Genomic DNA, 41,119 nt, shown 5'->3' with positions numbered 1-41,119 from the left:
TGCAAACTCCACCATAACGATGAACCCGGTGGCCACCAGCGACGCCGCATTCCGGGGTGGGGCATGCCCCACCCCGGAATACACCATCGCCTACACCGGAAATTACACCACGAGCGCGGACGCTAACGGGCGGTCTTTTCCTCACTCGCGCGCAAGTGATGGGAATGACACGCCAAAGCGACACATGGCAGCTCACTTTACCTCAAGAGACCGTGCGGTGTCGCATTGTCGTCAACGCAGCCGGAGCATGGGCCGATCACATTGCCGCCCTGGCCGGCCAGGCACGTTCATTGGTTCAGCCGATGCGGCGTACAGCGGTACTGGTCGATGTTCCACCCGGTACCGCCATCGAGACCTTTCCCCTCGTGATCGACATTGACGAAGAGTTTTATTTCAAGCCGGACGCCGGCTTGCTGCTGGTCTCACCGGCAGATGAAACGCCCTCCGATCCTTGCGATGCCCAGCCGGAGGAGTGGGATATCGCCGTTGCCATCGATCGCCTGATGAATGCCACCTCGCTTAAGGTCCAACGCGTCCGACACGCCTGGGCAGGACTGCGAAGCTTCTCGCCGGACCGGACCCCCATCGCTGGTCCAGATCCCGAGCTGCCGGCCTTTTTCTGGTGTGCCGGCCAGGGCGGCTATGGCATTCAAACCGCGCCTGCATTGGCACGTCTGCTTGCCAGCAGGATCAGATGCGAACCGTGCCCGGCAGACATTGTCGCCGAAGGCCTTTCGTTTGGGGACCTCGATCCCGCTCGACCATCTCTGGCAACGTGAACTCCCCGCTGATGCTGACCGTTATGGTCATCTGACAGCCTACACCATGGGACCAGGCGGGCATTGTGCCGCAATGTCCGTCCCGAATGCACCTATCCGGGGTCATTCAGACCGGCAACAGACGTGGACGGGGGGCAACGCGCTCGCGCACCGCGGACCTGACCGACAAGCACAACACCGACTACGCCAAACATCAAGCCGCCCGCCAGGAGGAAGGTTAACCGCATCCCGGCCGCGATGGCGACTTCAGATGCGCGGACGAACTCGTCCGTCCCCACGCCCAGGGCAAACAGGGCGCTCAAGAGCCAGGCGCCCGCGATCAAACCGATGTTGCGCGACAGGTTAAGTGCTCCTGCAACCGTGCCCCGCCGGCACCGACAGCGCGGCGCTGGCCCGGCTGTATTGTTGGCCGTCTGAAACAGCTGATAGCCCGGCGTCACCACCAACCCGCCATGACCCCCTCGCGGGCCAACAGATATTCGACGATCGCGCCGATCTCAGTCAGCACCAGCGCGCCGTCGGTGATCACCGGCGCGGTGCCCGAGGGATGGAGCTGACGATAGGCCTCGGCCGCCGTCGGCGTGATGGGGTTACGCTGATGCAGCACTAGTTCGCAGGGAAGCTCCAGCGCCTCGCACGGCCATACGGTGCGGTCGGATTGCGACACCCTGAGATGATGAAACGTCAACATATTCACTCCCTGTCGCAGGCACGCCCGGCCATTCTCGGCCTGCCGACAAGGATATTAGATCGCGCACGATTACCTCCAGCCCCCCGGCTTTGCTTTTGTGTGTGGGGGGCTCAGTGGCCGCCACGCAGCGTCGTCGACGGGGTCTGGCCGAACATCAGCTGGTAGTCCCGCGCGAACTTGCTCAGGTGGGAGAAGCCGCAGGCCAGGGCGATATCGGTCACCGACCGGCCCGTTCGGGCCGCCGCCCGCAACGCCTCGTGCGCCGCGCGCAGCCGCAGCGTCTTGAGATAGGCCATCGGCGTGGTGCCGAGATGATCGCGAAAGCCGCCATGCAGGCTGCGCCGGCTGACACCGCAGACAGGCACCAGATCATCAAGGCTGATATCCTCGTCGAAATGCTCGGCGAGATAATGTTGCGCCCGTCGGACATAATAGGGCAGCGCCCGCTCGTCGGAGCGCACATAATCAAGCTGGTGGCTGTTGGGCACATAAGCCAGCAGCGTAGCGAGGAAGCTCTCCTCGATGCCACGCCGCACCACCGGGTTGGCCAGCCGGTTGCCCGGCGCCGCCAGCTCGCCCACCAGCGCGTTGATGGCGCAGGCGATATTGGCCGCCTCGGCATCCAGCATCACCGGTTCGCCGGTGAAGTCGATCAGTCGCTGGCGCTGCACGCCGATCTGCGACCACAAGGTACGCTCCAGCGCCTCCCGCTCGACCCGGATCATCAGCTGGACATAGCCCGGCAGCAGTCGCTGGCGGAAGCCATGCTGCGGCCGCACGGCGAACAAGCGCTGCGCGTTCATGGTATAGGAGCGCGAGGCCTGACCGACCTCGCACTCGCCGGCCAGCGTCAGCTGGAAGCCGTAGAAGTTCTCGAACGGCGGTGTCTCCACCACCACTTCCTGATTGTAGCGCACCATTTCCAGACTGAAGCTGGAGAAGGGCAGCCGGGCATGCAGGCATTCGAACGGCTGGCTGGCATCGCGCGGCTGCATCCGGTGCGGCAGGAACACATCGTCCATGCGCTGGCGCACCGCCGAGACATCGTGTGACTGGTAGAGGCCACCACGGTGCGCGGCGACGCCGGCCAGGATGCCGGAAAACGAGTCGTCAAACCCTGCATCGATGGATAACGGGTGCAGCATCGTACCCCTTCCCTTCACCGGGCTTGAGCCCGGCTTATCTGTTTGACGACAGACTATGAGGTTGGCGCCCCCTGTCTAGCCCGTGAGCGCAAGGCGGGCGGCTTCCATGGGCCATTTCGTGAGACGGCGGCGCTACAGCCGGGCCAGCCGCAGGTCGCGCAGATGCTCGGCCACGAAATCCAGGCGATCCTGGCCCCAGAAGATGTCCTCGCCGACAATGAAGGTCGGCACGCCGAACACGCCCCGGGCTTCCGCCTCGTGCCAGTTGCGTTCCAGCGTCGCCGCCGCTTGCGGGTCGGCAAGCGCGGCCTCGGCGGCCTCCCACGGCAGGCCGACGCGACCACAGACCGCCCGCAGCACATCCAGATCGCCGATATCCTGGCCTTCCGCCCACTCCGCCCGCATGGTCTCGACGATGTAGGACCGCAGGCAGCCCAGCGCCTCGGCCCGCAGCGAGATCAGTCCGGCACGGGTCGGGTCGGTGGTGACCGGTGGCGGGTTGAACGCAATACCCAGGCGGCGGGCGAACCGGCCGACGTCCTGGCGGACCATGGTGATCTTGCGCTTCACCCGGTCGGGCGCCGAACGACCGTCCCACCCGCCCAGTGGCTTGAATACCAGCCGGGCGTGGAAGCGGTCGAACAGGTCGAACATCGTCTTGGACGCCAGATAGCAATAGGGGCTGCGGAAGTTGAAATAGACGGTGACGTCAACCGGCGTGGCCATCGCGCGCCTGCCTCACAGCACCCTGAAGCCGGTACGGCCCAGCGTCGCGACCTCCAGCACCACTGACGCCCCCGCCGTCAGCGGCACCGCCGCCGTGGCGCCGCCGGCGAGGATGATGGCTCCGGCCGGCAGGGTCTCGCCGGCCGCGCCGACGAGGCGGGAAGCCTCCATCAGCGACTGCACCGGATGGCCGAGAATGTCCGCCGAACTGGCGGTGGCCGCCACCGTGCCATTGATCGACAACGTCATCGCCAGATCAGCAATGTCGACGTCGGGTGCGTGCAACGCCCCCATGACGAAACCCGACGAGGAGGCATTGTCGGCGATCACGTCGGAGAGCGAGAACTTGAAGTTCCTGTAGCGGGAATCGATGATCTCCAGCGCCGGAGCCACCGCCTCGACGCAGGCCATCGCCTGCGCGGCGGTGACGACGCCGGCCAGCGGCGCCTTGAGGATGAAGGCGATCTCCGCCTCCACGCGCGGGTGGACATAACCGGCGAGATTGATCGTGCCGTCGGCTGCCACGGCCATGCCGGCGGTCAGTCGGCCCCAGATCACCTCGCTCAGGCCCATCTGTTGCATCTTGGCGTGACTGGTGAAGCCCATCTTGACGCCGACCTGACGATCCTGCTCCGCCGCGATGCGGTGGGCGACCGACCGGCGTTGCACGTCATAGGCCTGCGGCAGCGTAAGCGTCGTGTGGGTGGAGACCTGCGGGATCGCCGTCGCCGCCTTGCGGGCGCCGTCCAGTTCGACCGCCAGGCTCTGCAGCTCGTCGTCGGTGAGCAGGGTGGTATCAGATGTCGATGCAGACATTTTTCATCTCGGTGTAGAATTCAAGGGAATAGTTGCCGCCTTCGCGGCCGATGCCGGAGCGCTTGGCGCCACCGAACGGCGTGCGCAGGTCACGCAGGAACCAGGAATTGATCCAGCACAGGCCGACATCCATGGCGCCGGCGACACGGTGGGCGCGCGAGACGTCCTGGGTCCAGATGCTGGCGGTCAGGCCATAGGGCGTGTCGTTGCCAAGCTGGATGGCCTCATCCTCGTCGTCGAACGGGCGCAGGTGGACGCAGGGGCCGAACACTTCCTCGCGGATCACCGAGGCGTCCTCCGGCAGGCCGGTCCAGATGGTCGGCTCGACCCAGCTGCCGTTGGCGAGCGCGCCTTCCATCGCCGGCACGCCGCCGCCGAGCACGACGGTGGCACCGGCCGCCTTGGCCTGGCGGTAATAGCCCAGCACCTTGTCCCGATGGCCCTGGCTGATCAGCGGCCCGAGCGCGGCATCGGGGTCGGACGGCGGGGCGATCTTCATCTTCGCCGCGCCGGCCGACAGCCGCTCGACCACCTCGTCGAAGATCGTGCGATGGACATAGGCCCGCTCGGTGCCGAGGCAGACCTGACCTGAGTTGAGGAAGCATGATCGCAGCAGCTCGGGGATCGCCTTGTCGAGATTGGCGTCAGCGAACACCAGCGCCGGATTCTTGCCGCCCATCTCGAACGATACCGGCCGGGTGCCGGTGGCCGCCTGGCGCATGATCGCCTCGCCGGTGCCGGTCTCGCCGGTGAAGGTAATGCCGTTGACACCGGGGTGGCGGGTCAGGAATTCGCCCGCCGAGTTGGGACCGAGGCCATGCACCACGTTGAACACGCCGGCGGGCACGTCGACCGCGTTCATCACCTCGCCCAGCAGTGCCGTGGTGCTCGGCGTCTCCTCCGACGGTTTCACCACCACCGCGTTACCGGTGGCCAGCGCTGGCGCCAGCTTCCAGGTGGTAAGCAGCAGCGGCAGGTTCCACGGCGCGATGATGGCGATGACACCGCGCGGCTTCGACAGCGTGTAGTTCAGCACGCCATAGGACGGCGTGTTCTTGAAATAGACCTGACCATGGTGGGTCTTGACGATTTCCGTGAACGCCCGAAAATTCGCCGATCCGCGTGGAATGTCGAGCCGGCGCGCCAGCGACTTCGGCTTGCCGGTGTCGGCGCATTCCGCATCGAGAAAGTCGTCGAAACGCCGTTCGATCTCGTCGGCGATGCGGTTGATCAGCGCCAGCCGCTCGTCGACGCCCATGCGCCCCCACGGGCCGCGCAGGGCGGCGCGCGCGGCACTCACCGCCGCATCGACGTCCGCCTCGCCGGCTTCCGAGACATGGGCCATCAAGGTGCCATCGACGGGCGAGAATTTCTCGAACGTGGCGCCGTTGGCCGACGGCACGTAGCGCCCGTCGATGAAATGCTGGATGGCGCGCGGCGGCGTGGATGCGGACATGCTCTCTCCTGTGTACGCGAAACAGAACGTGGGACGACGGGCCCGCCCTCAGGTCACCACGCCCATGAAGCGATCGTTGAGCTCGCCTTCGTAATAGAAGATCGCCCGCCCCACCTGGTCGGCGCTCCACACCCGGCGCGGATGGTCCGGGTAATGATCGTAGGAGCCGGCGAACACCTCGTTGCGGTTGCCCGACGGGTCGAAGAAGTAAATCGTCCGTCCCCGGCTGATGCCGTGGCGTGTCGGTCCGATGTCGATGGGAATCTCGTAACGGGTCATCAGGTCGGCGGCGCGCCCGATGGCGTTCCAGTCCTCCAGCAGGAAGGAGCAGTGGTGGAACTTGCCCTTCTCGGCGTGGCGCACGAAGGCGATGTCGTGCGACTTCGTCGAGCAGCTCAGGAAGGTCGCCAGCACGGTGCCATCGGGAGTCTCGACCTCCTCGACGCGGCGAAAGCCGAGGCACTGGGTGAACAGATCGGCCGCGCCATCGATGTCGTCGCCATAGAGCAGCACATGATCGAAGCGGATCGGCGCCATGCCGCGTGGTTCGTGGCGCCAGACGTGCGGATTGTCGGTCATCGGACCGGCCGGCGCGCGCTCGATGTCGGCATAGAGATCGAACACATGGCCGGTGGGCGCGGTGAAGCGCACGCGCCGCCCCACGCCAAGCTGCTCGCCGGCCGGAATGGCCTGGGTGACGACGCCATGAGCGTGCAGCCGGTCGGTCAGCCGGTCGAGCGCGGCATCATCCAGCACCTTGAACGCGCACACGTCCATGCCGGCCGTGTCGGCCGGGCGCAACACGATGCTGTGGTGATCGAACTCATCGTCGGCCTTGAGATAGACCCGACCGTCGGCACCGGTCGCCACCACATCAAGGCCGATCCGATCCCGGTAATGGGTAAGCGATTGCGCCATGTCCATCACGCGCAACTGCACGAAACCGGGTCGCAAGACATCAACGACTGCCACGAAAACCTCCCCTGTACGGCCTGTCGGCCTCTCTTGATCCTGCGAGTCCGCGCGCCGGCCTGGTGTGCGCCACCGATCGCCAGCCCGACCCCTTGTTCAGTCAAACCGTCCCGCGTCGGGCTGGACACAGCAGGCCAGCACATGACCCTGCTGGCGCGCGACGGCGCTGACGTGGGTCGCGCTCATCGGCCGCGCCACCACCACGGCACCGGCGATCACCCGCACCCGGCAAACGCCGCAGCCACCGCTGCGGCACCCCACCGGCACCGTCCGGCAGCCCTGCCGCCGCAGGCCGGCCAGCAGGGTTTCGCCCGGCCGGCACACCAGTTCGATCCGGGCGCCATCGCCGGTCTCGACAACCAGCCGATGCTCGCCATCGTCGCCACCCATGCCGTCCCGTCACCTGTCGTGCTGTTCCATCCGACGCCGCCAAGCTACGCGGCGGCCACGGCCGGCAACTAGCCCGCCGCCGCCGAGGCGGGCCTGCCAGCGCAATTATGCGCCACCGGACCGGCTTTCTTTGCGATAGCCCGCCCTGCCCCGAATGGCAGGCCGCCGGCCGACAAATTGCATCATCAGGCTAACCCGGTCAGGGCGGGGATAGTCAGTCACGCCGTGTCCGGACGACAGTGGCGGGGATGCTGGGTCAATGGGCGACGCCCTCTGACCTGCCGGCACCACGGATAAGTTTTCATAACCAGATTCCAGGGAAACGCTCCATGTCACGCACTGTCCTGATCGAACGCAAGGGCGCCACCGCCGCCGAGGATCCCAACTGCTTCAACCGGCTGCACTGGGCGCTGGAGCCGGTGGCCCACGCCCGCCCTGGCGACTACATCGTCTATGAGACCCGCGACGCCTTCGACAGCCAGTTCCCGCACGACGCGACGCCGGAGCATGTGGCCAAGTGCGACCTCAGCCGCGTCCACCCGATGACCGGCCCGGTCTATATCGAGGGCGCCGAGCGCGGCGACGCCCTGGCGGTGACGGTGGTCGACATCGAACCGACCGAATATGGCTACACCGCCATCGCCCCGGGCTTCGGCTTCCTCCGTGATGTCATCACCGGCCCCTACATCGCCAACTGGAAGCTCGATCGCCTGCACGCCGTCTCGGAACAGCTGCCCGGCATCCGGGTGCCGATGTGCGCCTTCCCGGGCTCGATCGGCGTGCTGCCGGGCAAGCCGGAAACGGCCGCCGCGCTGGAGCGCGAAGGCGCGCTGGCCGCCGCCGGCGGCTTCGTGCTGATGCCAGACCCCACCAACGCCCTGCCGACCCGGATGTTCGGCGCCGGCGCACCCTATGCCGCCGAAGGCCTGCGCACCGTGCCGCCGCGCGAGAACGGCGGCAACATGGACGTCAAGGCAATGCAGGTCGGCACCACCATCCTGTTCCCGGTGCTGGAGGACGGCGCCGGCCTGTGGACCGGCGACATCCACTACGCCCAGGGCGACGGCGAGGTGTGCGGCACCGCCATCGAGATGGCCGCCCGCGTTACCCTGACGTGCGAGCTGCGCAAGGGGGCCGGTGTCAACATCCGTTACCCGCACGTCGAGGGCGGTTCCCAGCTCAGGCAGACCGAGCCCAGCCGCTTCTATGCCGTCACCGGCATGCCGATGAAGAAGAAGGGCGAAGTGCCGCCGCATCTGGCCTATCTCGACAGCCCCAAGGTCGCCGCGCTGACCAACCTGTCGGAAGATCTGACCATGGCCACCCGGGACGCGCTGCTCAACATCATCGAGTGGATGGTGCGCGAGAAGGGCCTGACTCCCGAACAGGCCTATGTGGTGGCGGCCGCCGCCGTCGATCTGCGCATCGGCCAGCTGGTGGACGTGCCCAATTTCGTCGTCTCGGCGGTGCTGCCGCTGGACATCTTCCAGGGCTGAGCGCGCCTCGTCCGCTTCAATTTCCAGGAGTATCGTATGTCTGCCACTGCACAGCATCGCTGGCTGGCCCAGTACCCCGAGTTGGGCACCGAGCCGCTGCCGATCGAGCCCTATATCTCGCCGAGCTATTTCGAGCAGGAACGGGAGAAGATCTTCAAAAAAGTCTGGCTCTATGTCGCCCGTGTCGAGGAGCTGCCGAACCCCGGCGATTACAAGGTGAAGAAGCTGCACGCCTGCGGCACCTCGGTGATCATCACCCGCGCCAAGGACGGCAAGGTTCGCGCTTTTCACAACATGTGCTCGCACCGTGGCAACACGGTCGTCACCGAGAGCGGCGAGGAGACCTATGGCTCAAGCCGCGCGGCGGTGATGACCTGCCGCTTCCATGGCTGGGTGTATGGCGCCGACGGCCGGCTGGTCAGCGTGCCGCAGGAAGAGCGTTTCTACAGTTGTTTCGACAAGGCCGAGAATGGCCTGACCTCGGTGCATTGCGACATCTGGGAAGGCTTCATCTTCGTCAATGTCGACCCCGGCACGGTGCAGCCGCTGGTCGACTATCTCGGCGACTATGGCCGTCATTTCGCCGGCTTCCCCTATGACAAGATGGATTTCGGCTTCACCTACCACACCTACCTCGACTGCAACTGGAAGGTCGCCCACGACGCCTTCGCCGAGGCCTACCACGTCGACACCATTCACGCCGGCTCCTTCCCCAACGTTTTCTCGACCGGGCTGGCCAACGTCCAGCTGTTTGGCCCGCACCGCACTTGCGGCGTCTGCCTCAACCTCGCGGCGATGCCGCCCAGCCCGGTGGGCACGCTGGCCAACAAGCTGGCACGCGGCTCACTGGTGACCAGCGGCGGCTCCTCGATGCTGCCGCCGACCATCAACCCGGACCGCCGCAGCGATTTCGCCTTCGAGCTCAGCGTCACCTTCCCCAACCTGCTGCTGCATGTGTCCGAAGGCATCTGGTTCACCCACCAGTTCTGGCCGATCGCCCATAACAAGACGCTGTGGGAGGGTAAATATTATGTCCAGGCGCCGGGCACCTACAGCGAACGCTGGGCGCTGGAACATGCCATGACCCTGCAGCGCAACGCCTGGCTGGAAGACACCGCGACGATGGAAGACACCCATCGGGCGATGGAATCCGGCGCCAAGACGGTGCAGCACCTGCAGGATGAGGAAATCCTCATCCGCCACGGCATCGTCTCGGTCGAGCGCTACGTCGCCGCCTGATCTCTCGCGCATCGGAGTTTCATCATGACGTCCCCCACCCTGCCGACGGCGTTCGCCGATCTGCAACCGTTCGCCGACTGGGCGCTGCCGACCGCCGACGCCCGGCAGTTCAAGCGGCTGTCATCGTCCCGCGAGGCGCTGCGCGCCTTCTACGACGCCACACTGCCGCGCCTGGAGGAAATCCTCACCCTGTGTGACCAGCACGCGCTGGGCAGCCTGCCGGCCGAACTGCAACCGCTGTACAACATGGCGTTGTCGATGGCCGAAGTCGCCCCGCATATCGAACTCTATGGCGGTGCGCCGGGCGTGCCCTATGCGTTCGAGGAACAGCGTTTCGTCGCCGCGCATGGCAACGACGAAACCTGGCGCGGCGAGAATGCCGGCGGCCGCCGGTGAGCGAGCTCGCGGCACTGGCGGTGCGACTGGATCGCCTCGAGTCCATCGAGGCGATCCGCCGGCTCGTCGCCACCTATGCCCAGGGCGCGGACCGGCGCAACGATCCCGCCATCATGCGGCCGCTGTTCGCCGACGATGCCGTGTGGGAGGCCGCCGGCTTCTCCCGCTTTGACGGCGGCGACGCCATCGCCGAGGGCATCAGCGCCATCGCGCGCGACCAGATCACCTGGTCGCTGCATTACATGGTGTCGCCGCACATCACGCTCGCCGAGGACGGCGAGAGCGCCCGCTGCCACTGGTATCTGTGGGAGTTGTGCGCCATGCGCGACGAGGCCGGCGTCAGCCGCGATACCTGGCTTGGCGGCTGGTACGACAGCAGCCTGCGACGCACCGCCCAGGGCTGGTGCTTCAGCCATGTGCGCCTCGACCTGCGCCTGGTCAGCCCCAACGACCTGCCCTGGACGGGCAAGGTCACTCTCGACGACTAGAAAGGCCCACCTTGTCCCAGCGAATCCCTGTTTGCCCGGCCGACGATATGAAAGTCGGCGACATCCGCCGTGTCGAGCTGCCCTCCGGCGCCGCCGCCGTCTATCGGCTGGCCGATGGCTTCTATGCCACCGCCGATCTCTGCTCCCATGGCGATGCCTCTCTCGCCGACGGCGAGCTGGAGGATGACAACATCCTCTGCCCTTACCACCTGGGTTCCTTCTGCGTCCGCACCGGCGCCGCCGTGGCCGCGCCCTGCATCGACCCGATCGCCACCTACCCGCTAGAAATCGTCGATGGCACCGTCACCCTGGTGTGGACGGGCGACTGACGGCATCTCCCTTTCCGCTCTTGCCCCCCCGACCCAAAACGCAAGGCCACCATCCCCAAGGACGGTGGCCTTGCGTTTTGGGCCGGGTACAGGACAAGGTGGGATGGTGACGGGCGCGGCCTAGGGGCTGGGGTTGGCCATGGCTCGAACGCTGGCGGCGGAGGGTGCATGCGTACTCACCGAAGTGCTGGACGCCCACGGCCGGCTCGACGTTCTGGTCAACAATGCCAGCGGCGGCTCGATCATCAATGTGCCCTCGGTGGGCGGCCTGGTCGGCACCGCGCCCCTGCCCGCCTATTCCGCCGCCAAGGCCGGGGTCAAGCTGCTCTCCAAGTGCGTCGCCCTGCATTGCGGCCAGCGCGGCTACAACATCCGTGTCAACAGCATTCATCCCGGCCTGATCAAGGCCGCCTCGGCCATCGACGTCACCAAGATGGCGACCGGCCTGGAAGAAGAGGATGCACTGAAAGCCTTTGCCGCGCTGCACCCGATCGGCCGGGTCGGCAACCCGCCGGAGATTGCCGCCGGCGTGGTGTTCCTGGCGTCCGATGAATCCAGCTTCATGACCGGCTCGGAACTGGTGATCGACGGCGGCTACACCGCGCAGTAACCAGGCGGTCGGACAAAGAGAAGGCCGCGGGATCAAATGATCCCGCGGCCCTTTTCTGTTCGCTGAGCGAACGGTCAGATTTGTTCGCTGAGCGAACGGTCAGAAGGCGTATTTCACCGTCAGATACCATTCGCGCGGCCGACCATAGACGCCCTCGGTGATGCCGCCGAAGGAGTCGATGTAACCGGCCACCAGATATTTCTCCTTGGTGAGGTTCTTCACGCCCAGGTTAGCGGTCCAGCCCGACTTCGCCGCCGCGTAATTCAGCGAGGCGTTCAGCAGGTGGTAGCCCTTCTGGATCAGCGCCACCGAATTGACCGCGTCGTTATACACCTTCGAGCGATACGACCAGTCGAGACGCGGCGTCAGCAGACCGGCCTCGCCCATGTCGAACTCGTAGGAGACGCCCGAGCTCAACGTCCATTTCGGCGCGTTCTGCAGGTGGCTGTCCTTGGTCACGCCGGCATCGAGAGCGCGGATGTCGACACTGCGATACTCGGCATCGAGATAGCCGATACCAGCGTCGACTCGCAGCGCCGCCACCGGGCGGGCCTGCACTTCCAGCTCGAAGCCCCGTATGCGTGCCTTGGCCGCATTCTGGATGATCGGCGCGAAGCCCAGCGTCGGGTCGTTGACCGTGATCTGCAGGTCCTTGTAGTTGTTCTGGAACACCGCGCCGTTCAGGCGGACGCTGTTTTCCAGCAGGTCAGACTTGAAGCCGATCTCGTAGGTCTCGGAATATTCCGGCTTGAACGACGGAATATTGGCGAACGGCGGGAACACGCGCTGGGTGAAGCCGCCGCCCTTGAAGCCCTTCGAGTAGGACGCATAGGTCATCAGCGACGGGTTCCACCGGTAGGACAGGCTGACCATCGGCGTCCACGCCTTGTCCTTGATGGTGGCATATTCGCCCACCGGACCCATCAGCGGATCGCCGTCCTGCAGCCCCGAGCCGTCCGGATTGAGCGGCGCGCCCGTCAGGAAGCCGGCCGCGATAACGTACTGATTGGCGTTGCCGAAGGTCTTCTTGTCCTCGGTCCAGCGGATACCGGCGGTGAGGCTGAGGGCATCGGTGAATTCGTAGGTCGCCTGTCCGAAGAAGGCCGTGCTTTCGCCGTCCAGCGTCGCGCCGGACAGGAAGGCGGCATCGACGATCTGCACCACGTCCTTGTGATTACCCGCTTCATCGGAATAATAGCCGCCGAGAATCCACTTCAGGCTCTCGCCGAAGGCGGTTCCCTGCAGCTGGAGTTCCTGCGAAAACTGATCCTGCGTCCAGATGTTCTTGGTCTGGACGATCGAGGCCGGGCTGTGGTCCGAATCGCGGGTCCAGAAGCCGGTGACCTTGCGATAGGCGGTGATCGACTTCAGCGACACGCTTTCGGAAATCTCCCAGTCGATGGTGCCGGAAATGCCCCAGATGTCGAGGTCGGAGGCCGAACGGTAGCGCTTGCCGCCGAATTCGTCGAACGCCGCCAGCGTGCTGTCGGAGAAGGTGCCGCCATGCTTGTAGGGCGCCAGCGCCCACTGGCTGTTGAAGCAGCCCGGGTTGGTGAGGCGGGCCGGATTGGACGCATCGGTGCAGATCGCCGCGGCACCGGAATAGGCGGCGTTCCAGTAAGCCGCCGCGTCGGCATTCTCGTTCACCGCGATCATCACGTTGGGCGCCGAATTTTCCCGCGACCGGGTACCATCGACCGCCAGATTGATCTCGATCTTGTCCGAGGCCACCCAACGCAGCGCGGCACGGCCTGCGGCAGTGTCGTTGTCGCCGAGGTCCGGCGCGTCAGCGATCACGCCTTTCACATAGCCGTCGCGCTTGTGATAGAAGCCCGAGAAGCTGGCATAGAGGCCGTCCGCGATCGGCGTATCCAGCACCATCTTCGCCTGCATACGGTTGAAGCGGCCGGTGGTCAGCTCCAGATTGCCGCCGAACTCTTCGGCCGGCTTCTTGGTGACGACGTTGACCGCGCCACCGATGGTGTTGCGGCCGAACAGCGTCCCCTGCGGGCCGCGCAGCACCTCGATGCGCTCGATGTTAAGCACGTCCAGCACGTTGCCAACGCCGCGCGAGATATAGACGCCGTCGAGATAGAGGCCGACGCCGGGATCGGCGGAGAGCTGGTAGTCATTCTGACCGATGCCGCGAATGAAGATGGCGGCGGTCGCATTGCTCGCCGACACTGGCACGGCGGAATTGAACTTCACGTTGGGCGTGAAATCGCCGATGTCGGTGACGCGGCTCAACGCGCGCTGCTCGATGCCTTCGGCGCTGAACGCGGAAATGGCGATCGGCGTGTCCTGCAGCCGTTCCTCGCGCTTGCGCGCCGTCACCAGGATTTCCTCCAGGCCGACGGATTCCGTTGCCTCGCCTGCCGGGGCCTGCTGCGCCAGCACCGGCGAGGTCAACCCGGCCAGCACCGCCCAGGCACAGCCGCCCAGGCATAGGTTGCGATATGTCATTGTGTTTCCCTTCCCTACATTACCGGGCTTGATTGCCCTTGTTCGGCGTGAGGCGGACGGCGCGCCTTGTGTTGTCCGGCAGCGTCGACAGCCGTCACCGGTCCTGGCGATCGGCAGCAGGAAGGAAGTCTCGCATCGCCTCTGGGGGCCGGTTCTCCCGCACCGCCCCGGCCACTCGCCGCCACCACCGCGATGCCGCGCGAGATGCGCGTTGCGCGGCGCGCGCATCGCGACGCCTGTTTCCGCCCTGCACTTGATCTGTTTTTTGTCCCAACAGCCCCGCGTGTCCGCCATGCGGATCCGCGTGACCGTTGCGCCGAATTATTCCGCCATTATAAGGGGACGTCAAAGGGGGACTCCTAAATAAAACTTATTTTTTAATAAGTTAGCCCGAAAATGCAGCGCCTTTGCGCTCACGGGCGCGCCTCGTCTCACAGCGCGGAATAGGCTCGGCGACATGACAGCACGAGAGCCGGCAACCAACACCGGCCCAGCATCAGGGACGCCCATGTCGACACCCACCAACCGTTCGGTGCAGAAGGCCTTTTCCGTCCTCTCCTCAGTCGCGGAGCTGGGTGGCCATGTCTCGATTTCCGCGCTGGCACAGCATGCGGGGATGAATGTCTCCACCACCCACCGGCTATCGCGCACATTGGAACATATCGGCCTGCTGGCGCGCGACCCCACCGGCGGCTATCGCCTCGGCCTGGCGCTGGTTGAGCTCGGCGCCACGGTTGACCAGCAGGCCCTGCTGCGCACCATGGCCCGGCCGTCCCTGCGTCACATGGCCCAGACGCAGGGCATGACCGCCCATCTGGGCGTGCTCGACGACAACCGCATGGTCCGCTATCTCGCCAAGGAATTGCCCCGGCGGCATTTTCATATTCCCACTGTCGTCGGCTGCCAGCTGGAGGCTTACTGTTCGAGCCTCGGCAAAGTGCTGCTCGCCAGTCTCGATCCCGAGGTCCTCGACCACTATCTCAACGACGGCCCACTGGTGCCGCTGACCGCCCGGACAATCACCTATCCCGACCGGCTGCGCGATCATCTGGCGGGGGTGCGTGCCACCGGCTGCGCCATCGACGACGAGGAAGTCATCGAGGGGCTGCGTTGTCTTGCCGTGCCACTGCGCGCGCCATCTGGACGCGTTCTGGCCGCCATCTCACTATCGGGCACGGCCGAGCAGATGACGCCGGAGGTGATCATCACAGCCCGCCACGCGCTGGAGCACGCCGCTCTGGAAATCCAGCGCCGGCTTTACCCGCATGGCGCGAACAGCACCGGCGACGGCCGGGACACGCAATTTGCTTGAAACATGACTTATGTTGTCCTCATTCTTGAGGGCGACGAACGCCCGACGATCACCGCCCAGCCCGTGCGGTCGTCGTCGGCCAAAACCAGGCCGGGACAGCCCGGCGGCCGCCCCAGGCAGGCGGTGCCAGGCCCCTACGGAGGAGGACCGCGTTGAACATTTCCGCCTCGTCTACCTTGCCCGGCGCTGGCAGCGATTCCGCTGCAAACATGGGCGGAATCAACGCGTTCGGGGGCAGTCTGCCGTTGTGGCGCCGCCCGCAACTGGTCAGCCAGGATCTGGAGCAGATCCGCGACCATATGAGCGGGGTGTTCATGCCGCACCACATCCGCACCAGCGGCCGACCGCCGATCGCTTTCACCCATAATCAGGCGCTGCTGCGCCAGGTATCGCTCAACGCTATCGACTACGGCCTGCCCTACGGCGACGTGACTGTCTCAGTTCCTGAGATTCACGATTGCTTCCTGGTTCAGTTTTCCCTCAAAGGTAGTTGTGAAATCCGCATGGGCCGGCGGCAGATCGCCGTGCCCAATGGGCATATGTGCGTCATCAGCCCCAACAGCGCGCTCAGCGAGACCCTGTCGTCGGGCTACAAGCACTTCACCATGCGGATCCCCTATCAGGCGCTTGAAGAAGCCCTGACACTGCAACTGGGCTATCGGCCGGACAGTGCGCTGTGTTTCTCCTTCACGCCGCTGCCGCTGAGCGGCGGCTTGCTGGGTATAGCCCGGCTGATGGACGCCATCTGCGACGACCTGAACAGCGATACGCCGGCCTTCACCCATCCGCGCATGGGCAAGACCATCGAGGACAGTGTGCTGCAACTGCTGCTGGCCAGCGTGCCGCACAACTTTTCCCGTGACCTCGACTCGCCTAGCGCCGGCCCGGCACCCTATTATGTGCGTCGCGTCGAGGATTATATCCGCCAGAATGCCGGCGAACCGATCGGCATGACGGAGCTGGTCGAGGTCTCGGGTGTCTCCGCCCGTTCGCTGCACCTCGGTTTCCGGCGCTTCCGCAACACCACGCCGATGGGCTATCTCAAGGCCTATCGCCTCGATCTGGCCCGTACAGAACTGGAAAACGCCTACGAGCGCAGCCTCAGTGTCACCGAGGTCGCCTTCAGCTGCGGGTTCATGCACCTGAGCAAATTCGCCCGCGACTATACACGCCGCTTCGGCGAAAATCCGTCCGCCACACGGCGGCGCTGCGACCGCTGACGAGCGTGCCCGCTCGCACGGGCTAGCGCCTGCGCTGGTGAGATCGCGCGCTCCCGGTCCGCCTGTTACCCCTCCTCCTGTGTTTCAGGTGGAGACGAACATGCAACAGGAAGCCGCCATCGGCCTTGAGGCCATTTACCAGCGCATTGGCACCGGTCCGGTGTCGGCCGAGGCACTGACCTCGCCGGAAATCTACGAGCAGGAGCGCACCCAGGTGTTCGGCCGCATGTGGCTGAAGGTCGGGCGTGTCGAGGAAATTCCCGCCGCCGGCGATTACAAGATCAAGCGGCTGGATGTCGCCAATACCGCCGCCATCCTGAGCCGAGGAAAGGACGGCGTGGTGCGCGCCTTCCACAACATCTGCCCGCACCGGGGCAACAAGATCCTGCCCGAAACCGGCAACGAGACCTTCGGACGCGCCCGCGGCCACAGCCTGACCTGCCGGTTCCATGGCTGGGTGTTCGACAGCAGTGGCCCGCTGCGGATGCTGCCGCGCGAGGATCGCTTCCCGGAAAAGATGGATCACAACTGTTTCGGCATGCGCGCGATCCACTGCGACATCTGGGAAGGCTTCATCTTCATCAATCTCGCCGACACACCGGAGCAATCGCTCGCTGATTATCTCGGCGGCATCGGGCGGCACTTCGCCGGCTTCCCCTATGGCGAGGCCACCTACGCCCGGCGCTATTCGACGGTGCTGGACTGCAACTGGAAAATCGCGCTCTACGCCTTCAGCGAAGGCTACCACGTGGAAACCATCCACGCCGCCACCTTCCCCAAGCTGGCCGTGCTGGTGCATACCGAGTTCAAGACGTTCGGCCCGCACAGCTCGTCGGCGATCTATGTGCCGCCCGGTGGCGCCGGGCCGACACCGGCGACCGCCAAGTTCGGCGAGGTTCTGTTCCGTTCGGAAACCCACGGCCGCCGGCTGCAGGATCTGCCGCCGACCGTCAACACCGAGCGTCGCAACGACTTCCAGTTCGAGTTTCCGGTGTTTTTCCCCAATCTGGTGCTGCACGCCTGTGCCGGCAGCGGCTACCCCGGCATGGTGTATTTCAGCCACCAGTTCTGGCCGCTGGGACCGGACAAGACGCTGTGGGAAGGCACCAACTTCTATCGGCAGCCGACCACGCCGTCGGAACTGGTGGCGATCAACCACACCGACGCCCTGCATCGCAACGCCTGGCTGGAGGACACCTCGACCATGGAGGACACCGACGCCGCACTGCGTTCCGGCGTACTCGATCAGCTCTACCTGATGGATGACGAGGTGATGATCCGCAACACCCAGTTCCACATCGATGCCTGTCTGGCGCGCTAACGCGCGTCAGTTTCCGTCTAGGGATTTCTGGCGCGCTAGAGCGCACCGGATTTCTCCGCCAACCTTCTGGAGCCGTCATGACTTCACTGCCCGCTGCCTTCGCCGACCTCGAACCGCACGCGCCGACCTGGGCGCTGCCGACGGAAAATCTGCGCTCCGCGCGCCGCTGGCGCTCGACGCCGGCCGAGTTCAAGCTGTTTTACGACGCCATGCTGCCCCGCATCGACGCCGTGCTGACCCATCTCGACCAGTTCAGCCTGGGCGCCCTGCCTGATGCCGAACAGCGATTGCTGCACCTGGCGCTGGCCTTCTCCGAGGTGGCGCCCCACATCGAGCTCTACAAGGGCAGCCCCGAGGTGCCCAACAGCTTCGAGGCCAGCCGCTTCGCCGCCACCCACGGCGACGTCGTCAACGGATAAGGCGGCCATGAGCGGACTCACCCCCGAACAGCGGCTGCAACGGCTGGAGGATAAGGACGCGATCCGCGACCTCATCACCGCCTTTGCCCGCGCCGCCGACGCCATCTGCGATCCGACGCTGCTGCGCCCGTTGTTCACCGACGACGCGGTGTTCGATCTGGGCGCCTATGGACGTTACGAAGGCGGCGAGGCCATTGCCGCGACCATGCACGCCAACACCAGTGTCGGCTTTCAGTGGACTATCCACTACCTGGTCTCGCCCACCATCACGCTCGCTGACGACGGCGACAGCGCCGAGTGTTTCTATTACCTGTGGGAAGTGGCCAAGACGCCTGAACGCGCCGACGGTCGCCGCAGCTACTGGATCGGCGGCTGGTATACGGCAACTGTGGTCCGGGCGGGCGACGCCTGGCGGTTTCACCGGCTCAACCTGCATCTTGAACTGCTGTCGCCCTTCGCCGAGGGCTTCGGCGCGCCGCCGGCGGCATTGGGGGAGGCCTGAACGACGGTAGCGCGGCTCAGGCCTCCGGCAGGCGCGGAAAGCGCAGGGTGGCGCGAAAGCCGCCCTCGGGGCGGTTGTCGAATGTCACCTCGCCGCGATAGCGCTGGGCCAGCGCGCGCACGATGGCCAGCCCGAGCCCGGCGCCACCGCTTTCGCGGTCGCGCGAGGGGTCGAGCCGGTGAAACGGCTCGCCCAGCCGCGCCAGCGCCTTGGCGGGCACGCCGGGGCCGTTGTCGGTGACCACCAGCTGCACCGTCGCCGGTTCAATCAGCACCCGTACCGTCACCTGGCTGCCGTGGCGCAGGCCGTTGTCGATCAGATTGGCCAGCATCCGCCGCAGCGCGATGGGCGTGCAGAGCAGACGTGCCGGCGTGGCGGGCGCCTCGAAGACAACCGCGTCGCCCATCTCGGTGCGGATGTCGACGATAGCGCGCACCTGCTCCACCGCGTCCAGCGGCACGGCATCACTGGCGGCCTCGGCATCCTCGCGGGCCAGCAGCATGGTGTCGGCCAGCAGACTGGTCATCTCGTCGAGATCGCGCACCGCCGCCTCGCGCTGGGCGGAGTCGGCGATGAACTCCGCCCGCAGCCGCAGCCGGGTCAGGTAGGTACGCATGTCGTGGGCGATCGCCGCCAGCATCCGGGTGCGTTCGGCCATCAGGCCGCCGATGCGCGCCTTCATGTCGTTGAAGGCGTGTGCCAGCGCCCGGATTTCCTGCGGCCCTTCGACCGGCACATCGGGCGCGTCCAGCCCTTGCGAGAAATGGCGCACGCCATCGGACAACCGGATCAGCGGCCGGGTGGTCTGGCGCACCGCCAGCCCCAGCGCACCGAGCACGATCAGCCCGCCAATGGCGCCCATGGTCGAGCGCTGGCGCAGATAGCCGCGCACGGCCGCCGAAGGCGTGCTGTCGATGGTCAGCCACTGGCCGTCGCGCAAGGCCACCGCCAGCCTGACAGGCGCAAAAAAGCGCGCCGGGCGCGGCCCTTCGCCGATCAGCCGCGACAGCAGCGGCCGCCGCCCCGCCGCGCGCACCACCCGGCCGGCCAGCGCGCCGGCATAGACCTGCCGCAGCTGCTCCAGCGAGGCGCTGGACTCGGTGACAGCCGGCACGACATCCACCAGCCCGACGCTGTAGAGTGAACCGTTGAAGGTGCCTACCAGTGCGGGGCGCTCGACGCGCGGCGTCAGGTCGAACACCGCCGCCATCGCCCGCACCTGCTCGGGGCGCGGCAGATTATAGGGCCGCTCGGCATCACCACGCGACGGCAGCGTCAGCAGCACCACCAGCAGAATCTGGAACAGCACGAAGCCACCCAGCAGAATGGCGCTGATCCGCAGCGACAGGTTGGTGCTCACCGGCATGGTCAGCCCCGTTCCACCGCGGCCGCGAACACATAGCCGCCGCCGCGCACGGTCTTGATCAGCGCGCCGCCGGTGGGGTGCTCGGCGAGCTTGCGCCGCAGCCGGCTGAGTTGCACGTCGATCGAGCGGTCGAACGGCGTCGCGCTACGGCCGCGCGTCCAGTCCAGCAGCTGGTCGCGGTTGAGCACGCGTTGGGCATGGGTGACAAAGGCCATCAGCAGATCGAATTCGCCGCCGGTCAGGGTCACTTCCTGCTCGTCCGGTGTCAGCAGCAGCCGGCCGCCGGCATCCAGCGACCAGCCAGCAAAATGATAGCGTTCGCTGGGTGCCATCGCCTGCACACGGTTACTCTCACGGGTCCGCCGCAGAATCGCCCGCACCCGGGCCACCAGTTCGCGCGGATTGAACGGCTTGGCTAGATAGTCGTCGGCGCCGATTTCCAGACCGACGATGCGGTCGATGTCGTCGCCCTTGGCCGTGACCATCAACACCGGCACATCGCCGCGCGACCGCAGCCGCCGGCACAGCGACAGCCCGTCCTCGCCGGGCAGCATGACATCGAGTACCGCCAGATCGATGCGCCGACGCTCCAGCAGGCGGTCGAACTCCTCCGCCGTGCGGCACCCGGCCGTCTCGAAGCCCTCACGGGTCAGCAGTGCGGTCACCAGGCCGCGAATCTCTTTGTCGTCCTCGACGACTGCAATGAAGCTCGTGCTCATGACCATCGTTCATGCCTCGCCGGCGGCGCCTTGAAAACCGCCGGCGCGCCGCCGTTACATTTTGTAACGCTGTGTCACCGTCGTGTCGTCAACGACTTACCGCGCCTCGCCAGTGTGGCTTTCAGACGGCGCCCCCCGCCGGCCTGGACTGGAAACACTCCCCACTGGAAAGGAATGACCATGTACAACAAGACGTTTCTGCTGATTGCCGCCCTGGCGACCGTGAGCGCCAGCGTCGCGGCCACCGCCGCCGAGGCCCGTGACCGTAGCCGCGCCGTCAGCGTCGAGGGCGCCAACGGCGCCGGCTTCACCCGCTCACGTGCTGTCTCCCGCGAGCAGGGCAGCGCCAGCGTGACCCGCGGCACCCAGACCAACAGCGGCACCGGCGTCGAGACCACCCGCGCCGCCAGCTGGGGCGACGGCAGCTACACCGGCACCAAGACCACGACGACCAACAACGGCCAGAGCGCTAGCCGCGCCACCAGCGTCACCAACAATGGCGACGGCTCGGCGGCCTTCTCGACCACGGTGACCGGTCCCGAGGGCCAGAGCAAGACGGTCGGCGGCACCGTGACCGTCACCAAGGACCCGCAGTAACCGGCATCGATCCGCCCCGCACACCTCCGGCCCCGGTCGGGGTGCGCGGCAGATCGGTCTGACCCTGGCAACCTGTGCCTACCACTGGCGTGCCGCGTCGCATTGGCCCCAAAGATCGGGCGCGGCACGCCTTTATTATCTGCGAGGCGCAGTCCCCAGCCCCACACCCCTCAAGGACGAATACCATGCACCTCAGCTCTTCTTCTCTCCGGCGCCCACCCGCCGTTACCCGGCTGCTGGTCGCGGTGCTGGCCCTGTCGGTTGCCCCACCGGCGCTGGCCCAGGCCTTTGGCGGCGGCTCGTTCGGTGCCCAGGGTATGGCCGTGTTCGACAAGGCCGACAGCAACAAGGATGGCATCATCACCCGCAGCGAGTTCATCACTGCCCGCAACGCCAATTTCAGCCGCATGGACCGCAACAACGACGGCGTCATCTCCAACGCCGATTTCGCACGGCTGGCCTCCTTCCGGCCGCAGATGGCCGAGCAGTTCGAAACAGTGATCGCCCGCGCCGATACCAACGGTGATGGCAAGGTGACGCGCGGCGAATATCAGGTGGCACCGATCCCGCTGTTCGAACTGGCCGACACCAACCAGGACGGCAATGTCACCAAGGCCGAGCTGGATGCCTTCAAGGCTGCCAAGAGCGACGGGGCCCACCGTCGGGCCTCCTGAACGCCCGGCCCCGGGAACGCCGAGCCCTGAATGTCGAGTCCCGGGCGCCGTGTCGTGAACCGCAACCCCGAGGCGGGAGAGTTTGACCATGGAGCGTTCGCCCGTCTGGCTGGCCCTCATGGCGTTGCTGGTGCTGGTGGAAGTCGCCTGGCGGCTGCACCAGCGGCGCGGCTATGATGGCCGGGCGGCGCTCGCCACGCTGGGGCTGATGGCTGGCGGCATTCCCTTTGCGCTGCTCAACGCCGTGGTGCTCGGCCTTGTGTTCGAGGCCACCTGGCAATGGGCGCCGGTGGTGTGGCCGCTCGACAGCCTGTGGACCTGGATCACAGGCTTTCTGGCGGTCGAATTCGCCTATTACTGGTTCCATCGCGCCAGCCACCGCGTCCGCTGGCTGTGGGCCACCCACAGCGTGCACCACTCCCCCCACGAGCTGACGCTGCTGGCCTCGTTCCGGCTGGGCTGGACCAGCCTGATTTCCGCCGGCTGGATCGTCTATCTGCCACTGGTGCTCATGGGCTTCGACCCCCTGCTGGTGTTCGCGCTGCTGGCGCTCAACCTGCGCTACCAGTTCTTCCTGCACACCGAGGCGGTCGGCCGGCTGGGGCCGCTGGAGTGGGTGCTGAACACCCCGGCCCACCACCGGCTACACCACGCCAGCAACACGGCCTATCTCGACTGCAACTATGGCGGCACGCTGATCGTGTTCGACCGGCTGTTCGGCACGCTGGCCCGCGAGCGCCCCGACGAGCCGCTGCGCTATGGCCTCGCCCATCGGCCGCGCCGCGACAACCCGCTGGCGATCGCCTTTGGCGAGTGGAGCCGCCTGCTGCGCGACGCCCGCCGCAGCCGCTCGCCGCGCGCGCTGCTGGCGACCCTGTTCGGCCCGCCCGACCGGCCGGCCACGCCGGGTGAACCCACCTGACCCCTGGAAGTATGTCGCCCTCGGGCCCGATCCCTAACGCTGAAATTCAGCGGCGACCTCAAGGCGCTGTTCGATTTCGTGCGCACCGACCCGCAGTTCTACTGCAAGACGCCCGAAGAACTTCTGGCTCGCTTCACGGCGATCGAGGCGCGCATCTGGCCGGGTATCCCCGCCCTGTTCCGTCGCCGCCCGCGTGCCCCGTTCCGGGTCGCGCCGCTGCCGGCTCTCGGCGAGCAGCGCGGCACCGGCTATTATCGCCCCGGCCCGCCCGATGGCCAGACGCCCGGCACGCTGTACTTCAATATGGCAATGCTGAACACGCGGCCGATCCCCACCCTGGAGACGCTGACGTTGCACGAGGGCATTCCCGGCCACCACTTCCAGCTGACCCTGGCGCGGGAAAATGCCGCGCTGCCCGACCTGCTGCGCTTCGGCACCGGCACGGCCTACACCGAAGGCTGGGGCCTGTATGCAGAGTCGCTGGGCCGCGATCTCGGGCTGTTCACCGATCCCTGGCAGTGGTTCGGCCATCTCGACATGGAAATGCTGCGGGCAGTGCGCATGGTGGTCGATACCGGCATCCACGCCCGGCAATGGACCCGGCAGCAGGCGATTGACTATATGCTGGCCAACACCTCGATGGCACCACGCGATGTCGCCGTCGAGATCGATCGCTACATCGCCTGCCCCGGCCAGGCCTGCGCCTACAAAGTCGGTGAACTCACCTTCAAGCGACTGCGTGCAGAGGCCAAGGCGAGCCTTGGATCACGCTTCGACATTCGGGACTATCATGCCAAGGTACTGGACACCGGCATCCTGCCGATGGCGGTCCTGGAGGCGAAGATCTCCGACTGGATCGCCCGGTCGGCCTGAGTGGCCGATACTACAATATCAATGAGATCCGACCACCAGGCGGGAGCTGATCATGCGTCCATTGGCTTGCATTGCAAACTATTATTTGCGTCCGCACCTTTATCAAGGCCGGCCCGGCCGGGATCGCTGAAAGTCGCATGCGGCCGCGGAGGCGCGCAGCGCCGCGACCGAGCCGGCAATTTTGCCCTCAGCGCAGATAATCCAGCAGGTTGGTGCTCAGCAGCTTGGAGATGCTGGAATAGCTGGCTTCCAGCTGGGTCTGGTACTGCGTCACCATCACGGTGGCGGCGGCGAGATCGGTATCCTTGAGGTCCGAGGCGAGCGTCGCCAGATCCTCGGCGATGGCGCTGCGCTGGCCCATGTAGGTGTTGAGCGCCGAGGTCTTGGTCGAGAGCGTCTGCTGCAGCTGACCCAGCCGGTCGATGGCGCTGTCCATCAGGTCGTAGGCGGCCTGACGCACCGAGGCGTCGTCCGGCGCGTCGATGACCATCGACAGCGCGCGGAAGATCTGCTCGAACGCCGCGTCGTCGGCGGTGGCGCCATAGCTCACCGTGTAGCCGTCGCTGCCGGTATAGCGCAGGCTGGCCTCGGCGCCCTGGTAATAGCTGGTGTCGGCGGTGGTGGCGCTGGCGGGGTCGTAGGCGCTGATGTCCACCGGCATGGCGTCGGTGGCGGTGCCGGCGAACAGATATCTGCCGGCGTAGGTGGTGTTGAGCATGCTGGCGAGGTCGGTCAGCCATTGCTCGGCCGAGTTGGCGATATTGGTGGTGGTGCTGTCGAGGGCGGCCGCCAGCTGGCTTTGGATTTCGGAGGCCAGATCGACGATGTTGTTCAGCGTCGAGTACATGATTTCCATGGTGCCGGCGGTGGTTTCGGCGGTCTGCGCGTCGGCCTGGGCGGCGCTGACCTTGCCGTTGAGGTCGAGCAGGGCCGCCGTGTCGCGGGCGATGCCGGCATAGCTTTGCGAGATCAGGCCGGAGGCCTGCTGCTCCTGCGCCTGGGCCAGCCGCGTCTGCGTGCCCATGCTCAGCGTCAGCAGGTAGCTGGTATGGGAAAAACTGGCGATGCGCCCGATCATCGGTCCGGCCTCCTCATTTCACCATGTTGATGAGCGTGTCGAACAGCTCCTGGGTGATGGAGATCAGCTGGGCCGTTGCCTCATACTGGTTCTGGAACAGCGTCAGCCTGGCGATTTCCTCGTCGATGTTCACCGCTGTCTGGTTGGTGAGCAGATTGGAGACATAGTCGTAGCTGTCCTGGGCGGTCTCCAGCGTCGTCTCGGCGGTGCTGATCATTGTCGCCGCGGCCGAGACGATGGACGCGGCATAGTCGGCCAGGCTCGCCGTGCGGGCCGAAAAGCCGCCGGCGGCCTCGAAGCTGATGTCGCCGGTCAGCGCCTCGGCGAGCCGCATGACGCCGCTGTTGTCGGCGGCGGTGAGCGCCTTGGCGCCGACCGTCAGCGTGTCGGCCAGCGTGGCGGTGGGCAGCAGGCTGGGGTCGTCCGACATCGCCGACACCAGGCCGATGCTGCGGGCGTCGGTGCCGGTGAGGATGTCGTTGAAGCCGAAGTAGCTCGAAAAGCCGTCACCCTCGGCGCCAACGCTCTCGTCGATGCCGGCAATGACGATGCCCTGACTGGCGCTGCTGGCGGCCACCACCAGCTTGCCGTCGCTCGACACGCTGGCGCTGACACCGCTGATGCCGTTGAGCGCCGTCACCAGGTCGGCGATGGTGGTGATGCCGCCGAGGTCGAGATCCTGGGTCGAGACCAGCGTGCCGTCGGTGCCGGTGATGGCGATGCGGATGCTGCCGGTGGCGCTGAAACTGTCGCTGGCGGCCACCGTTCCGGCGCTGGTCAGGCTGTTGGGCGGCGGGTAGGTGCTGCTGGCGTTGGCGGCGTCGTTGATCTGCGCGATGAGCGCGCCGGCCAGGGCGTCGAGCTTCTCCTGCTCGCCGACCAGGAAGTCGTCGCGCAGCGACAGCAGCGCGCCCAGCTCGCCGCTGGTCAGCGTGCCGGTGATGTCGCGGCCGTTGAGCGTGATGCCCGACAGGGTGTCGGGGTAGCTCACCGCGGCGTCGAGCCGGCCGGCGGCGGTGTAGTCGAGCGTCACGGCGCCATCGACGCCCAGCAGCAGGCTGCCCGACTGGGTGTAGACCTGCACCTGGTTGTCGCTGGTGGTGTAGTAGGAAATGCCGATCAGCGACGACAGTTCGACCAGGGCGGCGTCGCGCTGGTCTTCCAGGCCGGTGACGTCGGCGCCGTTGCTGGCCAGCGAGACGATCTGGTCGTTGAGCGAGGCGATCAGCGACAGGCCGTCGTTGATGGCGGCCACGGTGTCGGCGATGTCGCCTTCCGCCTCGGTGCGCAGGCTCTGCACCTGGGCCGACAGCGCGCTGATCTGCGTGGTCAGGCCTTCCAGGTCGGCCAGCACCTGCGATTTGGCGCTCTCGCTGTCGGCCGACGCCGACAGGGCGCTGATCGACGCCTGCAGCGTGTCGATCATGCTGGACAGATCGGTGCCGCCATCGACCTGGCCGACCATCGTGTCGTAGCTGGCCAGGTAATCGTTGATGGTCCGGGCCGCGCCGAGCTCGGCGTTCTTGGCGACAACGGTCTTCGAGAGATAGGTGTTGACCGTGCGCTCGACCTGGCCGGCGGTAAAGGTCGAGCCGGTGGCGGAACTGACGCTGGTCGCCGAGTAGGTCTTCTTGGTGTAGCCCGTCTCGCCCGCGTTGGAGACGTTCGTGTTGGTAATGGCGATCTGGTACTGCGTGTTCAGCAGGCCGCTGCTAGCCGTCAGCAGGGATGAGGTGAGGGACATGGCGCGGACCTCCCTGTGCCGCTATCGCCGGATGCCGCGCGCCGGGCCACTGAGGCCGACGCTGTTGGCGTAGCCGTTGCTGGCGCGCACGCCGTGCTCGATGCGCAGCAGCTGCTGGCGGGTTTCCGCCATGTCGCGCTCCAGCACATCCAGCCGGCGTTCGAGCATCTGGCAGAGCTCGTGAATGCTGGTGAGCAGCAGCAGGCGCTGGTCGTCGGGCAGGTGGCGCACCTGCACGACGATCTCGCGGGCCAGTGCGGCGGCCTCGTCGGTCGAGCGCACCAGCGGCAGGGCGAAGTCCTGCTTGCGCGAGCGTGCCGCCGCCGCCAGCGTCCGGTTGAGCGCGCGGGACATCAGCGGACCGCCTGGATCAATGATTCAAACATGTCGTCGACGGTGCTGATCAGCTGGGCCGCCGCCGAATAGGCCTGCTGCGCGACGATCATCTTGTTGAACTCCACCGCCGTGTCGGTGGTCGAGGCTTCCAGCGCGCTGGCCTCCAGGCTGCCGGCACCGCCCTGTCCAGGCAGCGAGATGTTGAGCGAGCCCGCCGCCAGGCTCTCGTCGTAGACGGTGCCCTCGACCAGGGTCAGGCCGGCGGGGTTGGAGAAGGTGGCGACCGGAATCTGATAGATCGCCATGCTGAGGCCGTTGTCGAAATTGGCGGTTACCAGGCCATCGTCGTCGATGGAGACGCTGGTGAGCTGGCCATAGCGCGCGCCGTCCTGTTCGATCTCGGTCACTTCGATGGCCGGGGTGTCGACGGTGGAGGCGAACTGGGTCAGGCCGTCGGCACTGCCGGCGGTGCCAAGATCCAGCGTGAACCTGGTATCGCCGGCGCCCGACGACAGACCGGTGATGGTGAGGTCGATCGGCGACGGGTTGGTCGAGGCCAGCAGGCCGTTTTGATCGAAGGTCACGGTGACGGTCGACGGACTGATGGTGCCGCTGGAGGTGCTGGCGTCGTCGCCGGAATAGGGGTTGCTCAGCGTCAGCGTCCAGCTGTTGGCGCTGTCCTTGGTCCAGGTCTGCTCGATGGTGTGGCTGACACCGACGGAGTCGAGGATCTCGATGGACGTCGTGAAGGTATCGCCGGCGGCAGCGTCGGCCGGCAGGTTGGCCACCATCGAGACCTCGGTGGTCGCCTTGGCGGTGCCGCTGATGGACTCGACGCTGATCGGCTGCAGGCCGGACAGATCGCTGGTGTTGCTGGTGGTGATGTTGCCTTCGGCGTCGGTCGCGAAGCCCAGCAGATAATAGCCTTCCTCGTTGACCAGATAGCCATCGGCATCGGTCGAGAAGCTGCCGTTGCGGGTGTATTTGTAATCCGAGGCCTTCGCGTCGGTGTCGTCGGCGACGACGAAATAGCCGCTGCCCTGGATGGCGATGTTGGTGGAGACGTCGGTGGCTTCCACCAGACCCTGCACGCTCACCGACTGGCTGGTGGAGCCCGACACGCCGCTCACCGAATTGCCGCCGCTGCCGGCGCCGGTGACCAGGGACTGGAACGACACATCCTTGGTCTTGTAGGCGGTGGTGCTGGCGTTGGCGATATTCTCGGAAATCGCCGACAGCGCCAGGCTCTGGGCGGTGAGGCCGGACACGGCCGACGTAAGCGCAGACGTAAGGCTCATGGGGTGTCTCCTGACTTTATGACGTCACGCAGCCGCGGCGGCGCTGCTGTAGAATTTCACGATGTTGGCGTCGCTGAAGGTGAGGTCGCCGGCCTGGAACACGGCGCTGCCGCTAGAGGTGTCCAGCGCCTCGGCAACCGCCAGCGAGGTGATGCTGCTGCCGATGCTGTTGACGTCGCCATCGGTGGCGGTGACGCTCAGCGTCAGCGTGTCGCCCTCGGCGACGCCGTTGAGCTGGCCGAGTGACAGCGACAGGTTGTGGCGGCCGGCGCTGGCGTCAACGCTGTCGACATAGACGACGTCGCCGTCGTCGTTGGTGACGGAGACCGTGGCCGAGGTGGCGTTGGAGTCGAGGTCGTAGACCCAGTTCGCCGTGCCGTCCTGGACCGGTGCGATGCTGCTGTCGAGCTCCACCGTGCTGCCCAGATAGGACAGGGCGGAGAAGTTCGAATAGGTCGAGAGCATCGCGCTGATGTTTTCCAGCTGGCTGCTCATGCTGATCTGCTGTTCCAGCGACGAGTAGCTGACGAGCTGGCTGGTGAACTCGTTGGTATCCAGCGGATCCAGCGGATTCTGGTTGGTCAGCTGCGTCATCAGCAGCGTCAGGAACTGGTTGGTGGCATCGGATGTCGTGCTCGACGACGTCGACGCGGTGGTCGACGTGGTGGTGCTGACGATCGAAGAAATGTCCGTCATGTCTGTCTTCCTCGCGTCGACGATGCCGGGAGGGCCGGGCATCGACTGGGTGTCGTCTGGACGGTGCGCCGTGGTGGGTCGCACCGGCCTGCTGACCCTTCAACGGGACCGGTCGCGGGAATGGGGCGCAAAAAATGCGTAGGCGGCGGCGAAAAACTTTTTCAGCGCCGGATCAAAAAAGTGCGCCCCATTGTCCGGTGACCGTCCGTTGAAGCGAGTGAAGCGTGATGCCCAAAATCGGCGAAGCGTCTTCCCGGGGTCGAAGAATTCGCGGGCCCCGGCGTGAAACCGGAGAAACTGGAGTTAGAAGATGCCTGTTATCTCGACCAATACCGCTGCAAACACGGCACTGCGCTATCTGAATGCCAATTCCGAAGCGCAGAGCACGTCGCTGGCCAAACTGTCCAGCGGCTCGCGTATCCAGACCGCCTCGGACGATGCCGCTGGCCTTGCCATCGGCACCGGCCTGTCGGCGGATGTCGCCGTGCTTGAGCAAGCGTCCGTCAACGCGCAACACGGAGAGGCCGTGTTGCAGACCGCCGATGGTGCGCTCGCGAATATCTCGGATATTCTCGAACGCATGAAGTCGCTCGCCGCCCAGGCGCTCTCGGGTGCCGTCGGGACGACCGAGCGTGCATACATCGATGCGGAGTACCAGCAGCTGCTGGAGGAAATCGACGACATCACGACGTCGACCACTTTCAACGGCACCACCCTGCTGGATGGCACCAGCGACTTCGCGACGGGCACGGGTGTCGACTTCATGGTCGGCACGTCGAGCACCGACGTCATCACGGTTGAGCTGGCCGATGTCGATACCACGGCATTGGGCATTTCGGGCGGTGACGTGACCGACGCCACCAATGCCACCACGGCGATGAATGCGCTTGATGCCGCCATCGCCACGGTGTCATCGGCGCGGGCGAACGTTGGTGCGACGCTGTCGCGTTTCGAGTATCGCGGCGACGTCATCGCGACATCGCTGGAGAACCTCGAGGCGGCGGAGTCCACGCTGATGGACGCGGACCTTGCGGCGGAACAGACCAACTTCACCAACGCCCAGACCCTGACCAACGCGGCCATCGCCGCGCTGAGCCAGGCCAACGAGATGCCCCAGAAGCTTCTCGATCTGATGCGGTAAGCGGGTCTGTCCGAAGGGGCGGCGTTCGCCGGCCCTTCATGCCTGACTGGGGAGGAGGATCTTGCATCCTCCTCCCGCCTTCCACGGGATACAGGTCATGTCGACATCTTCGGTATCCGGGGCGGTGGTGACGTCGAGTTCGTCCATCTACATCTCGTCCATTTCCTCCGGCCTCGACACGGGATCGCTGATCGAGGCCGCGGTTTCCCAAAAGACGGCGCGCGCCGACAGTATCGATGTCCGGATCGCCGAGAATGAAGCGGTGATCACGGCTTACGAGAGCGTGCAGACCATGGCTCAGGCCATCGCCGATGCGGTCGAGGCCCTGGCGACGCCGGACTATAGCGCGCTGGGCAACGACAACGCCTTCGACGCCAAGGAGGGCTATATGTCGGCCTCCGACGGCAGCGATGGCACCGGATATCTTGCCGTCAGTGTCGACAATGACGCGATCATTGCCTCCTACGACGTCGAGGTGGTGCAGATCGCCAAAGCGATGAAAGTCGCCTCTTCCGTCCAGTCAGGCACCACAGCGCTGGCCCAGACCGGCAGCTTCACGATCGGATTGTCCGGCGGCGACAGCGTCGAGATCGCCGTCACCAGCGATATGACGCTGTCCGATATCGCCGATGCCATCAACGATGAGTCCGCCAACACCGGCGTCGGCGCCATTCTGATCAAGGTCTCGACCGACCAGTATCAGCTGGTGCTGGCGGCCCAGGACACGGCGGTCGACATCGAGGTCGGGGTGGCCAGTGGCGATGATATCATGCAGACGATCGGTATCACCGATAGCGCCGGCGATTTCGCCACCGTGTCCCAGGCGGCGCAATCGGCGATCGTCAAGGTCGATGGCGTCGAGATCACCCAGTCGGACAATGAACTCGACGACATCATCCCCGGCATCAGCATATCGTTGCTGGCCGCCAGTAGCGGGACGACGATCACGCTGGAAATCGGCGTCGACAGCTCGGCTGTGAAGACCACCATCACCGATTTCATCGAGGCCTACAACGAGCTGCGCACCTTCATCACCACCCAGCAGGCGGTGGACGAAGATGGCGCCGCCGATGATGCGGTGCTGTTCGCCGACGCGTTGCTGCGCAATCTCAACGCCACGCTGTATTCGATCCTCAACGCGACGGGCAGCGGTGACATCGGCGGTCTGGCGGATCTCGGTATTGTCTTCAACGACGACAACACCCTGTCGCTGGACGATGAAACGACGCTGGATTCGGCAATTCTTTCAAATCTGTCGGCGGTTCAGTCGTTCTTCGAGACGACGTTCGAGGCCTCCGACAGCAACCTGGTGTTGATGAACAACGACAACATGCAGGCGTCGCTGTCGTTCACGCTGAATGTCACGGTGGATGGCGACGGCGCGATTACGGATGTGCTGGTCAACGGCGAGTCCGGCTGCTTCACCGTGTCAGGCAATCGTCTCGTCGGTGTCGAGGGGACGATCTACGAAGGCCTGACCTTCGCGCTGGTGACCGACAGCAGCACCTCGATCGATGTGTCGATCACTCAGGGTTTTGCCAATAAACTGGTCAATCTGCTCAATGAATATGCCGATACCAGCAGCGGCCTGATCCAGCAGCATATCGACAACATCACCGACCGCAACGCGGATCTCAGCGATCGCGCCGACCGCATCCGCGAGCGGGCGGAGGACTATCGGACCAAGCTGGTCGACAAGTACGCGACCATGGAAATCGAAGTGCAGGCGGCGAAGCTGCTGCAACAGCAGATCGACGCCATTCTCGGAGGAGGCAGTGACGATGATGACTGATCAGACTGAATTTCGCGGCTCGATGGCGGCACTCGGCGTGCGCGCCGCGAACGCCTATGCCATGGCCCAGCATGCCACGGTCGGTGGCCGCGAGATCCTGCTCGCGCTGCATCGCGGGCTCTATGACGCGCTGGTGGCGGCAAAGTTTGCCTATGAAAAAGGGGCACTGGACAAAATGTGCCTATATGCCCAGCGCGTGATGCGCATCGTCCTCGCGTTAAAGGGGAATCTGAAGTTCGAGCTAGCGGGCCCGGATGGGCGGGTGTTGGCCCGATTCTATGACTTCCTGTTGACAAGGAGCATGAAAATCCTCCGCCATCCTGATCCGGCCGGTCAATTTCAGAGCATGCTCGACATGTTGCGTCCATTTATTGAACGGCTCATCGCAACTGGAGATGGTGGCGCGGTGCGGCCAACTGTTCGTCGCACATGAACAAATCATGGCACGCTGATTGCCTGTGATCTTTGCATCAGAACAACAGGCAGCAGTCAGTGCGATGAACGGGCAGAATTTTCCTCACAGCAAAACGCGGTTGGACAGCTTGTCGGACGAGACGCTTTATTCGCTGAGCAGCCAGGGCGACCAGGCCGCGTTCCGGGTGTTGACCGAACGCTACGTCAACAAGCTCTGGCATGTATCGATGAACATCCTCGCCGACGCGCAGGAAGCGGAAGACGTGGTGCAGGAGGTGTTCATCTCGGTGTGGAAGCAGCCGGGCAAGTGGCAGCAGGGGGAAGCTCGCTTCACCACCTGGCTGCACCGGGTGACGATCAACAAGGCCATCGACTTCCGCCGCAAGCGCAAGGAACCGCCGACGCCGGCCGAGATCATCGAGGCAATGATCGACAACAGTGACAACGTCGGCGTGCATGTGGAAGTGGAACAAGTGCAGTTCGGCGAGGCCGAGCTGTCAGATAATCTCAAAGCCCTGATCAACGACCTGCCGGAATCGCAGCGCCAGGCCCTGCTGCTTTTCTATTTCGACGAGTTGAAGATTCACCGGATTGCCCTTACGATGAACAGCACGGAGCAGGCTGTTCGGTCGCTCCTAAAACGGGGGCGGCAAACGCTTAGGGAAAGAATCAGCAAGCAGAAGAAGATCTGTGTCCATGACATTGGCGGAATTTAGAGAGCTTCTCGACACCTACGGCGCACAATCCGACCGCTGGCCGGACGCTGTGCGTACGGCGGCGTTGGCATTGCTGCAGACCTCCGACGACGCGAAGGATGCCTTCGCGCAGGCCTCGGCGCTCGATGCCGTCATCCGTCCCGACAGCGCCAAGGCGCCGGCCGGACTGGTGGATGCTATCATCAAACGTACGCAGACCTGAACGCAGACCCTCCGCGACAATGCGACGAAGTGTTGGGCGACGAATCGTTCAGGAACGCGTCGGCGACCCGGAAACCTGCCCGTGCGGCGATCATCCCAGCGCCGCGGCATAGACCTCGGCCCTGAAGCCAGCGAGGCGCTGGCTCCCGGCATCGAGGATCGACCGCTTGATCATCAACGGCTGGCCGACCGCCAGCACGACCAGCTTGACGGGGTCGACGCCGGCGAAGTTGCGCCCCCTCGCAGTCGGCCGTCGGCGCAGCCCGGCATCAACGGCGGCCGAAATGCGCTTTCATGATGCGCTTGAGCTGGTCATGCGGCAGGCCATAGACCTTGACGCCATTGGCACCGGTCATGGTCGTCGAGGCTACCAGCTGATTGGCCAGCGCCTCTTCGGTCGCCTGAACCACACCCGCGAACAGCGCGTTCATCGTCGTGCTGTCGGTGTCGCTGATCGGTTGCTTGATTCGTGGCGGCCCGTCCAGCGGCATGACATGCGTCGTCGAGAACGCCAGCGCGAACTCGCCCGACAAGGCGCTGGCGGTGCTCCCGGCCCGCCCCACACCCAGCACCGCGCGGCGGGCCAGACGCTCCAACTGGTGTGGCATCAGCGGCGCATCGGTGGCAATGACGATCAGCAGCGAATTCTTGTCGTCACGCTTGCCGGCGTTGGGGCCGAGCACCGGCACGCCATTGACCTCCGGCCAGGCGCCCTCGATGGCGCGCCCCACGGGCACGCCGGCCATGCGCAGGTCGGCCCGGTCACCATGATTGGCCTGCAGCAGCACGCCGATGGTGTATTTCTTGTCGCCCAGTGTGATGACGCGCGATGCCGTGCCGATGCCACCCTTGAAGGTATAGGCGATCATGCCGGTGCCGCCACCGACATTGCCTTCGGCCACCGGCCCGCCCATCGCGCCGTCGAGCGCCGCGAAGACATGGTCGCGCGTCAGGCCATGGCCGAACACGTCGTTGAGCCGGCTGTCCAGGGTTTCCGCGACAACAGGCAACACCCGCGTCACCAGAGCGTCCTCAGGGATCCTGCCAACGGCCCAGTCCATCAGGCCCTGATGGACAAGCCCGACATTGCCCGAGCCGGTCAGGGCGATGGGGCCGAAGAACTGGCCCACTTCATCCACCAGATGCATGCCGGTCCATTCGCCGGTGCCGTTGATGACGGCGCGCCCGGCGGCCACGCCCTCCAGCGCGCTCTTGCCAAGCGGGTGGATGATCGTCACCCCGGTGCGTACCGGCCCCTTGCCGATGACAAGCGGTCCATCTCCGGAAATCACCGTCGCATGCCCGACCTCGACTCCGGCGACATCGGTGATCGCGTTGAGCGCGCCCGGCGTACCCTCGAACGGCACGCCGAGATCACGGGCGCGCGGCCCGGCCTCGGCGAGGCCAACCCAGGCAAACGTGACCGCAACAGCCAGCACCAGCGGCCAGAAACAATTTCGCTGACTCTTCACCATATTCTCCCGACCTTTCCCCGCCCGGCCGATGGCAACAGCGCCGCCAGCGGCAATCATGCAATCGCCCCCCTGTCCCGAGAATGGGCCAGGCAACGGAGCGACTCTGAAACAGAATTTGAATTCAACATCAATTTTTGGCAACGATTTTCTGGGGTGTCGCCCTCGGGCGTGGAGTCACGACGACGCCCCCCAGGCCAGATGCAATGCCGGCGGCTGGCGGAACTCGACGCCCGAGATCACAAGAGGCTGCCCGGCCACCGGCCGCAGGTCCGGACAGCGATCGAGAATCTGCTCCAGCGCCGTCAAGGCCTGCAGGCGCGCGAAATGGGAGCCCAGGCAGAAATGCGGGCCGGATGCGAACGCAAGATGACGTCGGGCGTTCGAGCGTTCCAGATCGAACGTGTCCGGCTCGCTGAACACCGCCGGATCCCGGTTGGCCGCACCCAGCATGCAGTTGACGGTATCGCCGGCCTTGAGCGTGACCCCGGCGACCCGCACGTCGCGCGCCACATGGCGCGTCGCCGACTGCACCGGCGACAGCCAGCGCAAGGTTTCTTCCAGCAGATCCGGCAGACGCGACCTGTCCGCCCGCACAGCGGCATGGACCCGGGGCTGGCCCACCAGAACATAAAGACAGTTGAGAATGATCGCCTCTACCGTCGATATGCCGCCGAAAAAGATAATGGCGGCGTTCTGCCGGATCTCGGCGTCGCTCAACCGATCCTCGGCATTATCATGCACGGCCTGGCTGAACAGGCTCCCGTCCGGCAACCCGCGCACCCGATCAATGTGCCGCTGGATGAGCGCATGGAATTCGGCCACATCCTCGCGGGCCTGTCGCCGGACGTCCTCCCGCCACGCGAAATTGGCCAGCGCACGCTCGAAACCATCGTACCAACGCCGCAGCCGAGGCTCCTCTTCCAAAGGCAAGCCGAACAGACTCAGGATGGATTGCACCGGCAGCCGGCTGGCGAACTGCCGGCGCCACTCCGCCGCCCCCTGCCCCGCCACCCCCGGCCCCGTGAGGCCATCGAGCAGTACCTCCGACAGCCGGCGCACCGTCTCCTGCATCGCCGCGCGGATGGCCGCCGGTGCGAAGGCGCCACGGAACCGGCTTTTCAATCGCTCCTGGGCCACGCCATCGGTAGTCAGCATGTGCGCGCCGAAGGTGTCGTAGAGCAGCGACGCCGGCGTGCCGGTGGTAAAATTGTCGGTGTCGCGCAGGATGGCCTGGACGTCCTCGTAGCGCGTCACCAGCCACAAGCCCCAGGCCTCCAGGCGAAACACCGGCGCCTCTTGCCGCAGCCGCGCATGAAAAGCCTCGGGATCGGCCTCCAGCGCGCGGATCACCGGATCGTCGTGCATCTCCACCATCACCGCCATAATCTCCCTCCCCCGGCGCACCCGCCTGACTGAAGGGAAGACATTACTTCGCTCGGCGCGGAATTTCCTGCCATTCTGGTCATGAATCCGGTTGATTGTGCAATATCATGCCGTAGTAATTCATAATATGATCGATACTGCCGCCTCCCTCGACGCCAGCGATTTTCGCATCCTGCGCGAACTGCAACGCAACGGCCGCCTGAGCAACGCCGAGCTTGCCCAACGGGTCGGGCTGTCGCCGTCGACCTGCCTGCGCCGCACCAGGGCGCTAGAGGACGCTGGCGTCATCGCGGGATACGCGGCTATCATTGACGGCGCGATGCTCGGCGCGCGCATCACCGCCTACATCATGGTCAATCTCGATCAGAGAGTTGAAACCGACGCCCGGATGTTCTTCGACCGTGTGGCGAGGGACGACAGGATCGTTGAGTGTGTCGCCATCACCGGCAGTCACGACATCATGATGAGAGTGCAGCTGCCCGACATCGCGGCGCTGGCGGATCTGACCATGGATACACTGCTCAAGTTGCCGAGCGTCCGGAGTTTGACCTCCAACATTGTCGTCCGGGCGATCAAGAGCCCCGGGACCTCGCCCGTCCACCGCCCCTGAATTCCCGGGCTGCACGGCACCGGTTCGGGTCAGACGGCGTTGTAGAACATCAAGAAGGACAGTATCCTGTTGAGCGCCGGCATGTCGGCGACCCGGAAGCGTACGCCGTTTGCGCCGACACGCTCGAACAGAGGCAGGAAATCGAGCAGCTCCGCCGCCAGTCGACTCACCAGCGTCAACTCGACCGCGATGTCCGCGCCCGGCGACAGTAGGTTTGCATCCGCCTGCCGGGTGACGGCGCGTGCCGCAGCCGCCTCCAGCGCCTCGCACACGACCTGCGGCGCCGGCGACATCGCCGAGAACATGCCGCATGTCCGCTTGGTGACAACCGTCTCCAGCGGACGCAGTACCGGCGCGCTGGCCGCGATGAAGGCATCGTCCCCCGACATCATCAGCAGTGGCACGCCGAACGCCGCCGCCGTGGCGGCGCTGACATAGGCCTCATCGGCTTCCTGTCCGTTCAGCCGCAGCCCCAGAATGCCACGGCTGGAGAGGGTGTGGGCCATCGTCCCGGCGATACAGCCGGCACCGGCGTGATAACCCAGCAGCACGGCACCGACATAGTCACCCTGCTCGATGCCCTGCATCATCAGCAGCGGGCGGGGCCACGAGCGCACCAGCAGCACATCCTCGGGCATCTGATCGGCGAGAATCGACAGGCCGTTGCCGTGGGCGTCGCAGACGACGCATTCACGTACGCCAGCCGCCCGCGCACCGCGCACGACCGCGAGCACCTCGTTGGTCATAAGTTGCCGGGCAGCGGCATATTCGAACCCCTGTGGCCCGGCCTGCTCCCGGGCCGTAATCCCCGCCACGCCCTCAATGTCGGCTGATATGAACAGACGCATCAGTACGACTCCCCGTTCGTGACGTGGCGATGAAACACCAGCAACGGCCACAGACTGACCAGCACCAGCACCGCCGGCAGCACGGCGAAGGCCACCTGCACGCCCGCGAGCGCCGAGGCCGGCTGGACAACGGCGGCATCACTGGAGGCAATGAAGCCGGTGACCGACAGAATACCACCGGTGAACAGCCCGCCCAGCGCCAGGCCGAGCTTCTCGCCGGCAGTCCACAAGCCGGTGAACATGCCCTGACGCGGCACACCGGACTGGCGGGCATCGGCGTCCAGCACATCGGGCAGCAACGCGAAGGGGAACAGCTGCTGGCCGGCGAAGGCCAGCCCCATCAGGCCGATCTGGCCGTACAGTCGCGCCTCGCTCGCCGCGCCGTCGCACAGCCACAAGGCGGCCATGGCACCGGCCATCATCACGCTCGACAGCAGGTAGGCCCGCCCCTTGCCGATCCGGCGAGACACCAAGGTCCACAGCGGCATCGCCGCGATTGCCGTCAGATTGAGGGCGACAAACAACAAGGTGACGGTCACGCCGCTGCCCTGGCGGATGTGCACGGCGTAATAGGGCAGAGCACCGGAGAAGCAGCCAAGGCCGGAGAGCTGGATCAGATAGGTCACGATCAGCAGCACGAACGGCCGGCAGGTCGCCGCCTGACGCAACCCGGCGAAGAACCCCAGCTCTGAGGTCACCGGCGGACTGGTGCGCAGGCGCCGCGTCGCCACCACCGGCACCAGCATCGCCGCCCCGCAGGCGACCCCGATCACCAGCGCCATCACCGCGTAACCCGGCCGACCGCCGCCGGCCAGTTCCACCAGCAGCGGCGCGCCCGCCCCGCCCAGCAGGATGCCGACCATGGCGAACCCCATGCGAAACGACATCAGCGTCGTGCGCTCGTTGGGATCGCGCGAAATCTCGGCCGGCATCGCGATATAGGGCACCGAGAACACCGCGTAAGCGGTGGCGCACAGCATGTAGACGACGGTGACATAGAGGAAGCGCGCGAACACGCTGTCGAGATCCGGCACCGAGAACAGCAGGACGAACAGGATCGCCATGCCGATGGCGCCAGCCAGCATGTACGGCCGCCGCCGGCCCCAGCGACTGCGGGTACGGTCCGACACCATGCCGATGCCCGGGTCGATCAACACATCCCAGAATTTCGGCAGAAACACCGTGAGCGCCGCCAGCCCCGCCGGCACCGCCAGCACGCTGGTCATGAAGTAGAGCAGCAGGATGCTGGGCACGGTGGAGAACACGCCGGTGCCCAGCGAACCGATACCGAAGCCGATCATGGTCCGCAGCGGCAAGGCGCCGGCCGGCGACGCGCCCGCGCTTTCGCCAGCAGGCGTCACGCGGCACCACTCAGTCGTCTGGCTTCCTGACGCAGCGCCGGCTTGTCGACCTTGCCGACCGGCAGCAACGGCAGCTCGGCGCGGATCAGGAACCGCTTGGGCACCTTGTAGTTGGCCAGATGCGCGCTGGCGTACTGCCGCAATTGCTCTTCCTCCAGCCGCGCGCCGACGCGGGGCAGGACAAAGGCCCAGCCAACCTCATCGTAGCGCGGGTCAGGAACACCGATCACAGCGACGGCGGCGACATCGGGATGCGCCTCCAGCGCCAGCTCGACCTCGCGCGGATAGACGTTGTAGCCCCCCGACTTGAACATCTCGACGATACGACCGACAAAACGCCAGTATCCGCCCGGCAGGCACATCACCTGGTCACCGGTGCGGAACCAGCCGTCGGCGGTGAACGCCGCGGCAGTCGCCTCGGGATTGTTGAAATAGCCCAGCGTGACGCCGGGGCCACGGATCTGCACCTCACCGATACCGTGATCGGCCACCACCTTGCCGTCGGCGTCGACCACGCGATATTCGTTGTCGTGGTCGGGCCGGCCGATGGTCTCCGTCAGCGTGGTGAAGTCGGCGTCCGGCGGGCTGACGCTGTTGATGGAGCCGCCCTCGGTCAGGCCGTAATGCAGGGCGAAGAAATAGCCGCGCGCGTACAGCCGTTTCAGCAGCGCCGCCGGCATCGGCGCGCCACCCCAGGCAACGACCTGCACGCTGGAGAGATCATGCGCCTCAAGGTCCGGCTGGTCGAACACCGCCTGATGCATCAGCGGCAAGCCGCCCAGCATGGTGATGCGCTCCCGCTCCACCATGTCGAGAATACCAGCCGGGTCGAAGGTTTCCATGAACACGATCGTGCCACCATCAATGAGGCTGTTGCCGCACAGGTCCGACTGGCAGCCGACATGATTGGTCGGCAGGTTGCAGATCACCCGGTGTCCGGCGCGCAGATGCTCATGGCCGATGAATGATTCCGACAGCGCCTTGTAGGAATGGAAAAAGCTGTCGTGCGACAGCACCGCGCCCTTGGGCTTGCCGGTGGAGCCGGAGGTATAGACGATGCTCACCGGGTCGCGCCGCCGGCCCTGGTTGAGCTGGTCGGCAAGGCTCGCCGCGCTGGCATCGCCAGCGGCCAGGAACGCCGCCAGCGTCATGCCGCAGCCCGGCACCGCGCCGTCGATGGTCACCACCGTGGCGATGGAATCCACATCGGCGGCGAGCTGGACCAGATCCGCGTCGTAGCGGCGGCCGGCTGGATCCTGCACGATGGAGACCAGCAGCCGGGGCTGGCAATCGCCCAGCACGTGGCGCATCTCCTCGCGCTTGTATTTCGGGTTGACCCCCACCCACACCACGCCGGCGCGCATGGCGCCCAGCAGCATCAGCAGGAATTCCGGCCGCGGTGTCACGATCATCGCCACCCGGTCGCCGGCCTGCAGGCCGGCGGCGAGCAGCGCACAGGCATAGCGGTCGACCGTGCGGTCGAGGTCGGCATAGCTCAGCCGCGCGTCGCCGAACACCAGCGCTTCACGCGCGGGCACCGCGCGGGCATGGGCCGCCACCGCATCGGGAAGGCGCTCGATGGTGTCCACCAGAGCACGGCCGCCGATCAGGTTCATTGCGCGTCTTCCCGCGACACCAGGCCGATCCACTCAGCGATCAACGCCGGACGCTCCTGCCCCTCGATCTCGATGACGTTTTCGGAGGTGATGAGATAGCTGCCATCCTCGCGGCGCTCGACGCTTTTCAGCGACATGCGGTTGCGAAACCGGGCGTTGACCGGCACCGGCGAGATGAAACGGACGCGATTGAGGCCATAATTCAGATCATAGCCGATCACGCCGCCGCCATGGCGGTAGCGCACCGGCGAGCACAGGTTGCTCAGCATCGACAGGGTCTGGAAACCGAACAGGATAGTCTGGCCGAACGGACTGTGCTCGCGGGCATAATCCGGGTCGATGTGCATGGGATCAGGATCGCGGTTAGCGTCCGCGCTCGTGGTGTAATTTCCGGTGTAGGCGATGGTGTATTCCGGGGTGGGGCATGCCCCACCCCGGAATGCGGCGTCGCTGGTGGCCACCGGGTTCATCGTTATGGTGGAGTTTGCA

Annotated in this window: 43 protein-coding genes; 22 read left to right on the top strand and 21 right to left on the bottom strand. The window is 65.7% G+C overall.

Annotated elements, in window-relative coordinates; genetic code table 11:
- The first annotated feature begins 56 nt into the window (after positions 1-56).
- Positions 57-779: an NAD(P)/FAD-dependent oxidoreductase gene (locus ABU113_RS15315; protein ID WP_454560372.1), complete on the top strand. Its 723-nt coding sequence runs from the start codon at positions 57-59 to the stop codon at positions 777-779.
- 436 nt (positions 780-1,215) lie between these two features.
- On the opposite strand, the gene ABU113_RS15310 is transcribed toward ABU113_RS15315, so the two are convergent.
- The 7 genes from ABU113_RS15310 to ABU113_RS15280 all read right to left on the bottom strand — a co-directional run bounded on the left by ABU113_RS15310 (position 1,216) and on the right by ABU113_RS15280 (position 6,975).
- Complete coding sequence (locus ABU113_RS15310) at positions 1,216-1,470, bottom strand: glutathione S-transferase N-terminal domain-containing protein (RefSeq protein WP_454560371.1); 255 nt, start codon at positions 1,468-1,470, stop codon at positions 1,216-1,218.
- A 110-nt stretch (positions 1,471-1,580) separates the two neighbouring features.
- Entirely contained in the window at positions 1,581-2,615 is a 1,035-nt protein-coding gene (locus ABU113_RS15305; RefSeq protein ID WP_454560370.1) for an AraC family transcriptional regulator, read from the bottom strand.
- Positions 2,616-2,747: 132 nt separating this feature from the next.
- A complete protein-coding gene (locus ABU113_RS15300) occupies positions 2,748-3,341 on the bottom strand; it encodes a DsbA family protein (protein WP_454560369.1) in 594 nt (197 codons plus the stop codon).
- Positions 3,342-3,353: 12 nt separating this feature from the next.
- Positions 3,354-4,157 (bottom strand): 2-keto-4-pentenoate hydratase, encoded by an 804-nt coding sequence (locus ABU113_RS15295; RefSeq protein ID WP_454560368.1) that lies wholly within the window; start codon positions 4,155-4,157, stop codon positions 3,354-3,356.
- Positions 4,138-5,613, bottom strand: a complete 1,476-nt coding sequence (locus ABU113_RS15290; RefSeq protein ID WP_454560367.1) for a 2-hydroxymuconic semialdehyde dehydrogenase — start codon at positions 5,611-5,613, stop codon at positions 4,138-4,140. The genes ABU113_RS15295 and ABU113_RS15290 overlap by 20 nt, the downstream gene beginning before the upstream one ends.
- A 48-nt stretch (positions 5,614-5,661) precedes the next feature.
- Positions 5,662-6,585 (bottom strand): catechol 2,3-dioxygenase, encoded by a 924-nt coding sequence (locus ABU113_RS15285; RefSeq protein WP_454560366.1) that lies wholly within the window; start codon positions 6,583-6,585, stop codon positions 5,662-5,664.
- A 96-nt stretch (positions 6,586-6,681) separates the two neighbouring features.
- The gene (locus ABU113_RS15280; protein WP_454560365.1) at positions 6,682-6,975 is read right to left on the bottom strand and encodes a 2Fe-2S iron-sulfur cluster binding domain-containing protein; all 294 of its coding nucleotides are present in this window, start codon (positions 6,973-6,975) and stop codon (positions 6,682-6,684) included.
- Between the two features lie 329 nt (positions 6,976-7,304).
- On the opposite strand from ABU113_RS15280, the gene ABU113_RS15275 reads away from it, so the two are divergent.
- The 6 genes from ABU113_RS15275 (at position 7,305) to ABU113_RS15250 (ending at position 11,533) form a co-directional block, all read left to right on the top strand.
- A complete protein-coding gene (locus ABU113_RS15275) occupies positions 7,305-8,471 on the top strand; it encodes an acetamidase/formamidase family protein (RefSeq protein ID WP_454560364.1) in 1,167 nt (388 codons plus the stop codon).
- Between the two features lie 36 nt (positions 8,472-8,507).
- Positions 8,508-9,710, top strand: coding sequence for an aromatic ring-hydroxylating oxygenase subunit alpha (locus ABU113_RS15270; protein WP_454560363.1), 1,203 nt, complete (start codon positions 8,508-8,510; stop codon positions 9,708-9,710).
- Between the two features lie 24 nt (positions 9,711-9,734).
- Positions 9,735-10,106 (top strand): hypothetical protein, encoded by a 372-nt coding sequence (locus tag ABU113_RS15265; protein WP_454560362.1) that lies wholly within the window; start codon positions 9,735-9,737, stop codon positions 10,104-10,106.
- Positions 10,103-10,594: a nuclear transport factor 2 family protein gene (locus tag ABU113_RS15260; RefSeq protein ID WP_454560361.1), complete on the top strand. Its 492-nt coding sequence runs from the start codon at positions 10,103-10,105 to the stop codon at positions 10,592-10,594. Before ABU113_RS15265 ends, ABU113_RS15260 begins: the two co-directional genes overlap by 4 nt.
- 11 nt (positions 10,595-10,605) lie before the next feature.
- A complete protein-coding gene (locus tag ABU113_RS15255) occupies positions 10,606-10,923 on the top strand; it encodes a non-heme iron oxygenase ferredoxin subunit (RefSeq protein WP_454560360.1) in 318 nt (105 codons plus the stop codon).
- A 139-nt stretch (positions 10,924-11,062) separates the two neighbouring features.
- Complete coding sequence (locus ABU113_RS15250; RefSeq protein ID WP_454560359.1) at positions 11,063-11,533, top strand: SDR family oxidoreductase; 471 nt, start codon at positions 11,063-11,065, stop codon at positions 11,531-11,533.
- 99 nt (positions 11,534-11,632) lie between these two features.
- On the opposite strand, the gene ABU113_RS15245 is transcribed toward ABU113_RS15250, so the two are convergent.
- Complete coding sequence (locus ABU113_RS15245) at positions 11,633-13,996, bottom strand: TonB-dependent receptor (RefSeq protein ID WP_454560358.1); 2,364 nt, start codon at positions 13,994-13,996, stop codon at positions 11,633-11,635.
- 508 nt (positions 13,997-14,504) lie between these two features.
- Here ABU113_RS15245 and ABU113_RS15240 point away from each other — a divergent pair.
- The 5 genes from ABU113_RS15240 to ABU113_RS15220 all read left to right on the top strand — a co-directional run bounded on the left by ABU113_RS15240 (position 14,505) and on the right by ABU113_RS15220 (position 18,770).
- On the top strand, positions 14,505-15,308 hold the full coding sequence (locus ABU113_RS15240; protein ID WP_454560357.1) for an IclR family transcriptional regulator: 804 nt from the start codon (positions 14,505-14,507) through the stop codon (positions 15,306-15,308).
- A gap of 209 nt (positions 15,309-15,517) precedes the next feature.
- The gene (locus ABU113_RS15235; RefSeq protein ID WP_454560356.1) at positions 15,518-16,528 is read left to right on the top strand and encodes an AraC family transcriptional regulator; all 1,011 of its coding nucleotides are present in this window, start codon (positions 15,518-15,520) and stop codon (positions 16,526-16,528) included.
- A gap of 100 nt (positions 16,529-16,628) precedes the next feature.
- Positions 16,629-17,849: an aromatic ring-hydroxylating oxygenase subunit alpha gene (locus ABU113_RS15230; protein WP_454560355.1), complete on the top strand. Its 1,221-nt coding sequence runs from the start codon at positions 16,629-16,631 to the stop codon at positions 17,847-17,849.
- Positions 17,850-17,926: 77 nt separating this feature from the next.
- Positions 17,927-18,268, top strand: coding sequence for a hypothetical protein (locus ABU113_RS15225; protein ID WP_454560354.1), 342 nt, complete (start codon positions 17,927-17,929; stop codon positions 18,266-18,268).
- 7 nt (positions 18,269-18,275) lie between these two features.
- Entirely contained in the window at positions 18,276-18,770 is a 495-nt protein-coding gene (locus tag ABU113_RS15220) for a nuclear transport factor 2 family protein (protein ID WP_454560353.1), read from the top strand.
- A gap of 16 nt (positions 18,771-18,786) precedes the next feature.
- Here ABU113_RS15220 and ABU113_RS15215 read toward each other — a convergent pair whose 3' ends face one another.
- Positions 18,787-20,136 (bottom strand): ATP-binding protein, encoded by a 1,350-nt coding sequence (locus tag ABU113_RS15215; protein ID WP_454560352.1) that lies wholly within the window; start codon positions 20,134-20,136, stop codon positions 18,787-18,789.
- Positions 20,137-20,138: 2 nt separating this feature from the next.
- Positions 20,139-20,855 (bottom strand): response regulator, encoded by a 717-nt coding sequence (locus tag ABU113_RS15210; protein ID WP_454560351.1) that lies wholly within the window; start codon positions 20,853-20,855, stop codon positions 20,139-20,141.
- Between the two features lie 180 nt (positions 20,856-21,035).
- Between ABU113_RS15210 and ABU113_RS15205 the strand changes: the two genes are divergently transcribed.
- The 4 genes from ABU113_RS15205 (at position 21,036) to ABU113_RS15190 (ending at position 23,921) form a co-directional block, all read left to right on the top strand.
- Positions 21,036-21,452: a hypothetical protein gene (locus tag ABU113_RS15205; protein WP_454560350.1), complete on the top strand. Its 417-nt coding sequence runs from the start codon at positions 21,036-21,038 to the stop codon at positions 21,450-21,452.
- Positions 21,453-21,637: 185 nt separating this feature from the next.
- The gene (locus ABU113_RS15200; protein WP_454560349.1) at positions 21,638-22,126 is read left to right on the top strand and encodes an EF-hand domain-containing protein; all 489 of its coding nucleotides are present in this window, start codon (positions 21,638-21,640) and stop codon (positions 22,124-22,126) included.
- A gap of 88 nt (positions 22,127-22,214) precedes the next feature.
- Positions 22,215-23,048, top strand: coding sequence for a sterol desaturase family protein (locus ABU113_RS15195; protein ID WP_454560348.1), 834 nt, complete (start codon positions 22,215-22,217; stop codon positions 23,046-23,048).
- A gap of 3 nt (positions 23,049-23,051) precedes the next feature.
- Positions 23,052-23,921, top strand: coding sequence for a DUF885 domain-containing protein (locus ABU113_RS15190; RefSeq protein ID WP_454560373.1), 870 nt, complete (start codon positions 23,052-23,054; stop codon positions 23,919-23,921).
- 187 nt (positions 23,922-24,108) lie between these two features.
- Here the strand turns inward: ABU113_RS15190 and ABU113_RS15185 are convergent, their stop codons facing one another.
- The 5 genes from ABU113_RS15185 to ABU113_RS15165 are packed head-to-tail and all read right to left on the bottom strand — an operon-like array spanning position 24,109 to position 29,073.
- Positions 24,109-24,999 (bottom strand): flagellin, encoded by an 891-nt coding sequence (locus ABU113_RS15185; protein WP_454560347.1) that lies wholly within the window; start codon positions 24,997-24,999, stop codon positions 24,109-24,111.
- A 13-nt stretch (positions 25,000-25,012) separates the two neighbouring features.
- On the bottom strand, positions 25,013-26,743 hold the full coding sequence (flgK, locus tag ABU113_RS15180) for a flagellar hook-associated protein FlgK (RefSeq protein ID WP_454560346.1): 1,731 nt from the start codon (positions 26,741-26,743) through the stop codon (positions 25,013-25,015).
- Between the two features lie 21 nt (positions 26,744-26,764).
- Positions 26,765-27,097, bottom strand: a complete 333-nt coding sequence (locus tag ABU113_RS15175) for a hypothetical protein (RefSeq protein ID WP_454560345.1) — start codon at positions 27,095-27,097, stop codon at positions 26,765-26,767.
- Positions 27,097-28,377, bottom strand: coding sequence for a flagellar hook protein FlgE (flgE, locus tag ABU113_RS15170; RefSeq protein WP_454560344.1), 1,281 nt, complete (start codon positions 28,375-28,377; stop codon positions 27,097-27,099). Before flgE ends, ABU113_RS15175 begins: the two co-directional genes overlap by 1 nt.
- A gap of 24 nt (positions 28,378-28,401) precedes the next feature.
- Positions 28,402-29,073, bottom strand: a complete 672-nt coding sequence (locus ABU113_RS15165; protein ID WP_454560343.1) for a flagellar hook assembly protein FlgD — start codon at positions 29,071-29,073, stop codon at positions 28,402-28,404.
- A 310-nt stretch (positions 29,074-29,383) separates the two neighbouring features.
- Between ABU113_RS15165 and ABU113_RS15160 the strand changes: the two genes are divergently transcribed.
- From ABU113_RS15160 to ABU113_RS15140, 5 genes are all read left to right on the top strand, one after another.
- Positions 29,384-30,214: a flagellin gene (locus ABU113_RS15160; protein ID WP_454560342.1), complete on the top strand. Its 831-nt coding sequence runs from the start codon at positions 29,384-29,386 to the stop codon at positions 30,212-30,214.
- A gap of 97 nt (positions 30,215-30,311) precedes the next feature.
- The gene (gene fliD, locus ABU113_RS15155) at positions 30,312-32,006 is read left to right on the top strand and encodes a flagellar filament capping protein FliD (RefSeq protein ID WP_454560341.1); all 1,695 of its coding nucleotides are present in this window, start codon (positions 30,312-30,314) and stop codon (positions 32,004-32,006) included.
- Complete coding sequence (locus ABU113_RS15150) at positions 31,996-32,439, top strand: flagellar protein FliS (RefSeq protein WP_454560340.1); 444 nt, start codon at positions 31,996-31,998, stop codon at positions 32,437-32,439. The genes fliD and ABU113_RS15150 overlap by 11 nt, the downstream gene beginning before the upstream one ends.
- Before the next feature lie 25 nt (positions 32,440-32,464).
- Entirely contained in the window at positions 32,465-33,136 is a 672-nt protein-coding gene (locus ABU113_RS15145; RefSeq protein ID WP_454560339.1) for a sigma-70 family RNA polymerase sigma factor, read from the top strand.
- On the top strand, positions 33,117-33,338 hold the full coding sequence (locus ABU113_RS15140; RefSeq protein WP_454560338.1) for a hypothetical protein: 222 nt from the start codon (positions 33,117-33,119) through the stop codon (positions 33,336-33,338). Before ABU113_RS15145 ends, ABU113_RS15140 begins: the two co-directional genes overlap by 20 nt.
- 268 nt (positions 33,339-33,606) lie before the next feature.
- Here the strand turns inward: ABU113_RS15140 and ABU113_RS15135 are convergent, their stop codons facing one another.
- Positions 33,607-34,812 carry a DmpA family aminopeptidase gene (locus ABU113_RS15135; RefSeq protein ID WP_454560337.1) on the bottom strand — a complete coding sequence of 402 codons (1,206 nt, stop codon included), beginning with the start codon at positions 34,810-34,812 and terminating at the stop codon, positions 33,607-33,609.
- Between the two features lie 174 nt (positions 34,813-34,986).
- Entirely contained in the window at positions 34,987-36,195 is a 1,209-nt protein-coding gene (locus tag ABU113_RS15130; protein ID WP_454560336.1) for a cytochrome P450, read from the bottom strand.
- A 127-nt stretch (positions 36,196-36,322) separates the two neighbouring features.
- Here ABU113_RS15130 and ABU113_RS15125 point away from each other — a divergent pair, with 127 nt between their 5' ends.
- Positions 36,323-36,805, top strand: coding sequence for an Lrp/AsnC family transcriptional regulator (locus ABU113_RS15125; RefSeq protein WP_454560335.1), 483 nt, complete (start codon positions 36,323-36,325; stop codon positions 36,803-36,805).
- A 29-nt stretch (positions 36,806-36,834) separates the two neighbouring features.
- Here the strand turns inward: ABU113_RS15125 and ABU113_RS15120 are convergent, their stop codons facing one another.
- From ABU113_RS15120 to ABU113_RS15105, 4 genes are all read right to left on the bottom strand, one after another.
- Positions 36,835-37,653, bottom strand: a complete 819-nt coding sequence (locus ABU113_RS15120) for a M55 family metallopeptidase (protein WP_454560334.1) — start codon at positions 37,651-37,653, stop codon at positions 36,835-36,837.
- Positions 37,653-39,014 (bottom strand): MFS transporter, encoded by a 1,362-nt coding sequence (locus tag ABU113_RS15115; protein WP_454560333.1) that lies wholly within the window; start codon positions 39,012-39,014, stop codon positions 37,653-37,655. Before ABU113_RS15115 ends, ABU113_RS15120 begins: the two co-directional genes overlap by 1 nt.
- Entirely contained in the window at positions 39,011-40,630 is a 1,620-nt protein-coding gene (locus ABU113_RS15110; RefSeq protein WP_454560332.1) for a class I adenylate-forming enzyme family protein, read from the bottom strand. Before ABU113_RS15110 ends, ABU113_RS15115 begins: the two co-directional genes overlap by 4 nt.
- Positions 40,627-41,119, bottom strand: a 493-nt coding sequence (locus ABU113_RS15105; protein ID WP_454560331.1) for a MaoC/PaaZ C-terminal domain-containing protein, incomplete at its 5' end; no start/stop codon positions are given. The genes ABU113_RS15105 and ABU113_RS15110, both read right to left, overlap by 4 nt.

Source organism: Parapedomonas caeni, assembly GCF_041060555.1.
Lineage (GTDB): Bacteria > Pseudomonadota > Alphaproteobacteria > Sphingomonadales > Sphingomonadaceae > CAUJIW01.
This window is presented reverse-complemented; position numbering and strand designations above follow the sequence as displayed.

What these genes read in the sequence shown, in the direction of transcription:
- ABU113_RS15130 (WP_454560336.1), bottom strand. Translation starts at nt 36,195, where the DNA reads ATGGCGGTGATGGTGGAGATGCACGACGATCCGGTGATCCGCGCGCTG.
- ABU113_RS15215 (WP_454560352.1), bottom strand. Translation starts at nt 20,136, where the DNA reads ATGCCGGTGAGCACCAACCTGTCGCTGCGGATCAGCGCCATTCTGCTG.
- ABU113_RS15220 (WP_454560353.1), top strand. Translation starts at nt 18,276, where the DNA reads ATGAGCGGACTCACCCCCGAACAGCGGCTGCAACGGCTGGAGGATAAG.
- ABU113_RS15245 (WP_454560358.1), bottom strand. Translation starts at nt 13,996, where the DNA reads ATGACATATCGCAACCTATGCCTGGGCGGCTGTGCCTGGGCGGTGCTG.
- ABU113_RS15290 (WP_454560367.1), bottom strand. Translation starts at nt 5,613, where the DNA reads ATGTCCGCATCCACGCCGCCGCGCGCCATCCAGCATTTCATCGACGGG.
- ABU113_RS15120 (WP_454560334.1), bottom strand. Translation starts at nt 37,653, where the DNA reads ATGCGTCTGTTCATATCAGCCGACATTGAGGGCGTGGCGGGGATTACG.
- ABU113_RS15295 (WP_454560368.1), bottom strand. Translation starts at nt 4,157, where the DNA reads ATGTCTGCATCGACATCTGATACCACCCTGCTCACCGACGACGAGCTG.
- ABU113_RS15310 (WP_454560371.1), bottom strand. Translation starts at nt 1,470, where the DNA reads ATGTTGACGTTTCATCATCTCAGGGTGTCGCAATCCGACCGCACCGTA.
- ABU113_RS15160 (WP_454560342.1), top strand. Translation starts at nt 29,384, where the DNA reads ATGCCTGTTATCTCGACCAATACCGCTGCAAACACGGCACTGCGCTAT.
- ABU113_RS15275 (WP_454560364.1), top strand. Translation starts at nt 7,305, where the DNA reads ATGTCACGCACTGTCCTGATCGAACGCAAGGGCGCCACCGCCGCCGAG.
- ABU113_RS15125 (WP_454560335.1), top strand. Translation starts at nt 36,323, where the DNA reads ATGATCGATACTGCCGCCTCCCTCGACGCCAGCGATTTTCGCATCCTG.
- ABU113_RS15240 (WP_454560357.1), top strand. Translation starts at nt 14,505, where the DNA reads ATGTCGACACCCACCAACCGTTCGGTGCAGAAGGCCTTTTCCGTCCTC.
- ABU113_RS15230 (WP_454560355.1), top strand. Translation starts at nt 16,629, where the DNA reads ATGCAACAGGAAGCCGCCATCGGCCTTGAGGCCATTTACCAGCGCATT.
- ABU113_RS15280 (WP_454560365.1), bottom strand. Translation starts at nt 6,975, where the DNA reads ATGGGTGGCGACGATGGCGAGCATCGGCTGGTTGTCGAGACCGGCGAT.
- ABU113_RS15250 (WP_454560359.1), top strand. Translation starts at nt 11,063, where the DNA reads ATGGCTCGAACGCTGGCGGCGGAGGGTGCATGCGTACTCACCGAAGTG.
- ABU113_RS15195 (WP_454560348.1), top strand. Translation starts at nt 22,215, where the DNA reads ATGGAGCGTTCGCCCGTCTGGCTGGCCCTCATGGCGTTGCTGGTGCTG.
- ABU113_RS15110 (WP_454560332.1), bottom strand. Translation starts at nt 40,630, where the DNA reads ATGAACCTGATCGGCGGCCGTGCTCTGGTGGACACCATCGAGCGCCTT.
- ABU113_RS15235 (WP_454560356.1), top strand. Translation starts at nt 15,518, where the DNA reads ATGGGCGGAATCAACGCGTTCGGGGGCAGTCTGCCGTTGTGGCGCCGC.
- ABU113_RS15210 (WP_454560351.1), bottom strand. Translation starts at nt 20,855, where the DNA reads ATGAGCACGAGCTTCATTGCAGTCGTCGAGGACGACAAAGAGATTCGC.
- ABU113_RS15300 (WP_454560369.1), bottom strand. Translation starts at nt 3,341, where the DNA reads ATGGCCACGCCGGTTGACGTCACCGTCTATTTCAACTTCCGCAGCCCC.
- ABU113_RS15185 (WP_454560347.1), bottom strand. Translation starts at nt 24,999, where the DNA reads ATGATCGGGCGCATCGCCAGTTTTTCCCATACCAGCTACCTGCTGACG.
- ABU113_RS15135 (WP_454560337.1), bottom strand. Translation starts at nt 34,812, where the DNA reads ATGGTGAAGAGTCAGCGAAATTGTTTCTGGCCGCTGGTGCTGGCTGTT.
- ABU113_RS15150 (WP_454560340.1), top strand. Translation starts at nt 31,996, where the DNA reads ATGATGACTGATCAGACTGAATTTCGCGGCTCGATGGCGGCACTCGGC.
- ABU113_RS15225 (WP_454560354.1), top strand. Translation starts at nt 17,927, where the DNA reads ATGACTTCACTGCCCGCTGCCTTCGCCGACCTCGAACCGCACGCGCCG.
- ABU113_RS15270 (WP_454560363.1), top strand. Translation starts at nt 8,508, where the DNA reads ATGTCTGCCACTGCACAGCATCGCTGGCTGGCCCAGTACCCCGAGTTG.
- ABU113_RS15305 (WP_454560370.1), bottom strand. Translation starts at nt 2,615, where the DNA reads ATGCTGCACCCGTTATCCATCGATGCAGGGTTTGACGACTCGTTTTCC.
- fliD (WP_454560341.1), top strand. Translation starts at nt 30,312, where the DNA reads ATGTCGACATCTTCGGTATCCGGGGCGGTGGTGACGTCGAGTTCGTCC.
- ABU113_RS15265 (WP_454560362.1), top strand. Translation starts at nt 9,735, where the DNA reads ATGACGTCCCCCACCCTGCCGACGGCGTTCGCCGATCTGCAACCGTTC.
- ABU113_RS15140 (WP_454560338.1), top strand. Translation starts at nt 33,117, where the DNA reads ATGACATTGGCGGAATTTAGAGAGCTTCTCGACACCTACGGCGCACAA.
- ABU113_RS15175 (WP_454560345.1), bottom strand. Translation starts at nt 27,097, where the DNA reads ATGTCCCGCGCGCTCAACCGGACGCTGGCGGCGGCGGCACGCTCGCGC.
- flgE (WP_454560344.1), bottom strand. Translation starts at nt 28,377, where the DNA reads ATGAGCCTTACGTCTGCGCTTACGTCGGCCGTGTCCGGCCTCACCGCC.
- ABU113_RS15165 (WP_454560343.1), bottom strand. Translation starts at nt 29,073, where the DNA reads ATGACGGACATTTCTTCGATCGTCAGCACCACCACGTCGACCACCGCG.
- ABU113_RS15205 (WP_454560350.1), top strand. Translation starts at nt 21,036, where the DNA reads ATGTACAACAAGACGTTTCTGCTGATTGCCGCCCTGGCGACCGTGAGC.
- flgK (WP_454560346.1), bottom strand. Translation starts at nt 26,743, where the DNA reads ATGTCCCTCACCTCATCCCTGCTGACGGCTAGCAGCGGCCTGCTGAAC.
- ABU113_RS15200 (WP_454560349.1), top strand. Translation starts at nt 21,638, where the DNA reads ATGCACCTCAGCTCTTCTTCTCTCCGGCGCCCACCCGCCGTTACCCGG.